This window comes from Rhodococcus sp. PvP016 (genome assembly GCF_017832185.1).
In the GTDB taxonomy this organism is placed as follows: Bacteria; Actinomycetota; Actinomycetes; order Mycobacteriales; family Mycobacteriaceae; genus Rhodococcoides.
The window spans coordinates 510,023-567,693 of sequence record NZ_JAFIBH010000001.1 but is presented as its reverse complement, the minus strand read 5'-3'; the positions used below and the strand labels follow the sequence as shown (position 1 = coordinate 567,693).

General features: G+C 69.8%; 48 protein-coding genes and 2 pseudogenes (2 of these 50 running past the window's edge). 29 read left to right on the top strand and 21 right to left on the bottom strand.

The features are described 5' to 3' along the window. Together JOE30_RS02540 and JOE30_RS02535 are read left to right on the top strand one after the other, a co-directional pair. A protein-coding gene (locus JOE30_RS02540; protein WP_204869258.1) for a penicillin-binding protein crosses the window boundary here: on the top strand, positions 1-110 show its final stretch. It extends 1,531 nt beyond the left edge of the window; 110 of the gene's 1,641 nt are visible here — the last part of the coding sequence; its start codon lies off the left edge, out of view; it ends in the stop codon at positions 108-110. A 25-nt stretch (positions 111-135) separates the two neighbouring features. Next, positions 136-873, top strand: a complete 738-nt coding sequence (locus JOE30_RS02535) for a sulfite exporter TauE/SafE family protein (protein WP_204869257.1) — start codon at positions 136-138, stop codon at positions 871-873. 13 nt (positions 874-886) lie between these two features. Here JOE30_RS02535 and JOE30_RS02530 read toward each other — a convergent pair whose 3' ends face one another. From JOE30_RS02530 to JOE30_RS02515, 4 genes are all read right to left on the bottom strand, one after another. Further along, on the bottom strand, positions 887-1,285 hold the full coding sequence (locus JOE30_RS02530; protein ID WP_204869256.1) for a DUF3054 domain-containing protein: 399 nt from the start codon (positions 1,283-1,285) through the stop codon (positions 887-889). An 88-nt stretch (positions 1,286-1,373) separates the two neighbouring features. Next, positions 1,374-1,925: a YceI family protein gene (locus JOE30_RS02525; RefSeq protein ID WP_204869255.1), complete on the bottom strand. Its 552-nt coding sequence runs from the start codon at positions 1,923-1,925 to the stop codon at positions 1,374-1,376. A gap of 63 nt (positions 1,926-1,988) precedes the next feature. Further along, on the bottom strand, positions 1,989-3,134 hold the full coding sequence (locus tag JOE30_RS02520) for a YbhN family protein (protein WP_204869254.1): 1,146 nt from the start codon (positions 3,132-3,134) through the stop codon (positions 1,989-1,991). A gap of 30 nt (positions 3,135-3,164) precedes the next feature. Continuing rightward, complete coding sequence (locus JOE30_RS02515; RefSeq protein WP_204870712.1) at positions 3,165-4,613, bottom strand: adenylate/guanylate cyclase domain-containing protein; 1,449 nt, start codon at positions 4,611-4,613, stop codon at positions 3,165-3,167. Between the two features lie 103 nt (positions 4,614-4,716). Here JOE30_RS02515 and JOE30_RS02510 point away from each other — a divergent pair, with 103 nt between their 5' ends. From JOE30_RS02510 to JOE30_RS02490, 5 genes are all read left to right on the top strand, one after another. After that, on the top strand, positions 4,717-5,895 hold the full coding sequence (locus tag JOE30_RS02510) for an AI-2E family transporter (RefSeq protein ID WP_307806034.1): 1,179 nt from the start codon (positions 4,717-4,719) through the stop codon (positions 5,893-5,895). Beyond that, positions 5,867-7,024 (top strand): MacS family sensor histidine kinase, encoded by a 1,158-nt coding sequence (gene macS, locus JOE30_RS02505; RefSeq protein WP_204869253.1) that lies wholly within the window; start codon positions 5,867-5,869, stop codon positions 7,022-7,024. The genes JOE30_RS02510 and macS overlap by 29 nt, the downstream gene beginning before the upstream one ends. Beyond that, positions 6,982-7,656 (top strand): response regulator transcription factor, encoded by a 675-nt coding sequence (locus tag JOE30_RS02500; protein ID WP_204869252.1) that lies wholly within the window; start codon positions 6,982-6,984, stop codon positions 7,654-7,656. Before macS ends, JOE30_RS02500 begins: the two co-directional genes overlap by 43 nt. A gap of 28 nt (positions 7,657-7,684) precedes the next feature. Further along, positions 7,685-8,344: a DUF1707 domain-containing protein gene (locus tag JOE30_RS02495; protein WP_204869251.1), complete on the top strand. Its 660-nt coding sequence runs from the start codon at positions 7,685-7,687 to the stop codon at positions 8,342-8,344. A gap of 88 nt (positions 8,345-8,432) precedes the next feature. After that, positions 8,433-10,265 (top strand): DUF2339 domain-containing protein, encoded by a 1,833-nt coding sequence (locus JOE30_RS02490; protein ID WP_204869250.1) that lies wholly within the window; start codon positions 8,433-8,435, stop codon positions 10,263-10,265. Here the strand turns inward: JOE30_RS02490 and JOE30_RS02485 are convergent. From JOE30_RS02485 to trmB, 3 genes and pseudogenes are all read right to left on the bottom strand, one after another. After that, on the bottom strand, positions 10,225-13,290 hold the full coding sequence (locus tag JOE30_RS02485) for an MMPL family transporter (RefSeq protein WP_204869249.1): 3,066 nt from the start codon (positions 13,288-13,290) through the stop codon (positions 10,225-10,227). The genes JOE30_RS02490 and JOE30_RS02485 overlap by 41 nt on opposite strands. Further along, complete coding sequence (locus tag JOE30_RS02480) at positions 13,291-13,983, bottom strand: NYN domain-containing protein (protein ID WP_027506176.1); 693 nt, start codon at positions 13,981-13,983, stop codon at positions 13,291-13,293. A gap of 68 nt (positions 13,984-14,051) precedes the next feature. Beyond that, positions 14,052-14,834: pseudogene (trmB, locus tag JOE30_RS02475) on the bottom strand (tRNA (guanosine(46)-N7)-methyltransferase TrmB); the annotation flags it as partial. 114 nt (positions 14,835-14,948) lie between these two features. On the opposite strand from trmB, the gene JOE30_RS02470 reads away from it, so the two are divergent. The 4 genes from JOE30_RS02470 to JOE30_RS02455 all read left to right on the top strand — a co-directional run bounded on the left by JOE30_RS02470 (position 14,949) and on the right by JOE30_RS02455 (position 19,347). Next, positions 14,949-15,536, top strand: a complete 588-nt coding sequence (locus JOE30_RS02470) for a hypothetical protein (RefSeq protein ID WP_204869247.1) — start codon at positions 14,949-14,951, stop codon at positions 15,534-15,536. After that, positions 15,533-16,921, top strand: a complete 1,389-nt coding sequence (locus JOE30_RS02465) for a hypothetical protein (RefSeq protein ID WP_204869246.1) — start codon at positions 15,533-15,535, stop codon at positions 16,919-16,921. Before JOE30_RS02470 ends, JOE30_RS02465 begins: the two co-directional genes overlap by 4 nt. Before the next feature lies 1 nt (position 16,922). Next, on the top strand, positions 16,923-17,240 hold the full coding sequence (locus JOE30_RS02460) for a DUF6802 family protein (protein WP_204869245.1): 318 nt from the start codon (positions 16,923-16,925) through the stop codon (positions 17,238-17,240). Between the two features lie 277 nt (positions 17,241-17,517). Then, the gene (locus JOE30_RS02455; RefSeq protein WP_204869244.1) at positions 17,518-19,347 is read left to right on the top strand and encodes a phosphoenolpyruvate carboxykinase (GTP); all 1,830 of its coding nucleotides are present in this window, start codon (positions 17,518-17,520) and stop codon (positions 19,345-19,347) included. Positions 19,348-19,390: 43 nt separating this feature from the next. Here the strand turns inward: JOE30_RS02455 and JOE30_RS02450 are convergent, their stop codons facing one another. From JOE30_RS02450 to JOE30_RS02440, 3 genes are read right to left on the bottom strand one after another with little or no spacing between them, the layout of a single operon-like run. After that, positions 19,391-20,311 carry an ROK family protein gene (locus tag JOE30_RS02450; protein ID WP_204869243.1) on the bottom strand — a complete coding sequence of 307 codons (921 nt, stop codon included), beginning with the start codon at positions 20,309-20,311 and terminating at the stop codon, positions 19,391-19,393. A 10-nt stretch (positions 20,312-20,321) separates the two neighbouring features. Continuing rightward, on the bottom strand, positions 20,322-21,131 hold the full coding sequence (locus JOE30_RS02445; RefSeq protein ID WP_204869242.1) for a class I SAM-dependent methyltransferase: 810 nt from the start codon (positions 21,129-21,131) through the stop codon (positions 20,322-20,324). Positions 21,132-21,186: 55 nt separating this feature from the next. Further along, entirely contained in the window at positions 21,187-22,005 is an 819-nt protein-coding gene (locus JOE30_RS02440) for a class I SAM-dependent methyltransferase (protein WP_204869241.1), read from the bottom strand. A gap of 123 nt (positions 22,006-22,128) precedes the next feature. Here JOE30_RS02440 and JOE30_RS02435 point away from each other — a divergent pair, with 123 nt between their 5' ends. Beyond that, positions 22,129-23,340: a glycosyltransferase family 4 protein gene (locus JOE30_RS02435; RefSeq protein WP_204869240.1), complete on the top strand. Its 1,212-nt coding sequence runs from the start codon at positions 22,129-22,131 to the stop codon at positions 23,338-23,340. A 70-nt stretch (positions 23,341-23,410) separates the two neighbouring features. Here the strand turns inward: JOE30_RS02435 and JOE30_RS02430 are convergent, their stop codons facing one another. Next, positions 23,411-25,132, bottom strand: a complete 1,722-nt coding sequence (locus JOE30_RS02430; protein WP_204869239.1) for a hypothetical protein — start codon at positions 25,130-25,132, stop codon at positions 23,411-23,413. Between the two features lie 6 nt (positions 25,133-25,138). On the opposite strand from JOE30_RS02430, the gene JOE30_RS02425 reads away from it, so the two are divergent. Genes JOE30_RS02425 through JOE30_RS02415 form a run of 3 tightly spaced genes read left to right on the top strand, consistent with a single transcriptional unit; the run spans position 25,139 to position 28,347 of the window. Next, the gene (locus JOE30_RS02425) at positions 25,139-26,368 is read left to right on the top strand and encodes a polysaccharide biosynthesis protein (protein WP_204869238.1); all 1,230 of its coding nucleotides are present in this window, start codon (positions 25,139-25,141) and stop codon (positions 26,366-26,368) included. Further along, entirely contained in the window at positions 26,365-27,327 is a 963-nt protein-coding gene (locus tag JOE30_RS02420; RefSeq protein ID WP_204869237.1) for a fumarylacetoacetate hydrolase family protein, read from the top strand. The genes JOE30_RS02425 and JOE30_RS02420 overlap by 4 nt, the downstream gene beginning before the upstream one ends. Positions 27,328-27,369: 42 nt before the next feature. After that, positions 27,370-28,347, top strand: coding sequence for an alcohol dehydrogenase catalytic domain-containing protein (locus tag JOE30_RS02415; protein WP_204869236.1), 978 nt, complete (start codon positions 27,370-27,372; stop codon positions 28,345-28,347). Between the two features lie 75 nt (positions 28,348-28,422). On the opposite strand, the gene JOE30_RS02410 is transcribed toward JOE30_RS02415, so the two are convergent. Further along, positions 28,423-29,550 carry a DUF3068 domain-containing protein gene (locus JOE30_RS02410; RefSeq protein WP_204869235.1) on the bottom strand — a complete coding sequence of 376 codons (1,128 nt, stop codon included), beginning with the start codon at positions 29,548-29,550 and terminating at the stop codon, positions 28,423-28,425. A 20-nt stretch (positions 29,551-29,570) separates the two neighbouring features. Here JOE30_RS02410 and JOE30_RS02405 point away from each other — a divergent pair. After that, a pseudogene (locus tag JOE30_RS02405) lies at positions 29,571-30,755 on the top strand (acyltransferase family protein); the annotation flags it as partial. 17 nt (positions 30,756-30,772) lie between these two features. Here the strand turns inward: JOE30_RS02405 and JOE30_RS21595 are convergent. Genes JOE30_RS21595 through JOE30_RS02390 form a run of 3 tightly spaced genes read right to left on the bottom strand, consistent with a single transcriptional unit; the run spans position 30,773 to position 35,728 of the window. Next, positions 30,773-35,086, bottom strand: a complete 4,314-nt coding sequence (locus tag JOE30_RS21595) for an alpha-(1->3)-arabinofuranosyltransferase (protein ID WP_204870709.1) — start codon at positions 35,084-35,086, stop codon at positions 30,773-30,775. Continuing rightward, positions 35,083-35,244 carry a DUF2613 domain-containing protein gene (locus tag JOE30_RS02395; protein WP_285186808.1) on the bottom strand — a complete coding sequence of 54 codons (162 nt, stop codon included), beginning with the start codon at positions 35,242-35,244 and terminating at the stop codon, positions 35,083-35,085. The genes JOE30_RS21595 and JOE30_RS02395 overlap by 4 nt, the downstream gene beginning before the upstream one ends. Before the next feature lie 16 nt (positions 35,245-35,260). Beyond that, positions 35,261-35,728, bottom strand: a complete 468-nt coding sequence (locus JOE30_RS02390; protein WP_027506188.1) for a universal stress protein — start codon at positions 35,726-35,728, stop codon at positions 35,261-35,263. Between the two features lie 85 nt (positions 35,729-35,813). On the opposite strand from JOE30_RS02390, the gene JOE30_RS02385 reads away from it, so the two are divergent. Beyond that, positions 35,814-36,995, top strand: a complete 1,182-nt coding sequence (locus JOE30_RS02385) for a glycoside hydrolase family 3 N-terminal domain-containing protein (protein ID WP_204869234.1) — start codon at positions 35,814-35,816, stop codon at positions 36,993-36,995. 64 nt (positions 36,996-37,059) lie between these two features. After that, a complete protein-coding gene (locus JOE30_RS02380; RefSeq protein ID WP_027506190.1) occupies positions 37,060-37,644 on the top strand; it encodes a TetR/AcrR family transcriptional regulator in 585 nt (194 codons plus the stop codon). A 45-nt stretch (positions 37,645-37,689) separates the two neighbouring features. Here JOE30_RS02380 and JOE30_RS02375 read toward each other — a convergent pair whose 3' ends face one another. After that, positions 37,690-38,571, bottom strand: coding sequence for a MaoC/PaaZ C-terminal domain-containing protein (locus JOE30_RS02375; RefSeq protein WP_204870707.1), 882 nt, complete (start codon positions 38,569-38,571; stop codon positions 37,690-37,692). A gap of 5 nt (positions 38,572-38,576) precedes the next feature. Beyond that, positions 38,577-39,926: a 3-oxoacyl-ACP reductase gene (locus JOE30_RS02370; RefSeq protein ID WP_027506192.1), complete on the bottom strand. Its 1,350-nt coding sequence runs from the start codon at positions 39,924-39,926 to the stop codon at positions 38,577-38,579. Between the two features lie 127 nt (positions 39,927-40,053). Between JOE30_RS02370 and JOE30_RS02365 the strand changes: the two genes are divergently transcribed. The 10 genes from JOE30_RS02365 to JOE30_RS02320 all read left to right on the top strand — a co-directional run bounded on the left by JOE30_RS02365 (position 40,054) and on the right by JOE30_RS02320 (position 52,679). Beyond that, positions 40,054-41,352, top strand: a complete 1,299-nt coding sequence (locus JOE30_RS02365) for an acetyl-CoA C-acetyltransferase (RefSeq protein WP_204869233.1) — start codon at positions 40,054-40,056, stop codon at positions 41,350-41,352. A 281-nt stretch (positions 41,353-41,633) separates the two neighbouring features. Next, entirely contained in the window at positions 41,634-42,896 is a 1,263-nt protein-coding gene (locus tag JOE30_RS02360; RefSeq protein ID WP_239532462.1) for a reverse transcriptase family protein, read from the top strand. Between the two features lie 200 nt (positions 42,897-43,096). Then, positions 43,097-44,830, top strand: a complete 1,734-nt coding sequence (locus tag JOE30_RS02355) for a VanW family protein (RefSeq protein WP_307806033.1) — start codon at positions 43,097-43,099, stop codon at positions 44,828-44,830. Between the two features lie 108 nt (positions 44,831-44,938). Next, positions 44,939-45,442 (top strand): flavin reductase family protein, encoded by a 504-nt coding sequence (locus JOE30_RS02350; protein ID WP_204869232.1) that lies wholly within the window; start codon positions 44,939-44,941, stop codon positions 45,440-45,442. Between the two features lie 120 nt (positions 45,443-45,562). Next, a complete protein-coding gene (locus JOE30_RS02345) occupies positions 45,563-47,149 on the top strand; it encodes a carboxyl transferase domain-containing protein (protein WP_204870704.1) in 1,587 nt (528 codons plus the stop codon). A gap of 5 nt (positions 47,150-47,154) precedes the next feature. Next, entirely contained in the window at positions 47,155-49,149 is a 1,995-nt protein-coding gene (locus JOE30_RS02340) for an acetyl/propionyl/methylcrotonyl-CoA carboxylase subunit alpha (protein WP_204869231.1), read from the top strand. After that, the gene (locus JOE30_RS02335; protein WP_204869230.1) at positions 49,146-50,315 is read left to right on the top strand and encodes an acyl-CoA dehydrogenase family protein; all 1,170 of its coding nucleotides are present in this window, start codon (positions 49,146-49,148) and stop codon (positions 50,313-50,315) included. The genes JOE30_RS02340 and JOE30_RS02335 overlap by 4 nt, the downstream gene beginning before the upstream one ends. After that, complete coding sequence (locus JOE30_RS02330) at positions 50,312-50,791, top strand: MaoC family dehydratase (protein ID WP_371831698.1); 480 nt, start codon at positions 50,312-50,314, stop codon at positions 50,789-50,791. Before JOE30_RS02335 ends, JOE30_RS02330 begins: the two co-directional genes overlap by 4 nt. Positions 50,792-50,811: 20 nt before the next feature. Beyond that, positions 50,812-51,588, top strand: coding sequence for a CoA ester lyase (locus tag JOE30_RS02325; RefSeq protein ID WP_204870700.1), 777 nt, complete (start codon positions 50,812-50,814; stop codon positions 51,586-51,588). A 215-nt stretch (positions 51,589-51,803) separates the two neighbouring features. Beyond that, positions 51,804-52,679, top strand: coding sequence for a hypothetical protein (locus tag JOE30_RS02320; protein ID WP_204869229.1), 876 nt, complete (start codon positions 51,804-51,806; stop codon positions 52,677-52,679). A 145-nt stretch (positions 52,680-52,824) separates the two neighbouring features. Here JOE30_RS02320 and JOE30_RS02315 read toward each other — a convergent pair whose 3' ends face one another. The 4 genes from JOE30_RS02315 to JOE30_RS02300 all read right to left on the bottom strand — a co-directional run bounded on the left by JOE30_RS02315 (position 52,825) and on the right by JOE30_RS02300 (position 57,112). Then, complete coding sequence (locus JOE30_RS02315) at positions 52,825-54,660, bottom strand: acyl-CoA dehydrogenase (RefSeq protein ID WP_204869228.1); 1,836 nt, start codon at positions 54,658-54,660, stop codon at positions 52,825-52,827. Between the two features lie 125 nt (positions 54,661-54,785). Further along, positions 54,786-55,388 carry a class I SAM-dependent methyltransferase gene (locus JOE30_RS02310; RefSeq protein ID WP_204869227.1) on the bottom strand — a complete coding sequence of 201 codons (603 nt, stop codon included), beginning with the start codon at positions 55,386-55,388 and terminating at the stop codon, positions 54,786-54,788. Then, positions 55,389-56,477: a CaiB/BaiF CoA-transferase family protein gene (locus tag JOE30_RS02305; RefSeq protein ID WP_204869226.1), complete on the bottom strand. Its 1,089-nt coding sequence runs from the start codon at positions 56,475-56,477 to the stop codon at positions 55,389-55,391. Positions 56,478-56,539: 62 nt separating this feature from the next. Then, a complete protein-coding gene (locus JOE30_RS02300; protein ID WP_204869225.1) occupies positions 56,540-57,112 on the bottom strand; it encodes a DinB family protein in 573 nt (190 codons plus the stop codon). Between JOE30_RS02300 and purT the strand changes: the two genes are divergently transcribed. After that, a protein-coding gene (gene purT / locus JOE30_RS02295) for a formate-dependent phosphoribosylglycinamide formyltransferase (RefSeq protein WP_204869224.1) crosses the window boundary here: on the top strand, positions 57,111-57,671 show its 5' end (the start). Its footprint extends 669 nt past the window's final position; 561 of the gene's 1,230 nt are visible here — the first part of the coding sequence; the start codon lies at positions 57,111-57,113; the stop codon falls past the right edge of the window. The genes JOE30_RS02300 and purT overlap by 2 nt on opposite strands.

Below are 57,671 nucleotides of genomic sequence, written 5' to 3'. Positions count from 1 at the left end.
CCAAGGGTGATCTGGCGTTCGCGGTCTACATCGAGGACGCCGACGGAACCGATGCCGCGGCGCGCATGACGAACATGCTGATGCGCGAGATGGCCTCGCCGTCGGAGTGATCACCGGCTTGCTACGTTTCACCCCGTGACCGTCACCGAGTTCGTCCTGTTGATCGCGGCGGGCTTCGGTGCCGGAGTCATCGGCTACATCACCGGTCTGGCGTCGCTCGTGTCGTACCCCGCGCTGCTGGCGGTGGGGCTGCCACCGGTCACGGCCAACGTGACCAACACCGTGGCGCTCGTCGGGGCCGGTGTGGGTGCCACCGCGTCATCGGTCAAAGAGCTTGCCAAGAGCGGCCGTTCGCTGCTCTGGCTCACCCTGTGGGCCGCACTGGGCGGCATCGCGGGAGCCGTCGTCCTGCTGCGCGCGCCGGGGGAGACGTTCGAGGCAGTCGTGCCGATCCTGGTCGTTCTCGCGTCCGTCGCCATGCTGCTGCAGCCGCGGATCCGCGTCCTCGCCGGTGACCGGACGTTCCCGGTGCTGTATCCGAGCGCGATCTTCCTGGTCGCGATCTACGGCGGCTACTTCGGCGCGGGTGCGGGCGTCATCTTCATGGCCCTGACGCTGATCTGCACGGCCGAACCCGTCTGGCGCGCAACGCTCCTCAAGAGCTACCTGCTGGGCGTGGCCAACCTGGTCGCCGCGGTGATCTTCGCATTCTCCGGCCAGGTGAACTGGCTCGCCGCACTGGCGATGGGCATCGGCACCATCGCCGGGGGAACGCTCGGACCGCGCATCGTGCGACACCTTCCGCCGAATCCGCTCCGGATCGCCGTGGCGCTGTGCGGGTTCGGCCTCGCAGCGTGGCTGTGGCTGGGCTGAGGAGCCGTGTGGGTCAGGCGCGACGACGCTGAGCGAGGCGCGCGACGAGGCGCCACCCGAGCAGGAACACCGCCAGCGTCACCGTCGCGACCACGATGAAGCTGAATGCCGTTCCCTCGCCGGACACCTGCCGTAGCACCATGCCCACGGCCACGGCGCCGATCCACGCGAGCACCCCGGTGGGGACCAGGGACACCGCGACGAACTTCTCGCGGTACAGCGCGTAGGTCACTGCCCAACCCACGGCGAGGCCGACGAGGAACGGCCAGGCCGTCGACAGTGTGCCCCCGACGGTCACGCCCTCCTCGTGGCTGCCTCGGCCGATGGCGCTGAAGACGAGGACCAGGACGACGTCGATCGCCGCCGGAACAGCGAGTGCCGACAGGGCTGGAGTGCGGGTGCGCGCGGGCATGCCACCAGACTACGAGGCGCCGAGACGCGGAAAGACCCGCACCGGCGCCGGCTGTGCGGACGTCGAGCGGGTCTTTCGCGGGAGGAGGTCAGGCCTGGTGGCCGGCCTCGATCTCGAGCAGCAGGGCGATCTTGTCGCCGACGACCGCGCCGCCACCCTCGAGGGGCATGTCGATGCTGATGCCGAAGTCCTTGCGGTTGATCGTCGTGCTGGCTTCGAAGCCGGCGACCGGTCCGTTGCCCATGCCGGCGTTGACACCGTTGAACTCGACGTTCAGGTCGATGGACTTGGTCACGCCGTGCAGCGTGAAGTCACCGGTGAGCACGAAGTCGTCGCCCTTGGCCTTCACGGAGGTGGACCGGAAGGTGGCGGTGGGGAACTTCTCGACCTCGAAGAAGTCGGCGGTCTTCAGGTGGCCGTCGCGCTGCGCGTTGTCGGTCGTGATGGAGGCGACGTCGATCTCGGCGTCGATGGTGGGCGCGCCGTTCTCGTCGACCGTGATGGTGCCGGTGAAGGTCTGGAAACGGCCACGGACCTTGCTCACCATCAGGTGGCGGACGGTGAACCCGACGGTCGAGTGGGTGGCATCGATGGCCCACGTGCCGGCGGTGAGCTGGGGGACGGACACTGCTGCAGTCATGACGAACTCCTGTGTGGTTGAAGGTTCAAGCCTCACAGTACACAACCGGACCGTGGTCCGCATCTATTCCCGCGAGGGAGAATCCTTGCCGAGCGGGTGGGTGGCCGACGGCTGTTCCGTCCGCTCCCGCCGTTCCGTCCACTCGCGCTGTTCGACGGCGAGATCGAAGTGCAGGTCCTCGTGCTGGTGCTTGCGGAACAGGATCAGGAAGACGACCCAGCCGACGAGTGCCACCAGGATGAAGCTGACCAGGCGATACACCAGTGCGGACGCGACCGCCTGTGATGCGCTGATGCTGGCGGCGGTGGTGAGGGTCGCGATGAGAGTGGCGTCCACGATGACCAGACCGCCGGGCGCACCGGGGATGGATCCCACCGTCTTGCTGGCCGAGAAGGCGATGAGGAGCCCGAAGATCTTCGGATCCGCACCGATGGCGTAGCAGGCGAACCCGAGGCACGCGACGTCGGCCAGGCGATGCACCGCGGAGAAACCGAGCGAGAGCGAGCCGTCGCGAGCACCGAGGCGTACCGACTTCACCTGCTCGACGATCTCGTCCAGCCGGGCCATGCCGGTGTGGGGATCGTTGTTGCGCAGCGAGTTGTACTTCGACAGCCCCCAGCGGCCGATGCCCACGATCGACTGCGGGTGCGAGCGGATGTACCGCACGCCGGCGATGAGGGCGATGACGCCGGCGGCGGGGATGATCAGTGCGAGGGTGTTGGCGCTGCCGCCGACGAGGAAGGCTCCCGTCACGCCGAGGACCGCCAGCCCGAGCGCGGCGATGACGCCGGAGATGGCGAGCTGCCACGACGCGACCACCGGGCTCGCGCCCCAGCGGCGCGTCTCGCGGTAGGTGAACGCCGTGGAGAAGACCTGGCCGGCCGGCAGTGTCAGCGCCATGGCGGTGCTGCCGTAGATGACGGAGAGCGAGCGTCGCTGCGACACACGGACACCGCCCGCGCGCAACAACTGCTTCTGGACACGGGCGAACGCGGACAGCGAGATGGCCTGCATCACGACGCAGGCCACCGCCCAGCCCCAGTGGATCTCGCTGAGCGCCCGCCACGATTCGTGCAGACGCGGCCACAGGTAGACACCCTCGCCGACCAGCAATGCGACGAGGGCGACAGCGGCCACCCACCGCAGCCATCGCCACCTGCCACCGGCGCGGGGCGACCCAGCGGATCGGCCCTGCTCCGGAACTACCACGGCACCGAGAGTAACGAACGGTTCCGACGCTCAGCGCGGATAGTCGACCGGCGAGGCCAGGTGCGTCGCGCGGCGTCGCCCGCGCAGCTGCACCTTCTCGCCCAGTTCCCACTCGGACTGCTCGTCCTCGTCGGCGAAGTACAGTGCCGACGTCGAGGCGAGAACCCTACTGGGAGTGAACTTCGCGAGTTCCGTCAGGCGCGACGCCTCGTTCACCGGATCACCGATGACGGTGTACTCGAAGCGTTCCTTGGCGCCGATGTTTCCCGCCACCGCCAGCCCGGCCGACACGCCGATACCGATGTCGAGTCCGGCGATCTCGGTGAGCTCGCTCCGCAGTTCCCGCGCTGCGGACAGTGCCGCGGTGGGCGCGTCCGGGCGGTCGAGCGGAGCGCCGAAGATGGCGAGCGCCGCGTCGCCCACGAACTTGTTGACGAAGCCGTGGTGCCGGTCGACCACGTCGACGACGACGCGGAAGAAGTCGTTGAGCAGGTCCACGACCTCGCCGGGCGGACGTTCGGAGGCGGCAGCCGTCGAGCCGACCATGTCGACGAACAGCACCGCGACGAATCGGGTCTCGCCGCCGAGCTCGGTGCCGAACTTGAGGGCGCGCCGCGCGACGTCCTCGCCGACGTGCTGACCGAACAGCTCGCGCAGAACTGCACGTTCCGACGCGTCGGCCATCATCCGGTTGAAGCCGACCTGCAGACGGCCGATCTCGCTGCCGTCGAACACCTCGACCTGGACCTCGGTGTGGCCCTCCTGCACCTTCTCGATGGCGCGACGCAGCTGACGGATGGGATCGGAGATCTGGCTGGCGGTGAGCATCGACAGGCAGAACGCCTGGATGATCGCCAGCACGCAGAGCAGGCTGATGGCGATGGCCAACGAGTCGGGGGAGAAGACCAGGTCGGTGGTCAGCTGGGTCGCGCACAGCAGCAGGATGCCGACGACGGGGATCAGCGTGCCCAGTCCCCACGTCATCGCCATGCGCGTGCCCACACCGGGCGTCATCGTGCGGTCGAAACTGCCCTCGCTGAGTGCGTGCGCGGCGACAGGCCGGAGGATGCGTTCGCCCAGCATGTAGGTGAAGCCGAAGGTGATCGCCGCGGACATGGCGACCGTCACCGCGACGGCCACCGCGAGTGACGGCATCTCCGACGCGGTGAGCAGCATGAAGATGACGCCGCCGACGATCCACAGCACCAGGTGCACGATGGCTTGGCGCAGCGGTGCGTGCAGGGCGGCCATCTGCTCGGATCGACTGGGGGGTCCACCGCGGATCTGCCACCGCATGACACTGCGCAGCATGACGGCGGCGGTCGCGAGGCTGACGACGGCCGCGAAGAGGAGGTATGCCCCGAAGATGAAGACGTTGCGCACCCGATCGACGACGATCGACTCGTTCTCGGGAATGGGCAGCCCGTACCGGACGAAGGCGAACACGAGGATTGCGCCGAGCAGATTGGCCAGGAGCATCGACGCGAGGTACAGCGGCCAGCGACTTCTCAGGGTCAACGAGACCGCACGTAGAAGCGTCAGCACGAGGTCAACTTACCGGGTGCTCGGTTAGGCTTCCTCGGTGACGGACGATCCGGCGGAGTCGGTACACCCTGTGGTACGTGTCGGCGCTGCATGGACCTGGCGTCTGTTGGTGTTGTTCGCCGGGCTCGTGGTGATCGGCATGATCGTGCATCGGCTCGAGAGCGTCGTCGTCCCGGTGGCGCTCGCCCTGCTGGCGTCGGCGCTGCTGTCCCCGCTCGTCGACTGGATGCAGCGGCGCGGCATCCCGCGCGTCGTCGCGGTCATCGTCTCGATCCTCGGCAGCCTCGGGCTGCTGGTCGGTATCCTGACGTTCGTCGTCGAGCAGTTCATCGAGGGCGTCCCCGCCCTCACGGATCAGTTCACCGGCAGCGTCACCCAGATCCAGAACTGGCTGACGCAGGGGCCCCTGCACTTCAGCGAGGATCAGATCCGCAGCGCCGGCGATTCGGTGGTCCGATCGGTGCAGTCGAACCAGGAAGCCCTCACCAGCGGCGCGTTGACCACCGCCGCGGTGATCGGCGAGATGCTCACCGGGGCACTGCTCGTGCTCTTCACCCTCATCTTCTTCCTCTACGGCGGCCAGCAGATCTGGGACTTCGTGTCCCGGATCGTCCCGACGCGGGCACGCCGCCGCGTCCGGTCGGCGGGCAGCCAGGCCTTCGGCTCGCTGGTGGGGTACGTGCGCGCCACCGTCGCGGTCGCCGCCGTCGACGCCATCGGTATCGGCACGGGACTGGCGATCCTCGGTGTCCCGCTGGCTCTTCCGCTGGCGTCGCTGGTGTTCATCGGAGCCTTCATCCCCATCGTGGGTGCGGTGCTCACCGGCTTCGTCGCGGTGCTCGTCGCCCTGGTGACCAAGGGATTCATCACGGCGCTCATCGCACTGGCGATCGTCATCGCCGTGATGCAGGTGGAAGGCCATGTGCTGCAACCACTCCTGCTCGGTCGCGCAGTCCGTGTGCATCCTCTGGCCGTGGTGCTCGCCATCGCCACCGGCATCGTCATGGCGGGCATCATCGGTGGCCTGCTGTCGGTGCCGCTCGTCGCGATGGCCAACACCGCGATCCGCTCGCTGCTCGCCGATGATCCCGAGGAGGCGTACGAGGAAATCGCCGACGCGGATCCGTCGGAACCGATGTTCCCGGCCGCGCCCGACAGTCCGCACCCCGAGAACCAGAAGCTGAGCCGTGGCGAGGTCGACGGTCCCGCGAGCTGACGCCACCGGTGTCGCAGAGGCACCGCTGTGGCGCGCCGCGGCAGCGTTCCGACTGGTCACCGTCCTGTACGTGGTCGGGTTCCAGCTGGTCGTCCAGGACCGGTACGGCGAACCCCGCCTGAGCTGGCTCTTCGTCGTCGTCACCGTCATCTGGTCCGGAATCGCGGCGATCGCGACCCTGACGACGCCCGCGCGGCGCCCCGTCGTCGTCGCCGACCAGGTGATGACCTTGGCGTTGATCTGCAGCACGTTGCTGGTGGCGAGTCCGGCATGGCGTCAGGACCATCAGGTGCTCCCGACGACCATCTGGGTGGCCAACGCGGTCATCGGTGCCGCCGTCCTGGGAGGTCCCCGAGCGGGGCTCGCCTCGGCAGCGGTGATGACCGCCGCCATCGCCGTGGTGCGCGGCACCGTCGACGGCGAGTTGTGGCGCGACTCGACCGGGCCCGTGCTGCTGTCCGTCGGTCTGGCACTGGGGCTCGCGGCGCGGACGGCGCGCCACGCTCGCAGCCGACTCGACGAGGCGGTCGCCCTGGCCGCGGCGACCGCGGAACGCGAGCGCCTGGCCCGCGAGGTGCACGACGGTGTGCTGCAGGTGCTGGCCATGGTCAGTCGCCGCGGTCACGAGATCGGCGGCGCAGCAGCAGAACTGGCGGATCTCGCCGGTAGTCAGGAGGCCGCGCTCCGCGCCCTGCTGTCCGGGTCGGCCAGCGGGCGAACCGACGGCACGGCCGACCTGGCCGCACTGGTGCGCGCTGCGGTGGGCACGCGCGCCGTCGTCTCGGCGCCGTCCGAGGCCGTCGTCCTCCGGGCGTCGGCCGCGTCGGAACTCGCGGCCGCGACGCTCGCCGCCGTCGACAACGCGCATCGACACGGCGGGTTCGACGTCCACGTGTTCGTGCTGGTCGAGGACCTGGGCGACGAGGTGATGGTGACGGTGCGCGACGACGGGGCAGGAATGGCGCCCGGCCGTCTCGACGAGGCGCGTGCCGAGGGACGACTCGGCGTGTCCGGCTCGATCGTGGGCCGGACGGCAGCCATCGGCGGGCGTGCGAGGGTGGACAGCAGGCCAGGAGAGGGAACGGAATGGGAACTGACGCTGCCACGGACAGCGCCGACGTCTCGGTGACGGTGATGGTGGTCGACGACCACCCCATGTGGCGTGACGGAGTGGCGCGGGACCTCGACGCGCGGGGCTTCCGTGTGGTGGCCACCGCCGACGGAGTCCGCTCGGCCACCACGCGAGCACGGGCGACGTCGCCACAGGTGATCGTCATGGACATGGATCTCGGAGACGGAACCGGAGCCGAGGGCACCGCGTCGGTGCTAGCGGTCTCGCCCGACAGTCGGGTACTGGTGCTCTCCGCGTCCGCGGAACGAGACGACGTGCTCGGCGCGGTCAAGGCGGGCGCGACCGGCTATCTCGTGAAGAGTGCCTCGATCGACGACCTGGTGTCGGCCGTGCAGGCGACGAGTCGCGGCGATGCGGTGTTCACGCCCGGACTGGCCGGGCTGGTGCTCGGGGAGTACCGCCGCATGGCAGCCGCCCCCGCGGCCACGGAACCGCCTCCCGTGCTGACCGAGCGCGAGACGGAGGTGCTGCGGATGGTTGCGAAAGGCTTGAGCGCCAAGCAGATCGGCACTCGGCTCGGTATCAGTCACCGCACCGTCGAGAACCACGTGCAGGCGACGTTGCGCAAGCTGCACCTCGCGAATCGTGTCGAACTCACCCGGTGGGCGCTCGAGCAGGGGCTGCAGTGACGGCGTCGTGTTCACTACTCTGGTCGCCATGACCGGAGACGGCACCGATCCCAGGAACATGCGCGTGAGCGACGCCGAACGAGAGCACGTGGGTGGGCTGCTGCAACGGGCCGTCGGACAGGGGATGCTGTCGCTCGGCGAGTTCACCGAGCGGATGGACTCGGTGTTGGCGGCCAAGACGCGCGGTGAGCTCAACACGGTGCTGGTCGACCTGCCGGGCATGACACTGCAGGGTGGCCCACCCCAGCAGGCCGGACCGCCCGCCGTGGTCCCGAGCGACGCGCTGGCGCCGGCACCCGGATACCCGGCCACCACCGACGGTGCACCCGTGGACATCCGAGCCACGATGTCGACGGTCACCCGTTCCGGTACCTGGACCGCGCCGTCGGCCATCCGGGTCGCGTCGAAGATGGCCACGGTGACCCTCGACTTCAGTTCCGCGGTACTGACCTCGCGGGAGGTGCGTATCGACGTGGACGACTACTGCAGCACCATCACCGTCGTGGTGCCCGAGGGTGCGTCGGTGGACCTCGACGGCGTCGACACCATGGGCGGCAGTGCCACGAACAAGGTGCGCAGCCGGCCTGTCGAAGGTGGACTGCACGTCGTCGTGCGCGGACGCATCCGCTTCGGGTCCGTCACGGCCAAGCACCCGTTCGGGACGTCCATCAAGCGCATGTTCGGGTAGGAACAGCACCCTCGGCTGAGTAGGACAGCGCGGGACTCGAGTAGTTTCCCGTGTTCCCCCCGTCCACTCCGGCCAGCACGATCGAGGTATGACCACTCCCTCGATAGATCCGCGACTCGTGCACGTGCTGTCCGGTGAGGTCGCCTCCCTGCAGCAGCATCTCGCCCGCGTCGGCCACGACCTCGGTCTGCTCCGGCAGCAGCTCGACGGCCCGCCGATGCAGGCGCCCCCGCAGCAGCACCCCGTCTCGAGGCCGCCGGTGCAGATGCCTCCGGTGCAGGGGCCTCCGGTGTCGGCTCCTCCGATACGGTCGATCCCGCGCCCGATGCCCGCGCCTCCCCGTGACACCACCCCGTGGTGGCAACGCGACGGGGTCGTCAGCCGCGTGCTCGCCGCTGCGGGTGCTGCGGTGACCGTCATCGGTGTCGTGATGCTGGTGGTGCTCGCGGCGCAGTCCGGGTGGTTCGGCCCCGGTCCCCGTGTCGCCGCGGGTGCGCTGCTCTCCGGAGCGCTCGTCGCCGCCTCGCACCGTGTGGTCGCGCGACCAGGTGGCCGCGTCGGCGCCGTCGCACTCGCCGCGACGGGATTCGCCGGGCTCTATCTCGACCTCGCCGCCGTCACCGCGCTGTACGGGTGGGTTCATCCCGTCGTCGGGCTCGTGGTGGGACTCGGAGTCGCCGCGCTCGGCGTCGCGGTTGCGACGCGCTGGTCGTCGCAGTCGCTCGCAGTGATGGTCGTCGCCGGCATCGCGGCACTCGCACCCGTCGTCACGGGCGGCATCACGCCGGCCCTCCTCGCATTCCTGGTGGTCGTGCAGATCGCGGCCTCACCGGTCGACGTCCGCGAACAGTGGGTCTGGTTGCGCGTCGTCCGCACGGTTCCGGTCGTCGGAGCGGTGCTGCTCGCCGGGCTGCTCGCCCACGTCGAGACGGTCCCGACCGCCGATCTGCTGCCGCTCCTCGTCGTCGCGGGACTGTCCTTCGGCACCGCAGTCGTCGCCTGGTGGACCACCCTCGCCCACCGCGCCGTGGACCCGGCGTCGCTCGCGTCGATCGCGGCCACCGCCGCCGCGGTCCTCGTCACCGCGACGCTGTTCTCCCGCCCCGTCGCCGGCGGTGTCGACGCTGTGGTCGCGCTCGTCCTGGTGGCGATCCTGATCGCTCGACGCGAGCTGGTCGCCACGGTTCGCCTGGTGCTCACGGCGACGGCCTCGGTGGCCGTGGCGTCGGCGCTGGTGACGGGCACGGCCGATCAGGTCCGCATTCTCGCCCTGCTGCTGGTCGCCACCACCGCGCTTCTCGTCGGCGCCCGGACCCGCTCGGGCGTGTCGGCCGCGGCCGGCGCGTTCTTCGCACTCCTCGGAACCAGCGCACACACGCAGGTCACCTCGGTCGACTCGCTGAGCAGCCCCGTTCGCGCTCTCGACTCCGGCTGGGCCTCGGTGCCCGCGTCGGTCGCCATGATCGCGATGGCTGTGGCGGGAGTGCTCGCGGCACTGCGTACCATCGAGGACACCACGCTGCGAGCTCTCGCCGCCGGCCTGTCAGGGGTCGCCGGCCTCTTCGGTGCCACAGCGGTGTGCGTGATCACCGGCATCGAGATCGGCGGCCGCACCGGGTTCCTCGTCGGCCACGGCGCAGCAACCATCGTGTGGATGACCGTCGCCGTCGCACTGCTGATGCGCGGTCTGTCCGACGCCACCGGTGCCCGCGCGGTCCTCGCCGCAGGGCTGACCGTCGCGGCCTCGGCCATCGCCAAACTGTTCCTGTTCGACCTCAGCGCACTCGGGGGACTGCCCCGCGCCGCAGCGTTCCTGGTGGTGGGAATGATGCTGCTCGGTATCGGCACCCGCTACGCGAGGTCGTTCGCGGACCGTGCCGTCACTGCCGACGCTGGCGGGCCAGCAACTCGCTCACACTGATGGCACCGGACTGGCCGTGGTGACGACCGCCCGACTCGTCGTCCCCGTCCCGAGCCCGCCGACGACCCGATGTGGTCGTCGGCGGTGTCTCGTCGGGCTCGGAGACCTCGGAGACCTCGGGCGTGGAGGGGTTGTGGGTCTCGGGCTCGGGTGCCGGCCGGTCCTCACGCTCGGGCATACGCAGACCGGCGATCCAGGAATCGACCTCGGCGCTGGTGCGCGAGCCGTTGCCGTGGGACTGGCCGTTCCCGTTGCTGTGGCCGTTGCCGTTGGAGTGGCCGTTCCCGTTGCTGTCGCCGTTGCGGGGCCGATCGACGTCGATGCCGTCACCCGAGACCGAGCCGTACCGGAACGACGTGGTCTCGTGCCCGTTCGAGCCGTTCGAGCCGTTCGAGCCGTTCGAACGCTGAGCGACCGACGGCGCGCGGAGTTCGGCGAGCCAGCTCTCGATGGGGCGCGGGGCGGGCGCGCCGTTCCGCGGTGCCGGCTCGGCCGACGTCGGCTCGGGACCGGCCGTCGGACGACCGTGCTGATCGTCGGAGGCCCGTGCGGGTCGGGCCTCGGCCGGGCGTGCGACCCGGATCTCCTCTGCGGGCGCGGGTGCCACGGGGGGTGCCGGAGGTTCGACGGCGCGCGGTGCGACGGGCTCCGGCGCGGCGGGCTGCTGTACCACGGGTTCCTGCACAGCGGGCTTCTGCACGCGCTCGGGAGCCGGACGCGGGGCAGCGGGGCGGGGACGATCCGGTGCGACGCGCTCGGGCATCGCACGTGCGGCCGACGGGCCGTTCTGCATGACCCGCGGAATCGGTTGGGTGAGCGGTTCCCGAGTCCGCGCCGGGAGTGGTGCGGACCCGATCGCGACGAGCTCGGGGACGTCGGCGGGCATCATCTCGGCGTCGAGGATCGGCTCGCCGAGCCCCAACTTCTGCTGAATGCGCTTCATCCACTGCGGTGCCCACCAGCAGTCGTCGCCGAGCAGCTTCATCGTCGCCGGGACGAGGAACATGCGGATCAACGTCGCGTCGATGATGAGCGCGGCGATCATGCCGTAGGCGATGTACTTCATCATCACCAGCTCGGAGAAGGCGAAGGCGCCCGTGACGACGATGAGGATCAGTGCGGCTGCGGTGATGATGCGACCGGTGTGCGAGGTACCGACGCGAATGGCCTCGGTCGTACTGGCTCCGCGGGCCCGCGCCTCCACCATGCGGGAGAGCAGGAAGACCTCGTAGTCCGTCGACAACCCGAAGATGATCGCGATGATCAACACCAGGACCGGGGCCATGATCGGCCCGGGAGTGAAGTTCAGCAGGCCCGCGCCGTTGCCGTCGACGAAGATGAACGTGAGGATACCGAGCGTCGCGCCGAGGCCCAGCGTGGTCATCAGGATGGCCTTGAGGGGGAGTACCAGCGACCCGAACGTGAGGAACATCAGCAGAGTCGTGACCAGCACGACGAGCGTCGCCATGAGGGGTAGCCGGTCCACGAGCGCCGCGATCGAGTCCTGCTCGATGGCGGGCGTGCCGCCGACCGACAGGGTCACCCCGTAGGGAACGTCGATGGAGCGGATGTAGTCGATGGCCGGCGACGACACGTTGCGGTCGACCAGGCCCGCTTTGAGCACGGCGACACCGTTCTCGTTGCGCTCGATGGAGAACCGCTCGACGAGCCCGGGAGCGTTGGACGCCTCGCGGAGGATCGCGCCGAGCTGCGGGCCCTCGGCGTTCTCCGCCACGATCTTGAGAGGCTCGGTGCGGTAGGACGGGAAGTTCTCGTCGAACACGTTCTGCGCGACACGGGTGGGGTTGTCCGGCGGCAGGTACGTCTCGTTGATGCCGCCGAACTTGATGGCACCGACCGGCAGCGTGAGGATCAGCAGGCCCAGGACGATGGGCACGCACACCTTGAGCGGGTTCCGCATGACCCAGCGGGTGAGCTTGCCCCACGGCCCGGACTCGATCTCCTCGGTCGTCTTGGTCTTGCGCATGCTCTTCAGTCCGAGAGCGTCGATGCGCTTGCCGAGGATCGACAGGATCGCCGGGAGGATGGTGACGGCCGTCAGGGCCGCCAGCGCCACGGTGGCGATGGCGCCGAACGCGACCGACTTGAGGAAGCCCTGCGGGAAGAGCAGCAGACCGCCGAGGCTCGCGACGATCATCGTCGCCGAGAAGACGACCGTGCGGCCCGCGGTCATGACGGAGCGTTGCACGGCCTGTTGTGTCGTGCGGCCGTCGGCCAGTTCCTCTCGGAACCGGCTGACGATGAACAGCGCGTAGTCGATGGCCAACCCGAGACCGATGAGCGAGACGACGGGAGCGACGAAGCTGTTCACCTCGACGAAGTTGGTGAACAGCCGGACCATGCCGTTGGCGGCGACCACGGTGAGACCACCGATGATCAGCGGCAACGCCGCAGCCACGACGCCGCCGAACACGAAGAACAGGAGCACGCCCACGACCGGGATGGCGAGGATTTCCATGCGCTTGATATCGCCGGCCATGGTGTCGTTCAGCGCGTTCGCGATGGGCTGGAGGCCGGCGAGCTGCACGTCGACGCCGTCGATGGCGAACGCGTCCTTCACGTCACGGAAGTTGTTCGTCAGTTCCGTGTCGTTCGCGCCGGCGATCGCGAACGTGGCGATCGCCTTCGTCTTGTCCGGCGAGGCCAGCGCGGGGAGTCGCTGCTGGAAGTAGTTGATGTTGATCTTCGAGATCTTGTCCGAGTGCGCCGCCATCATGGCGTCCTGACCAGCGGTGACGGTCTGCTGGAACGCCGGGTCGTCGACCGTCGATCCCTCGGGTGCGGTGTAGAGGGCGACGACGTCGCCGGTGCTGTCGCGTCCGAAGGTGCCGTCCGCGGTGACGGCAGCGTGCACCGACTCCGAGTTCGGGTCGTCCCAGCCGCTCTGACTCAGGTGATCGTTCAGGCTGAGTCCGTACGCGGCGAGGCCCAGCAGGAACGCGACCATCACACCGATGACGGTGAACCGTGATCGGTGAACCAGATCTCCCCAGCGAGAAAACACTCAGGACACTCCTTGACGCCCGACGAGCAGGGCGGACAGCGGACGGAACGGCTGCAGCCAGGCGCCCTCGTCCGGAAGGGACTCGAGGCTGACCCGCGGCAGTGGTTCACGGAACACACCGGGAATGTCCTCGAGATCCAGGAACTCGAGAGTCTCCGACGTGACGGCCCAACTGGCGTGTTCACGGAACCCGAGGATCTGAACGGGCACACCCGTCGCCGCGATGGCTTCGAGTGGGAGCCGGAAGGCCTGGCCGTCCGCGGACGCGACCACCACTCCCGCGAGACCGTGGTCCCGTGAGCGGAGCTCGATGTGATCGAGCATGTCGGAGTCGACGTCGCTGTCCTCGTCGATCTTCGGCTTGGCGAAGACCGCGAAACCCACGTTACGCAACGCCTCGACCCAGGGACGAACGACGTCGGCGCTGCCCTGGGCGATGTTGGTGAAGACCGTGGCCTCGGGTTCGAGACTCGCGGTCTGGTGCGCGGAGAGCTGGGCGGTGCGGCCGAGCAGCCATCGGCCCAGCGCATCGAAGCGCGGGCGGTAGGCGGCGGTGGGTCGTCCACCCAGGATGGCGCCGAGGCCCATGTCCAGATTGGGCGCATCCCACACCAGCAGGACCTTCTTGGTATGGCGAGAATCACCGGCGCCGTCGAGCACGGCCGTGTCCGTGTTCTGTTCGTCCACGCTCATCGGAGTGGGTTCTCGCTCTCTCGTCGCGTGATCGTCGCCGCAGCGACGTCGGTCGCTCCGGTGGACGGCCTGCCCCAGACGAACTCGCTCGTCGGCCTGCCGACCTGCTGGGCCTTGCCCTCGAACTTCGTCACCGGACGGTCGACGGACAGGGAGGACCCCTCGACGGTACGTCGTTCGGAATCGAACGGCAGCCGCGTCAGAGCGGGCTCGGCGTCACCGACCTCCTCGATCCACTCCGCGTAGTCGGCGTGGTCGGTGGCGACGTGGAGAATGCCGCCGGGCTCGAGACGGTCCGCCACCAGGGCGAAGGTGTCGGCCTTCAGCAGTCGGCGCTTGTGGTGCCGGGCCTTGGGCCACGGGTCGGGGAAGAAGACTCGGACGCCGGCCAGCGAGCCGGGCGCGACCATGTTCTCGAGCACGTCGGCAGCGTCACCTCGCAGAATGCGCAGGTTGGAGAGACCTTCTCGCTCGATCCCCTGAACCGTCTGCGCGATTCCCGGGCGGTAGACCTCGACGGCGACGAGGTTCACGTGCGGTTCGGCGGCCGCCATCGCGAGCGCGGCCGTGCCGGTCCCGGAGCCGATCTCGAGAACCACCGGGGCGCTCCGGCCGAACCACGACGTGGCGTCGAGCGGTTCGTCGGCCACCTCGCGGCCGATGCCGGGCCACATCCGGTCCCACGAGGCCTGCTGCGGTTCGGTGAGCGCGCCGCGTCGGGACCGGAAACTGGTCACCCGGGGATACAGCCGGGAACCGCCGGACCGGCTCTCGTCGGCACCGTCGGACAGGCCGTTCTCGGGCGCTGCGTCCACGGCACGGGGGTCGGTCATCCTGTCATTGTCTCTCATGGACGCATTTCGTGACAGCAGGGTCTCGACTTCAGGTCGAGACTCTGGACTACCGACACCGGGATCGGCGTGTGAGAATCGCCCCGTCGCATCTGCAGAATCGGGGGATCACGGATGCCGGAGACCGAGTCGAGCGCGCTGCACCGCGCGGTGACCGAGCTGGAACGCAGCGTCGACGACGCCACTGCGCGGGCGGTGATCGAGCGATGGCGTTCCCCGGTGCGCCTCGCCGTCGCGGGACGCCCCGGGGCGGGCAAGTCCCGCGTCGTCACGGCGCTGGGCCTTCCCGAGGCGGCCGAGGTGCACGGGGTGGACGCCCCCGACCTTCCTCGTCCCGTCCTGGACCACGACGTTCTCGCGCTCGTCGTCGCTCGGACCGTGAGCGCCGCGGACCTCGAGGTGGTGTCCGCACGGTCGAGCGATGACACTCTCGTCGTCCTGGGACGCACCGACCTCCCGATCGACGCGGACGCCGTCGCCGCGGTGCTGCCGCCCGGGATGCCCGTGATCGGCGTGGACGACGTCGACACGCTCACCCGTGCCTGGGCGACGGCGGTGTCGCGCGCCGCGAAGCACCGCGACATCGCTGTGCTCGCCGCGGTGGAGGAGGCGGCCGCCCGGAATGCACACGGGAGATCGGCGATCGAGACGTTCCTGCGAGCCCCCGAGGCGGCGCACGTCCGTCGCGGCGCGCGCGGGTGAGCGACGACGCCCTCGGCCTGCCCGCCGACGTGGCCCGAGTGGTGCGGACGTGGAGTCCCGACTCCCTGAGTCGGATCGAGCGAGGATCCGCATCGGCCCGCACCGTCGCCGTCCTCGCGGCACCGGGCCTCGACCAGGAGGCGGTCGGTGCGGTGGTGACCTCCGCGGGGTGGTCCGTCCGGCCCGTCTCCGCGGCCTCGGCCGTGCTCGTCCTCGTCGATCCCGACCTGCCGCCGGGCGGCGCCCTCGTCCGGGCGGCGCGGTCGATCCCGGCCGATCTCCCGGTGGTGCTCCGGATCGCCGCCGGACCGGACGACGCGCGGCGCGTTCTCGCCCGGTGGGCGGCGTCGGTCCCGCGACCCGGTGCGGTGGTGGTGTCCGGTCCCGACGACGACGCCGTCGTGGACGCGCTCGCTCGGGCAGCGGAGAGGGTGGACCCGGCGGAGGCGGAGCGGACTGCAGTGGACCGTGTGCTGGCCGAGACCCGTACGGCACTGACGGCGGCGGCCCGACGCGACACGGGCAGCGCGGACCTCGCCGACGCGCGGGAGCGCCGACGCCGGGCCGCGTCGATCGCGACGGACGACGGACTGCTCCTTCGGCGATCGACGGCCGAGTTACGTCTCGATCTCGCGCACCGGGTCGGCGTGCATCGGCGTGAGACGAGCGCTCGGGTCGCCGCCGCCGTCGGGGACGCGAGCTTCGCCGATCTCCGGCGCCTTCCGTCCGTGGTCGCCGCGGAGATCGATGCGGCGGCGGGTCGGCTCGCGGACGAGGTGACCACGGCGCTGACCGCGGTCGGCGCACTGGATTCCGCACCTCCGGTCGAGCGTGCGTCGACGACCCACCAACCGCCCCCGTCGGCGGGGTGGGGAGTCGACGACGTGCTGGCGGGTGTCGTCGGTGCCTCGGCGGGTGCAGGGGTGGGGCGGGTGGCGGTGTGGGCGGCCTCGCTCGGCGGCGCGTCGGCCGGGGTCGTGATCGTGCTCTGTGCCGTGGTGATGGCCGCCGCGGTGGTGCGGACGAGGCTCCTCTCGGCGCGCCGCGCACGCCTGCGCCGGTGGGCTGCGGACGTGGTGGCCGATGCCGCCTCCGGCTGGGAACGGGACACCGCGTCCCGCCTCGTGATCGCCGACTCGTGGCTCACTGCGAGACTGTCGGCGCATGTCAGGGGCGCTGCAGCCCGTCGGAGCGCGCTGATCGCGGAGATCGACGGTGAGATCCGGGACATCACGTCCCGAGCCGCCTCGCGGGCGGCCGCCTATCGACGGGATCTCGACGTGCTGGACCGCGTCGCACCCATTCTGGGGCAGCGGGGAACCGTCCCCTCGGCACGTGCGTCCAAGCACGAGGTGGGAACGACGTCGAGGAACACGGGGGACTGAGATGGCCGAGTGGTCGGGATCGTTCGACCCGGACGGGCCGGGGGTCGCGGACGACGGGTTCGACCCCGCCCTCGATCTCGACGGCGACGGCACGGTCGACACGGCGGTACTGCACGGAGGTCTGTCCGACGCCTTTGCGTCGGCCTGTGATCGGAGTGCGACGGAGATGACGGTTCTCACCGATCTCGACGGTGACGGCGACGTCGACCGTGCGACCGTGTTCGAGGCCGACGGCGACTACACCGTGTGGGTGTCCTCCGCCGACCTCGCGGACGGTCCCGACGCCGTCTGGCGTGCGTCCGAGCGCGGTGCGCTGTGACGCGATAGACACCAAATGTTCTGACATAGTGCGCTTTACGGCCAGGTCACTGAATCGGTTTTGTGACGGAACGGACATGCCCCGAGTGCCCTGGCCGTTCTTCACAGCGTTAACCTCTAAGTCCAGGACACTCGGGGCCCTGCGATCTGTCGATCGAAGGTCACGGGACTACCCCGCCCACTGGGAACCATGGTTCGCTCACGCACTTCGGTTCGGCGCCGATCGACGGACCGAGGCGGTGACGGCCACACGTTCCTGCACCACCCCAGGAGACAAGATGACCGCGACCATTCCGGGTCTCAACGGAACCGACGGCACGCCGCCCACGACGCATGCAGGCCTGCTGGCCTGGGTACGTGACGTGGCCGAGCTGACCCAGCCCGACCGGATCGTCTTCGCCGACGGTTCGGACGAGGAGTGGAACCGCCTCACCGACCAGTTGGTCGACGCGGGGACCTTCACTCGGCTGAACGCCGAGAAGAAGCCCAACTCGTTCCTGGGCAACTCCGACCCGTCCGACGTGGCGCGCGTCGAGTCGCGCACCTACATCTGCTCGCACCGTGAGATCGACGCCGGTCCCACCAACAACTGGATGGATCCGGAGGAGATGCGCGGCACGATGCGCGATCTCTACCGCGGCTGCATGCGCGGACGCACCATGTACGTCATCCCCTTCTGCATGGGCCCACTCGAGGCCGACGACCCCAAGCTGGGTGTCGAGATCACCGATTCCGAGTACGTCGTCGTCTCCATGCGCGTCATGACGCGCATGGGTGCGAAGGTGCTCGAGAAGCTCGGGGACGACGGATTCTTCGTCAAGGCTCTGCACTCGCTCGGCGCCCCGCTCGACGAGGGTCAGCAGGACGTCCCGTGGCCGTGCAACGACACCAAGTACATCTCGCACTTCCCCGAGGATCGCGAGATCTGGAGCTACGGCTCCGGCTACGGCGGCAACGCCCTGCTGGGCAAGAAGTGCTACTCGCTGCGTATCGCGTCGGCCATGGCCCACGACGAGGGCTGGCTGGCCGAGCACATGCTGATCCTCAAGCTCATCTCGCCGGAGGACAAGGCGTACTACATCGCCGCGGCGTTCCCGTCCGCCTGCGGCAAGACCAACCTCGCGATGATCCAGCCGACCATTCCGGGCTGGCGCGCCGAGACCATCGGTGACGACATCGCGTGGATGCGCTTCGGCAAGGACGGCCGGCTGTACGCGGTCAACCCGGAGTTCGGCTTCTTCGGTGTCGCGCCCGGTACCAACTGGGACTCGAACCCCAACGCGATGCGCACCATCGACCAGGGCAACGCAGTCTTCACCAACGTCGCGCAGACCGATGACGGCGACGTCTGGTGGGAGGGCCTCGAGGGCGATCCCCAGCACCTGATCGACTGGACCGGCAAGGACTGGACGCCGGACTCGGACACCAATGCGGCGCACCCCAACTCGCGCTACTGCGTGCCGATGTCCCAGTGCCCGTCCATGGCGCCCGAGTGGGACGACCCGCAGGGTGTGCCGATCTCGGCGATCCTCTTCGGTGGCCGACGCAAGACCACCGTTCCTCTGGTCACCGAGGCGCGCGACTGGCAGCACGGCGTGTTCATGGGCGCCACCGTCGGTTCCGAGCAGACGGCAGCGGCCGAGGGCACTGTCGGCACCATCCGCCGCGACCCGATGGCGATGCTGCCGTTCCTCGGCTACAACGTCGGCGACTACTTCCAGCACTGGATCGACCTCGGTAAGAACGCGGACGAGTCCAAGCTCCCGAAGGTGTTCTACGTCAACTGGTTCCGCCGCGGCGACGACAAGCGCTTCCTGTGGCCCGGATTCGGTGAGAACTCCCGCGTGCTGAAGTGGATCGTGGAGCGCATCGAGCACAAGGCCGCCGGTGTCGACACGCCCATCGGTGTGGTGCCCACGGCGGACGCGCTCGACATCGACGGACTCGACGTCGCCACGGCCGATGTGGCCGAGGCGCTCGCGGTGAACGTCGACGAGTGGAAGAAGGAGATCCCGCTCATCGAGGAGTGGTTCGACTTCGTCGGCGAGAAGCTCCCCACCGGCATCCAGGACGAGTTCGACGCTCTCAAGCAGCGCCTGAACTCCTGATCCACCACCTCTGACGCCCGCTCCCGATCCCCGGGGGCGGGCGTCAGTGCTGTCTCGGGGTGACCAGCGCGGCCGCTCCTGTCAGAGTCCCGACGGCCCCGAGTGCGGCAGGGACCACCGTGAACGACTCCAGGAAGCCGAGCCGGGCGTGCAACGCCACGGTCTCGCGGATGGGGTTCCACAGCGCCGGGCCGGCCGCGCTGAAGCCACCGCCCAGAACGGCCGTCTCGATGTCGAGCAGCGCCGCGGCGGACGCGATCGCCTGTCCCAGCGCCACGCCGGCCCGTTGGAGGGCGGCGACCGCCACCGGGTCGGCGGCGCGGGCGGACTCTGCGAGTTCGATGCCGGTGGCGCCCTCCCAGCCGTTCTCGCGGGCCCAGCGGACCGCGTTCGGGCCGCTGGCGACCGTCTCGACGCAACCGACCCCGCCGCAGGTGCAGGGTTCGACGGATCCGGGGACCACGATGTGTCCCACGTGCCCGGCGTTGCCGCTGTGGCCGCGAACGATCTCGCCGCCCAGGACCAGGCCGCCGCCGATGCCGGTCGACACCACCATGCCCAGGACGTTCTGCACGTGACGGGCGGCCCCGAAACGATGCTCGGCCAGGGCCGCACAGGCACCGTCGAGTGCCAGGGTCACGGTGGCGTTCGGAACCACACCGCGGACGGCGTCCACGAGCCCGAAGCCCTCGTACCACTCCGCGATGTTGATCGGCGCCACGGTGCCGGCCACGGTGTCCACGGGCCCGGCCGACGCGATACCGACGGCCTCGATGTCCTGGAACTCGACCCCGGCCGCGGACACCACCGAGAGGAGGAGTTCCTCGCACGCCGCCCAGACGTTCTCGGTGGGGGTCGGAACGACGACGGGGTCCTGCGGTCGTCCGTCGGCACCCACCACCGCGGCGGTGAACTTGGTGCCACCGATGTCGAGTGCGAGCGATGTTCTCTCGGTCGTCGTCATTCACGCCACCCTAACGGGCGGGCGTGATCCCGAGTCCGCGGTCGGCGGCGGTGTGCGCGCGGAGAACGACCACGAGGTTGCTCACCGCCAGCTCGCGAAATCCGGGAACGCGGACACACCACCACGCCCAGCGGGGGTGGTACCGCGGGAAGGCCGCGAGGAGTTCGCCGCCCGAAGTCTCTGCAGCCCAGCGCAATCCGTGCGAGGCGCGGATCGGGAACAGCGACACTCCGAAACGGTTCTTCGGTTCGGCGCCGTGTACACGCGCATAGCGGCGAGCAGCGCGCTCGCCGCCGAACACGTGCCACGGTCCGGTCTCGTGCCCGCCGAACGGGCCCCACCACATCGTGTAGGACAGCACCACCAGTCCGCCGGGCCGCGTCACGCGCAGCATCTCCTCGGCCATGACCCACGGGTGCCGGACATGCTCCGCGACGTTGGAGGAGAGGCAGATGTCGACGCTGTCCGAGCGGACGGGCAGCGCGGTACCCGAGCCTCGGACGGACCCCCGGGCGTCGAGGCCCGCGGCGTGCATCTCCGAGGCGTCCGGTTCCACCGAGACGTAGCGGGCGCCCGCGTCGGCGAAGGCATCGGCGAAGTAGCCGGGTCCGCCGCCGACGTCGAGCACCGTCAGTCCGTCGAGTGTCGTTCCGGTCGCCCCGGTCCACAGGTCGTCGATCAGCGTCGCGGTGTCGCGAGCCAGCGCCCCGTAGAAGCGCGCCGGATCGGACTGCTCGAACCGGAAGTCCGACACGAGGGAGAGCGACCGTCGCAGGGTGGCCCGTCGAGCGAGTCCGGCGGTGACGGGAGACGAGGGCACGAGTGGAGACTGTAGCGCCCGGCCGACGTGGCCCGCCGGGCTCACGCGCCGGGGGTCAGGCGGCGAAACGCAGCACCGTGACGGAGGTGCGTCGGTTGCGGAAGAGCGGGCTGTCGGCCACCAGCGGCATGGAGTTGAACTTCCACGCGCCCGTGTGTGCGGGGAACAGGACGTCGGTCGCCGAGGTTATGCCCGGGATCTCGTCGGCGAGCGAACGCGCACGGCTCGACGTCATACTGAAGGGCATGGCCGGCATCGTGTAGTGCTCGGTCAGCTTGACCCCAGCGACGGTCTTGCGAGACAACCACTCGGGAATGGAGTCGAAGATCATGCCGCCACCGGGGAAGAGCTCGGCGCACCGGGTGATCAGATCCATCGCGGTGGGTTCGTCGAAGTACATCAGCAGTCCCTCTGCGGAGACGAAGACACCCGGCTCGGGGTCGATGCCGTCGGCCCAGGTCAGATCGAATGCGGAGGCCGCGACGGGAACGATCCGGTCCTCGCGCGGCAGGACGCGCGCACGGAGCTGCATGACCGGTTCGAGGTCCACGGAGTACCACGTGGTGTCCGGCCGCCCGAGTCGCCAGTACGCCGTCTGCAGTCCCTCGCCGAGCGCGACGACGGAGGCGTGGGGCCGCGAGGCGAGGTACGCACTCACCGCGGAGTCGAAGGTGCGGGCGCGCAACGCCGCAGCGGCGACGGGGGAACCGAACTTGGACCAGTCGTACTCGATGGCGTCGCGGACGTGCAGCGCCATGGGGTCGTCGATGACCTTGTCGGGGCCGTCGGCGAAGGCGGCCCGATTGTGGAGCGTGTACAGAGTGGTGGAAGATACGCCGTCGATAGTGTTGCCATCGATCAACCCGGACGTCATGACATGAGCCTCACTGCAGTGGGTTTTCCCGACCCAAAAAGGAAAGTTACCGGTTTCTCGGGGTCGAAACAGCCATTCTGTGTCGTTCGAACGAATGAAAGACTGCCACGGGGGTGACAGCAGATGACGGAGTTACGCGAGGTGTTGCTGCTCTGTTGGCGTGACAGCGGTCATCCACAGGGCGGAGGTAGCGAGCGCTACCTCGAGCACGTGGGGGCAGGGCTCGCGTCGCAGGGCATCAAGGTCACCCTGCGCACGGCCGGTTACCCCGGCGCACCAGCGTCGGACACGATCGACGGCGTGCGCGTCAGCCGAGGCGGCGGGCGCCTGACGGTCTACCCGCGAGCGCTCGGAGCCCTCCTCGCCGGGCGGCTCGGCCTCGGTCCCCTGGCGGGTCTGAAGCCCGACGCGGTGATCGACACGCAGAACGGAATCCCCTTCTTCGCGCGACTCGTGACGGCGGCTCCCGTCACCGTGCTGGTCCACCATTGTCACCGCGAACAATGGCCGGTGGCCGGTGCGGTCATGGCGCGGTTGGGGTGGTGGATCGAGTCCAGGCTGTCGCCGCGGGTCCATCGACGCTCGCAGTACCTGACGGTGTCGCTTCCCTCCGCGGACGAGCTGATCGCCCTCGGCGTGGACCGCGAGAGGGTGGCCGTCGTCCGCAACGGCGTAGACGACATTCCCGGTTCCGTCACGGTGGGCGATCCGGACACGCGCGCGGACGCCCCGACACTGGCCGTCCTGTCCCGGCTCGTCCCGCACAAGCAGATCGAGGACGCGATCGACGTCGTCGCCGCGCTGCGCGATGCGACGCCCGCCCTGCGTCTCGACGTCATCGGCGGAGGGTGGTGGGACGACAACCTGCGCGAGCACGCCCGCGCGCGTGGCGTTGCCGATGCCGTGACCTTCCACGGTCACGTGTCCGAGACCCGCAAGCACGAGATCCTGTCGCAGTCGTGGATCCACGTGCTCCCGTCCCGTAAGGAGGGGTGGGGACTCGCCGTCGTCGAGGCGGCTCAACACGGTGTCCCCACCGTCGGCTACCGGCACTCCCGTGGGCTGACCGACTCCGTGGTGGACGGCGTCACCGGCGTCCTCGTGGGCGACGAGTGGCTCAGCCGGGACTCCGACGTCGACGAACTGACCGACGCGGTGCGGACCCTGCTGGACGACGGCGATCTCCGTCGACAGCTCGGGGAGAAGGCGCGGCTGCGGACCCGGGAGTTCTCGTGGACGTGGTGCGCGCGAGCGGTGGAGTCGGTGCTGCGCGAGCGGGTGCACGGACGAGCGGTGTCCGGGCTGGTCGCGGGAAGGCCGGAGGCCGGTCGGTAGGTGGTCGCGGGAAGGCCGGAGGCCGGTCGTTCGTCGGTCGCGGGAAGGCCGGAGGCCGGTCGGTCCGGAATCAGCGAGTCCGGGTGTGACGCGCTCCCGTGACCGCGACGGCTGCCGACATCAGGACGGCGGCGGCCCACAGCAGATGAGCGACGATCGCGGGCAGGCGGTCCGAGCGTGGACGCGGTGCCGGATCCGCGAGTGAGTACAGCGTGAGATCGGCGTCGGTGTACACGGGTTCGAGACCTGAGAGGGTGCGTGCGGAGTTCCCGGTCTCGCCCGCCGACTTCTCGCTGAGGATCCAGCCGACTCCGAGTGCGGCGAGGTCGCTCGCCGGGGCACCGGCCAGCAGCAGGCCTTCGACTCGCCCCGCGACGGTGTTCTCTCCCCGGACGACCGTTCCCCCGACGGGGAGATCGCCGGTGCCGAGCACGTCGGCGTCCAGCAGCCTCGGAGCGGGATCGAGGACCGGTGCGTCGCCAGACCAGTCGAACCGGCGGAAGGTACCGGTCGGCAGCACCGCCACGAGCGCGTCGGACGGTCCGACGCGCTCGATGACCGACGACCATCCGTCGGGGTAGTCGACCGGGCGCAGCGCGCCGTGCACCCCCCATGCCAGATCGGGTAGGACGACGAGCAGTGCGGCGACGGCGGACACGGCTGCGAGCCGGGGACGCGTCCCGCCGCGACCCGGGCGATCGACCGCCGCTCCTGCGCCCAGGGCGAGTGCCGGCATCCACAGGGCGACCCACTTCTGGCCGTCCCGGAACAGCCCGGCGCCGGGTACCGACTCGGCGGCCCATCGGCCGACGTCGAGCCCGATCGGGGTGGCGGCGAGGGCGACGAGCACCACGGACACGACGCCGGTGAGCAGGAGCGCCGCGACCACGGGCGATGCGGTCCGGCGCAGGCGAGGGAGCCCGGCGGCGGCCAGGCCGAGCAGTACGACGGTGCCGACGACGGCGAACAGGCTGGTCCGGCTGCCGGGTACCGCGTCGGCGTTCCAGATGCCGCCCAGACCGGCGAGCGCTCCGATCGTCCCGAGTCCGGGCTCGGCCCGCGCCGCGAAGGCCGCGACTCCCGCCGGATCGGCGCCGGTACCGGCCCCGGACACGGCGGTGGCCACCAGCCAGGGCAGCGACACGATCACCGTGGCGACAGCCACGACGACGAGCCGCCGTACGCGGTGCGCCCCTCCCGGTGCGGCCAGGACCGCCACGGCGAGAACGGCGCAGAGCAGCACGCCCGTCGGGGTGAGCCCGGCGATGCCGAGACACAGCACGAGGGGCGCAGCGGACCGCAGGTCACCGCGGTCGCGGAGTGTCATGGCCGCGACGACCGTCCAGGGGAGAGTCGCGTAGCCGACGAGCAGGCTCCAGTGCCCCTGCAGCAGACGTTCGGCGACGTAGGGGTTCCACACGGCCACCGTGGCGGCCACCAGCCGAGGGCCGGTCGACGCGCCGCCGAGCACCCGCGCCGTCATCTGCGCGGCACCCCACCCGGCGGCGATCAGGGCGAGAGCGAGCAGTCCGACGACCAGCACGCCGCCGTCGACGACCGTGGTGGCGACCGCGACGACGGCGTCCTGGGGAACAGCACGCGCCGCCGAGTCCGACAGACCCAGCGCCGAGTCGGTGAGATACGACCGGGGCGTCGACACCGCGTCACGCAGCAGCAGGTGGCCGCCACCCGGAAGCAGCGCACGCAGGAGCGGGCCGAGGACGACACCGGTGAGCACGACGGACCAGGCGAGGGACCACGCCCCGGCTGTCCTGCTCGACCCTGCGATCATGAGGGCATGATCCCTGCGCGCACCTCCACCGTGGTGGCCGGGGTGAGCATCGTGACGGCGGGGTCGATGGCGGCGAACATCGCCTCGTATCTGCTGCACCTCCCGGCCGGGCGCGTGCTCGGGCCGCAGGGCTACGGGGTCTTCGCGTCTCTGCTCGCCGCACAGCTGGTACTCGCGGTGCCGGCGCTGGCGTTGCAGACCGTCGTGGCACGTGACCGGGTGCGCGGACGATCGGTGGCCGCCTCGCGCAGGCTGGGACACCTCTACGCCGTGGTCGTCGCCGGACTCGCCGTCGTCGCGACCCCGGTCGTGGCGGCTCTGCTCCACACCGACGTCGTGACCACCACGGCGGCCGTCGTGACGGCGCCGTTCCTCGTGCTGTTGGCCACGGAACAGGGCCTGCTGCAGGGAGACTCGCGCTTCGGTGCCCTCGGTGGTGTGCTCGCGGCGAGCGGCCTGGCGAAGGTGGTTCCCGCGGTGACCACGCTGGTGCTGGGCGGAGGTGTGGGACCCGCCCTGGTCGCCGGTGCGGTGGGGACCGCGGTCATGGCGCTGGCCACGCGCATCGTCGTCGACCGCGCCGAGCGAACGGACGAGCGCACCCGGCTCGCCGCGGCCGGGACCTGGCGTGACGTGCTCGCCGCATCGCAGGTCCAACTCGTGATCGTCGCGTTGTCCTCGGTCGACCTCCTGCTCGCGCGACGCGTCCTCGACCCGGAGGCAGCGGGTGTCTACGCGCTCGGCGCCGTCGCCGCGAAGGCCGCCTTCTGGCTCCCGCAGTCGGTCGGCGTGGTGCTGTACCCGAGGATGGCGGATCCGCGTCAGTCGGCGTCGGCGGTCCGCACCGCCCTGCTGGTGCTGCTCGGCGTCGGGTCCGTCGTGGTGCTGGGCGCCGCGATCGTCGGGCCGATCGTTCCGCTGGTGATGGGCGCGGACTACGCGCCGGTGCAGTACCTGCTGTGGCTGTTCGCGGCGCAGGGTGCGTTGTTGGCCGTGGTGCAGTGCGGTCTCCTGGCGGCCGTGGCCCGCGGCGACACGCGCTCGGCGCTGGCGGCGTGGACGGTGCTCGTGGTCGAGGCCGTCCTCGTGCTGACGGTCGTCGACAGCGCGACCGAGCTCGTCGTCGTGGCCGCGGCATGCGCTGCGGTGGCATCTGTTGTGGTCTCGACCAGCGCGCTCGGGCGTGTCCGTGTGCTTGGATCGGTGGATGACCGAATCCGGGGGGTGGGTCCGTGAGGCTGCGTAGGGGCATGACGGGGATCGACGTGCTGCACGAGACCACGGGAACGTGGGTCGACCTGAGAGCTGCTGGAGGAGAAGAGCTTCCGAGCGGAATCGTCGAATTCCTCGGTGCCGGTGAGCGTGCTCGCGACATGGCGCACGATCTCGTGGACCGGGCCGTCGCCGCCGGGACCGCCACCGCGTCGACGTCTTTCGCCGCCCTGCCGTTCGAGCCGCGATCGCTCCGCTGCTTCGCGGGGTGGGACCAGCACTGGCACCAGGCGGCCGAGCAGATGGTGCGGCGCAACCTGCCCGCCGTCGTGCCACTGGCGAAGGCCTTCCAGGCGATCGCGCGGAAGCCGTTCCCGCCTCTGCGGCCGGGCTCCGCGGCAGTCGAGCACCCGATCTACTACACGGGAAATCACCTGTCCGTCGTCGGCGACGGGGACCCCATGGTGTGGCCCGCGTACACCGAGCTGTTGGACTTCGAACTCGAGTTCGGCGCCGTCGTGGTCCGGCCCGTCGTCAGCGCCTCGACGGCCGAAGCGGAAGCGGCGATCGGCGGCTTCGTGGTGTTCAACGACTTCAGCGCGCGCGACGTGCAGTGGGACGAGCAGCGCAACGGCCCCTTCGGCCCCGTCGTGAAGACCAAGACGTTCGGCAGTTCCATGAGTGCCGAGGTGGTCACCGCGGACGAGGTCCTGCCGCACCTGACCGATCTGCGCGGCACCGTCACCGTCAACGGCGAGGTGTGGTCGGAGACGTCGACGCGAGGCGGCCGGTGGTCGCTGGTGGACGGACTCGCCTACGCCAGCAGGTCCGAGAGCATCGGCCCCGGAGAATTGCTGACGTCGGGGACCCTGCCGTCGGGATGCGGTATGGAACTCGACCGCTGGGTGCGGCCGGGCGACGTGGTGCGCCTCGAGGTCGAGCGCATCGGGTCGGTGACCAACACGGTGGCGGAGCCTGCCTAGCCGGCAGGCCGGAGGCCGGTCGTTCGAAAGTAGTGTCGATGCATGCGTGCACTGGTGATCGAGGAGTTCGGCCGACCGGGAACCGTGCGGGAGATCGACCGTCCCGACGCGGCTCCCGACGGTGCGGTGATCCAGGTGGCCGCCACCGGGGTGTGCCGAAGTGACTGGCACGCGTGGCAGGGACACGACGGCGACGTACGACTGCCGTTCGTTCCGGGCCACGAGTTCGCGGGAACGGTCGTCGCCGTGGGTGCGGACGTCGACCGCGACTGGATCGGCCGTCGCGTCACCACTCCCTTCGTGTGTGCGTGTGGGACGTGCCCGACGTGCGCTGCCGGCGACCATCAGGTGTGTCCCCGTCAGGAACAGCCCGGGTTCACTCACGACGGGTCGTACGCCGAGTTCGTCGCCGTCCGGTATGCCGCGACCAATCTGATCGCGTTGCCGGACGAGGTGTCGTTCGACGTGGCAGCCACGCTGGGATGCCGATACGCGACCGCGTGGCGGGCGGTTCATCGCCGCGCGCGCGTGGTGGCAGGTGAGCGCGTCGCCGTCTACGGGTGCGGTGGGCTCGGCCTGTCCGCGGTGATCATCGCGTCCGGGACGGGCGCGGAGGTGACGGCAGTGGATCGCTCGACCTCGGCGCTGGATCTGGCGCTCCGACTCGGTGCAGCTCGGACGGCGCAGACCCCGGTCGACGACATGCACGTCGCGCTCGAGTGCTCCGGACATGCCGGGTTGGCGGACGAGGCGATCCGGGGTCTGCGCCGGCGCGGCAGGCACGTCCAGATCGGGTTGCTGCCGGGCGGCGCGCACGTGTCGATGGACGTGGTGATCGCGCGGGAGATCGACGTGCTCGGCAGTCACGGGCTGGCCGCCCACGAGTACCCCGAACTGTTGCGCACGCTCCCGCACGCCGCCGTGGAGTCGATGATCGGGGGCCGCAGACGACTCGAGGACGCCCAGCTCGCGCTGGACGCCCTCGGTGAGTCTGCAGGAGTGACGCTGCTACTTCCCTGACGGGAAGGCCGGAGGCCGGCCGAATCCTGACGGGAAGGCCGGAGGCCGGCCGAATCCTGACGGGAAGGCCGGGCGTCAGTCCTTGCGGAGGTTGGTGCGGGGGATCTCCTCGGTACGGTCCGTCGTCCAGTCGTGATCCGGTGCAGGTGAGCCGGCGCCGGAGGTACGAGGTCCTGTCGTGGGTCCGTCGGCCACCGTACGCGTTCCGCGGGTGGTGCGGCCGCCGCGCAGGAGCAGCACGATGCCGACTGCGAGGAGGATGACGCCGAGCACGCCGGCGACGATCGGCACGGTGCGGCCGATCAGTGCGATCTGGTCCTTGCCGTCCTGTGCGCGACCGAGCTGGTAGGTCACGGTGTTGTCGTCGAAGCCGATGACGGCCTTGACCACATCCACCTCGGGGGTTCCGGCGCGGCGCGCGTAGTACTGGTGCACGTCCTCCTGACCCTTGATGATGACGCCGGTGACGGGCTCGACGTAGATGTCACGGGTGTTCTCGTAGTACCGCGTCATCGTGATCGGTGTGGCGCCGCCGTCGACGCCCCAGGTGCTGGCGGGGAGAGCGAGCTTGTTGGCCGGCGACGGCACGACAGCGGACAGGTCCACCGCGGGGATGGTCTGCGTGTAGTGGTAGACCGTGACGCCCTCGATCTGCGTCTCCTCGACGAAGGTCATGTCGTAGCTCTCGCGGGCCACGGTGTCGAAGAAGGGGTACGTCTGCTTCTGCGAGTCGAACGGGAACTTGTACTGCAGTCCCGTGTGGGGCACTTCCTCGGCAGGCTTGTCGGCCTGGCTCTGGATGGATCCGACCGGGTCGACCGGCATGGAGGACACACGGTCCAGGCTCACCCGGTCGACGGTCGCGGTGAGCAGACCGGTGTCGCCCTGACGGTCGGTGCGTCGCAGCGACGAGCCGGCCTGCACGGTGATGACGTCGGAATTGGACGGCTCCTCCGTGGTGACGAAGCGCTGGGAGATCAGGGGGACGTTCTGATCGACGACGGCGGAACCCGCTGTGAGCGAACGCGAATCGAGCACCGACCCCGTGCCGGTGGAAACGCTGGTGATCTCGAGATCCAGTGGCGTCTTCTCGAGGCGTCCGACCGTGTACAGCGGGATCAAGATCGCGATGATCAGGAAGAAAGCTCCGAGCCCGATGAGGATCGGCGGGATCACACGCGTCGGTGTGGATCTGTTCGCCATACTGGAGGTCCCCTTTGTGCATGTGCACTTGTCAGTGCATACCGGCCGTGATGGGTCGAACACTAACGTATTGGGCCGCTCCGAGTTCGGGTGCGATGCGGCAGACTCTCCTGACGATGACCACTGCAGAGAAGGCCCGCGTCGATCCGCGCATCGGCGGATTCGTGCCCGCGCTCGAAGGGATGCGCGGTCTCGCGGCCGTCGGCGTGCTGCTGACCCACGTCGCCTTCCAGACGGGATCGACGGGCACACCCGTCGTGGGCCCCCTGCTCGGCCGTCTCGATCTCGCGGTGGCCGTGTTCTTCGCGCTGTCGGGGTTCCTGCTGTGGCGACCCCACGCGGCCGCTGCGCGCGGCTCGCGGCCGAGGCCGTCCGTCCGTACCTATCTGGTGCACCGCGCGGCGCGCATCCTGCCCGCGTACTGGCTCGTCGTCGTCGTCGTGCTGGCCCTGCTGCCGGGTGCGGGTGGCGGCGTCCGGGTGTGGATCGCCAACCTGACCCTCGTGCAGGTGTTCGTCCCGTTGACGTTGACGCAGGGCATGACGCAGATGTGGTCGCTGTCCGTCGAGGTGGCGTTCTATCTGCTGCTCCCGTTCATCGGGGTCGCCATGGCCGGGCTCCGCGGGCCCCGAGCCCGTCTGCGCACGCCGGTGCTGGTCGGGGTGTCCGCACTGTCGCTCGGGTGGACCTTCCTTCCGATCTCCACCGCGGACGGCGTGAACATCGAGAACTGGCTGCCCGGCTACCTGGCCTGGTTCGCGGCCGGGATGGTGGTGGCCGAGGCCGCTGCCGACCTGGCACTACGCGAGTCCAGATCAGACTCCGACCTGCCCGCCGTCCCGCTGGTCGTCCGGATCGCGAGCCGGCGACGGCTGCTCACCGGTATCGCGGCGGTGGCCTTCGCGGCGTCGTCGACCCCGATCGCAGGCGCGCAGGACCTCACGACGCCGTCGGCGTGGCAGTTCGCGGTCAAGGTGGCGCTGGGCGCCGTGGTGGCCTTCTGTCTCGTCGCGCCCCTGGCCGTCGGAACGGGTGTCCGTACCCGGTGGCTGTCGGGCCCGTTCGCGCTGGTGATCGGCCGGTGGTCGTACGGAATCTTCATCTGGCACCTCGCGGTGCTGGCCGTGGTGTTCCCCGTGCTGGGGGTGTCCCCGTTCGGCGGGCAGTTCCTCCTCGTCGCCGGTGCCACCGTCGTGCTGACGCTGCCGGTCGCCGCGGCGAGCTACGCGTTGGTGGAGGAACCGGTCCGCGTCGCACTGCGTCGGCGGGAAGCGCGCAGGGCCGACCGGATCCGGGCGAACGAGGGGAGCGCCGCGAGCGCCACGGCGCCCACGGATGCCAGCGCGGCGAGCTGAATCACGGCGGAGTGCCCGACGTAGCCGTCGGGATCACGCCAGGGGCCGGTCGACAGCATCGCCCCGGCGAGACTGAGTCCGAGTCCCGCGATCGCGACGAGCACTCGACCGCGGACACGGGGCCCCCAGCGTTGGTCGACGGCGGCGATCGCGACGGTGAGAACCGCCAGCCAGCCGAGTGCGGCGAGACCACCGATGACCCACACGGCGACGAACAACCCCGCGTGGCCCACGAGGGCGGGTCGCCAGGTGGGTGTCGGAGCCGCCGAGGGGTCCGACGGACGCCGCCGCATCGCCATCAGCGCCAGAGCCGCGAGAAGCGCCAGGCCCGCGACGATCGCCGTCCGGTACCAGGTGTCGGCGGGGAACCTCAGGGTCACCTCGCCCGAGAGGCCGGCGGGGAGGATCCACCCCTGCTGCCACCCGTTCACGATCACCGGGGTGAGCACCTCGCCGTTCGGGCGGGTGGCCACCCATCCCGGGTTGGTGCTCTCGGGCACCACGAGGATGCGCTGAGCCGAGGACCCGGTCACGACGACGCGGCGGGTGTCGGCGGTCCACTCGTCCGCGGTGACTGCCACGGGTGTGGGTCCGGCGTCGGGGAACGCAGCGAGTGGCGCCGTGCGCAACACGATGCTGTCGACGACGAAGGCGTCGCCCGGGTCCACCGACACGGATTGCGAACCCGCGGGCAGCGGAACAGGATTGGAGACGTTCGCCGCCACGGGGACATCGCCCTCGCAGAGAGACGCGCGGATCGGTGCGCCGGTGGCCACAGCCCCGGCCGTCGTCGACACGGCGGTGCGGACGAGTTGATCCGCGATGGTCAGGGTGGGGCCGGTCGCGCACGTCGTCACGATCGGGCGGTCGGGATCGAACGCCGCCCCCGCGGATGCGGTACCGGATTCGGAGAGCACCGTGATCTCGGCCAGGCCGGGAGGCCGCACCTGGTCGAATCCCAGTGCCGTGCGGTCGAGTACGTCGTCCCACTCCACCAACGAGACGGTGATCCGGTCGGTCACCGCCGGTTCGAGGGAGACTCGGGTGTCGCCGTCCGCGTCGACGTCGCGGACCTGGGGGCCGGTCCCGAGGTTCACGGCGATCCTGGTCGGATGAGACGGCAGTGCGCCGAGGCTCTGGGCGATGTCGAGCCCGTCGACCGAAACGGGTTGCGGCAGTTCGAGAGTGACGGTGGGATACGTGCCGGCCCGGCCCTCGATCGAGTCCTGGCTCGCGGTCCAGGACGTGCGGTCGTCGCCGTCCGTGAGAGCGAAGGTCGACCCCCGGACGTCGGTGACCTCGGCCGCACCCCGAGCCCGCGGACGTGTGGCGTCCTGCAGGAGATCTTCCAGCGCGGACGACTGACGCGAGCGCAGCCACAGTTCGGGAGTCACCGCCGTGCCACTGGGAACCGAGAGCGTGCGCTGGAAGCTGTCGAGTTCCTCGGGTTCGACGGCCACACCACCCGCGCAGCGCACCCGATCGGGCGTGTCGACGCAGCCTGTGCGTCCCGGAAGCTCCTGTGCCAGATTCCATCCCGTCACCGTGACGCCGTCGGCCGGAGCCGGCATCTCGGTCAGGTGCCGAATGATCACCGGTGCCGGTGCATCGGGATCCGTGTAATCGGTGAGCCGAAGGTCGCTGACGCCGAACTGCGCGCCGATGGAACCGTTCTCGGTCTCGGTGGCTGTCACACGGATCCGCGTCGTCGTGCCGGCGGGCAGTGAGACGGTCACCGGATCGCCCGGTTCGGTGATGCGTGCGGCCGCGGTCCCGTTGTCCGTCTCGATCTCGACCCATTTCACCGGTGACCCCAGAGCGCCGGGGCTGGTGCGGAAGTCGAGCAGGCCGGACTGCACCGGGCGATCGAGGTCGAGCTGGATCCACTGACCGACCGAGCTCTCGAGGCCGTTGCTCACCCAACTCGTCGCGGCGTCGCCGTCGACGGCCGCCGCCGGACCGTTGCCGGGTGAGGCGCCGCCGAACTGGGTGGCGTCCGATGCCGACGAGGAGACGGACACCCGGGCACCGGACCACGCGCCCTCGACCAGCGGCGCACCGTCGACCGGATAGTCGGGCACGAGATTGAGTGTGCGGCGGGGATCGTCGGGTGTGCGCAGGGCGCTGCTGTGATCGTCGACGGAGCCGAAGTCCACCTCGCGGTTCATCGGGGTGTCCGTCACCAGGACGTCGTCGACCCTGAGCCCTGCGGCCCGGGCGTCGCCGTCGAGAAGTACCGGTCCCGCCGGAGTCGGGTCCAGGCCGCCGCGCTCGCGGTGCTCGTTCAGACGAGCGAGGACCTCGGGCCCGCCCTGCACTCGGGGCACGTCGTCGGCCACCACCGTGTACGGGCCGGCGACGGCGGGGGTGCCGGGTGTCGCCTCGAAGATCTCGATCGCGGGATAGGTGGGGCGCAGGTCGGAGTCGGCGACGATGCCGTCCACCCGTCCGGGCCCGATGTCGTCGCCGAAGGTCGCGACCCGCTCGAGCCCGGGCGAGTTCTCGATGCTCTGGTGCGCCAGCGAGGTCCGGGTCGAACGCGACGTCTCGGGGTCGAGATCGTTGCGCATCACCAGGTAGCGGACGTTCATCGATGCGAGCGTGTCGGCGAGCCCGTCGGACGGCCTGCCGTCCGCCAGGAGCCGCTGCACCGAGTCGAGAGCGCGGATCGCGCCGGGTGGCACCAAGGGGACCGCGTCACGGACGGCCCACGGCGAGGACGCCAACGCCTGCAACGGTTCGTCCCGCGTCAGTCCCCACAACTGAGCGGCCAGGGGCGCACCGGGAACGACGAGCGCACGCGACTCCTCGGCTCCGGTGCCGGCGTGGTCGGCCAACCAGCCCGCCGCGTCGGACCATTCGGCCGGAACAGCCTCGTACGCGCCCCGCGGCGCGAGCCGCCCGGTCCAGGCCAGCGAGGTCGAGACGGTGAGTGCCACCAGCACGAGTGCGGCGAAGGCGACCAGTGGCTCACGCTCCGGGTGCGACGCCGCGCGACGCCAGCGGGGGGACGGCACCGAACCCGGCAGCGGCACCTGCGCCAGCAACTGTGCGAGGCCCAGCGCCAACGGCAGACGGATCACCGGTTCCAGCTTGTGGATGTTGCGCAGCGGCGCGCCGGAGGTGTCGAGGAACAGTCGCACCTGCTCGGAGACGGGGGAGGCCAGTCCGCCGACGTACCCGGCGGTCATGCCCACGAGCCCGATCAGCAGCACCAGGGTCAGCCGACCGCGTGCCGGCATCGACCGCATGCAGAGCCCGGCCATTCCCGCCGCGGCCACCACGGCAGAGGCGATCACCGCGGCGGGTTGCGTCACCACCACAGCGCCGGCGATGCGTTCCGGCGAGACGAACGGTGTCCAACTGCTCGTGCCGCGCAGGACCTCGACCAGCGAGGCCCACTGCGTCGTCGTGCCGGCCGACTCGATGTAGTCGAGGAACGGTGGACTGACTCCGCGCAGGATGAACAGGGGAACCAGCCACCACGTCGTCGCGGCGACGAGACATCCGATCCACCACAGCGAGAACCGGCGCCATCGGGCGTCCGGCCTGTGCGCGAGCCACCACACGACCGCCACGAGGGTGGCTGCCGCCGTCGCCACGGCGTTCACGGCACCCATCGCCGCGACGGCCAGCGCCGAACACGCGGCGGCGCGCGGAATGCTCACGGCGCGGCCGGAGAAGACCCGGACCAGGGGGATCAGTACCCACGGCGCCAGCATCATCGGCAGCGACTCGGAACTGATCGACCCCAGGGTGGTGATCACCCGCGGAGCGAGGACGAACGCGAGCGCACCGACCACCCGCGACCCGCGGCTCCCGACCCCGAGGGCCTCGCACAACCGCAGGACACCCCAGAACCCGAGGAAGATCAGCACGGCCCACCACAGGCGCTGCGTCACCCACCCGGGCAACCCCAGCACGTCACCGAGAGCGAAGAACGACCCGTGCGGGAAGAAGTAGCCGTACGCCTGGTTCTGCACCTGGCCGAAGGTGGCGTCGGACGTCCACAGATGGGACGCGCGCGAGAGGAACCCCAGCGGGTTCTGCGTCAGGTCGTACTTGGTGTCGGCAACGGTCAGGCCGGGAGCCTGCAGGAACGCCAGGACCAGCGCACCGACCGCAGAGAAGAAACGCCACCGGGCCCCTACGGGCGCGGTGACGGGAGCATCGGACGTCAGCGGCTGCCGTACTCGACCTGGTTGAGGAGGGAGGACTCGGCGTTACCGGAACGATCGACCTCGGGGCGGGTGTTCGACGAGGCGGCGGCAGTGGCGCCGAATACCACGGCCACTCCCAGCACGACGCCGATGACGGCACTGATCGCTGCGGATTTCACGTGCAGAACTTATCACTCATCTGCCGGGCGGCACGATCAGTACAGGGCGATGGCTGTGCTTGAGTACGAGATCGGCGCACGACGACTGCAGCAGCGACCGCAGACCGGTCCGGCCGCGCGTCCCGGTGACGATGATGTCTGCGTTCACCTCGTCCGCCGTCTCGACGATGGTGGTCCAGATGGCGGAGTGCGACTCCTCGCAGCGCCCGTCGGCGTTGATGCCGGCGCGGACGGCCAGCTCGAGGCCCTCGCTGTTGGTGACCTTCGCGTCGGCGAGCGCGATGTCCTCGGTCTGCTCGTCCGGCAGCCACTCCGGCGCCATCACTCCGGACAGGCCGGACATGCGGGCCGCCTGTCGCACCATCGGTTCCCACGCGGTGAGCACGATGGCGCGTTTCGCCTGGAGGAATCTGCCGGCGTAGTCCACCGCCCTACGCGCGTTGTCCGAACCGTCGTACGCGATGAGCATGACGTCACACGACATGAGAGCCTCCAGGCTTGTGGCGGTGGCTGACGATCTTACCGTCGTGGTCGGGTTGCGGGGAGGCTCACGCGATAACGTTTCGGGTATGTACCTGCGCCGAGTTCTGACCCTGGTCGCGACGTGCGCGATCGCCACGACGGCGTGCGGGACGGGGGACGCGGCGGCCCCCGCACCCACGACCACCGGCGCGGCCACGGCATCGACCTCGGCTCCGTCGGCGGTCGTGTCGACGTCCGAGATGCCCGCGGCCACGCCCGATGCGTGTGCCACCGTCATCGACTCCATGACGCTGCGGCAACGGCTCGCCCAACTGTTGACGGTCGGGGTCACGGGGACCGACGACGCCGTGGCGGTGGTGGGCGCCGAGCAGGTGGGTGGTGTGTTCGTGGGCAGCTGGACCGACAAGACGATGCTCACCGGCGGCGGTGTCGATCGCATGCAGTCGGCCGCCACCGTGCACGTCATGGTGACGATCGACGAGGAGGGCGGCCGGGTGTCGCGGGCTGCCGACCTGCTCGGTTCGGTGCCGTCGGCACGCGAGACCGCCGCCACGATGACCCCCGAGCAGACGTACGAGATGTGGCTCGAGCGAGGACGCGGACTGCGGGATCTCGGCATCACCGTCGACTTCGCTCCCGACGTGGACGTGAGCAGCCAGCCCGACGACTCGGTGATCGGTGACCGGTCGTACTCGGACGATCCCGCCACCGTCGTCGCGTACGCCGGAGCTGCTGCGCGCGGTCTCCGCGACGCCGGGGTGATGCCCGTGATCAAGCACTTCCCGGGGCACGGCTCCGGATCGGGCGACTCGCACACCGGCGCCGTCACGACACCGCCGCTGTCCGAACTGCAGGCCCGCGATCTGGTTCCGTTCCGCGATCTGGTGTCCACCGGAGTCGGTGCCATGGTCGGGCACCTCGACGTTCCGGGCCTGACGACGGAGGGCGTGCCCGCCAGCATCAGTCCCGCCGCGATGGCGCTGCTGCGTGACGGCACGGGCTACGGGGCGGCGCCGTTCACCGGCCCGATCTTCACCGACGACCTGTCCGGCATGGCGGCGATCACGTCGCGATTGGGCATCGAGGACGCGGCGTTGGCCGCTCTCGTCGCCGGAGCCGACGTCGCCCTCTGGATCACCACCGACGCCGTGCCGAGCGTTCTCGACCGTCTCGAGGCGGCCGTGGCGTCCGGGGAATTGAGCGATGCGCGCGTGGACGACGCGGCCCGGACCGTCCTCACGGCCAAGGGCGCCCTCGGCTGCGCCTGACTCGTCCCGCGGACGGTGACGTAGAGTCGGGAGGTCGTACGGCGGACAGCTCCGGGGAGGACGCATGGCAGGCGGAACCAAGCGGTTGCCGCGCGCCGTGCGCGAGCAGCAGATGCTCGACGCCGCCATCGAGGTGTTCTCCGAGAACGGCTTTCACAGCACGTCGATGGATTCCATCGCCGCACGGGCCGAGATCTCGAAACCCATGCTGTATCTGTACTACGGCAGCAAGGACGAACTCTTCGCCGCGTGCATCCACCGTGAGGGCCTCGAGTTCGTCGCCGCGATGACTCCCGCGGCGGACCCGACGCTCACTCCCCGCGAGCAGTTGCGCAAGGCGCTGCTCGGGTTCCTCACGTTCGTGGACGAGCATCGCTCGTCGTGGATGGTGCTCTACCGGCAGGCGATCGGCCAGCAGGCCTTCGCCGGCCAGGTGCAGAGCAGCCGCGATCGGTTGATCAGTCTCACCGCGTCGCTGCTCGAGATGAGCACCAAGGACCCGCGGCCGGAACACAACTTCGGACTGATGGCCGTTGCCCTGGTCGGTGCCGGCGAGGCCGTGGCCGACAGGGTGGCCGGCGGCGAGATCGACGTACACCAGGCGGTCGATCTTCTGGAGAGCCTGGCGTGGCGGGGGCTTCGGGCCTGACGCCGTGAGGGCGGGGACCGCGAGACACAGCCCCCGCCACGACGATCAGCGCAGGGTGCCCGTCAGGAACGGATAGCCCTTCTTCGGGTGCTTCAGTGCCACGTCCCACTGTCCCGGCCCGACGCCGGTGCCCACCCGCTCGGCGTAGACGTTGATCTTGGCGGGCAACACGATCGGCTTGCCGAAGCGCACCGAGTACGTGACACGGTCCTGAATCTTGCCGTCGACGGCGCCCAGTACGGCTGCCGCACTCCACATCCCGTGAGCGATGGTGCGCGGGAAGCCGAAGGCCTTGGCGCCCAGCGACGAGACGTGGATCGGGTTGCGGTCGCCACTCACCGCCGCGTAGCGCGAGATGGTCTTCTGATCCACCCGCAGTGTCGAGGTGGGCGGCGGCGGGACCTCGTCGGCCGGCGGTGCCTCGCGAGGTCCACCGGACAGCGACGTCTTCTGGAGGCTGAGGAAGGTGGACGTCTGCCGCCACACCAGCTCTCGGCCCACCGACACGTCGCTGATGACGTCGACCAGCAGCCCTTTCCGGTGCTCGCGGACGTTCTCCGCGTGCACCGCGATGTCGAGCGGCTCCGAGGTCCCGATGGGACGGAAGCTCTCGATCACGTTCTCCGCGTGCACCGATCCCATCGCCGCGAACGGGAAGTCCTTGGACACCATGAGGGACATCACGGTGGGGAACACCAGGGTGAACGGGTACGTCAGCGGCAGCGTGTCACTGAGACGAAGACCCGTCACCTTGGCGTACGTCGCGAGGTTGTCCCGATCGACGCGGATGCCGCTGAGGGTGTACGTCGTGTCCGGTGCCGTCGGGGTGCGCTTCCCGCCGCCGATGATCGGCAGCGAGTCGAGCGCCGCGCGGGTGTAGATGTCGCGAATTCTCGGCGGGCCGTCGAGCGGGATCACCGTGGCCACGTCGCTCACGCTCCGATCAGGGACTGGCCGCACACACGGACGATCTGACCGGTGACGGCGTTGGAGGCCGGGCTCGCGAAGTACGCGATGGTCTCCGCGACGTCCACGGTCTGGCCGCCCTGCAGCAGCGAGCTCATCCGTCGGCCGGCCTCGCGGGTGGCGAACGGAATGGCTGCCGTCATGGCCGTCTCGATGAAACCGGGCGCCACCGCGTTGATGGTGATGTCCTTCTTCGCCAGTTCGGGTGCCTCGGCGTGCACCAGGCCGATGACGCCCGCCTTGGACGTGCCGTAGTTGGTCTGGCCGCGGTTGCCGGCGATGCCGGCGATGGAGGACACGTCGATGACGCGGCCGCCGTCGTTCAACGTGCCGGACTTCACCAGAGCGGTGGTGAGGCGGTGCGGCGCCGCGAGGTTGACGCCGATGACGGAGTTCCATCGGCCGTCGTCCATGTTGGCGAGGAGCTTGTCGCGCGTGATGCCGGCGTTGTGGACGACGATGTCGAGGCCGCCGCTGTGGCGCTCCTTCACGTGCTTCTCGAGCACCTCGGCGGCGTCGGGAGCCGTGACGTCGAGTGCCAGCGACGTGCCGCCGACCTTGTTGGCAGTCTGTGAGAGGGCCTCGCCGGCCGCGGGGATGTCGGCGCAGATGACGTGCGCGCCGTCGCGCGAGAGCACCTCGGCGATGGTGGCACCGATGCCGCGGGCGGCGCCGGTGACCAGGGCCACCTTGCCCTCGAGCGGCCGGTCCCACGAGGCGGGAGCCGTGGACCCGTCCTTGCCGACGGCGATGACCTGGCCGGACACGAACGCGGACTTGGCCGAGAGCAGGAAGCGCAGGGTGGACTCGACACCGGACAGGTCCGGCGCGGCGTCGGGGGAGACGTAGACCAGCTGCGCGGTGCCGCCGCGGCGCAGTTCCTTGCCGACGCTGCGGGTGAAGCCCTCGAGGGCGCGCTGAGCGATGTGCTCCTCGATGTCGCCGGTCTCCTCGGGCGTGGTGCCGAGGACGACGACGCGGCTCGACGGTCCGAGGTTGCGGACCGCGGGCTGGAAGAACTGGTACAGCTGCTCGAGCTGCTCGATGTTCTCGATGCCGGTGGCGTCGAACACGAGGCCGCCCAGCTTGTCGTCGTGCGGGCTCGCGGCGGGGTAGTCCGAGAGCAGCACGCGCAGCGGCTCGACGAGGCGACCGCTGCCGCCGATCAGGACCGGGCCGGCGAGCGGAGGCTCACCCGGCTGGTAGCGACGCAGAGTCTCCGGCTTCGGCAGTCCCGCCTGCTTGGCGAGAAACGCGCCGGGAGCAGAGGAGAGGAACTGCGAGTAGAGGTCAGGGGCTCCCTTGGTGGCTGCCATGTTCCTACCTTCGTGTCGGGTATGTCGAACGGTATCGACAAGTAACTTACTCGTGAGTAAGAATAGAGTCCACGACGAAGCGGCCCCGACTGTGGCCGCGCCATCTGCGCACAGGGAGAATCGTTCGATGACCAGCAAAGAGAAGCGCCCCGTCGCGATCCTCGGTGGAAACAGAATACCGTTCGCGCGCTCGAACAAGGTGTATGCCAACGCCTCGAACCAGGACATGTTGACGGCGGCCGTCGACGGTCTCGTCTCCCGTTTCAACCTGCAGGGTGAGCGGCTCGGCCTCGTGGCCGGTGGTGCGGTGCTCAAGCACAGCCGCGATTTCAACCTCACCCGCGAGGTCGTCCTGGGCAGCGCGCTGAGCCCGTACACCCCGGCGTTCGACCTGCAGCAGGCCTGCGGCACGAGCATGCAGACGGTCATCGCCGTCGGCGACGCCATCGCGTCGGGTCGGATCGACGTGGGTATCGGCAGCGGTGTCGACACCACGTCGGACGCGCCCATCAGCGTCAACAACGAGCTGCGTGAATTCCTGCTCACGCTCAACCGGGCGAAGAGCACCGCAGACCGCCTCAAGCTGCTCGCGGGCGTCCGCCCGTCGATGCTGGGGATCGAGATCCCGAAGAACGGCGAGCCCCGCACCGGCATGTCGATGGGCGAGCACGCCGCCGTCACGGCCAAGGAGTTCGGCGTCCGCCGCGAGGACCAGGACGCCCTCGCCGCGGCCAGCCACCAGAACATGGCGAAGGCCTACGACAGCGGCTTCTTCGACGACCTGGTCACCCCGTACCTCGGTCTGACCCGCGACGACAACCTGCGTCCGGACTCCTCGGCCGAGAAGTTGGCCAAGCTGAAGCCCGTGTTCGGCACCTCGCTGGGCGACGCCACGATGACGGCCGGCAACTCGACGCCGCTCACCGACGGCGCCTCCTCAGTGCTGCTGTCCACCGACGAGTGGGCCGCGCAGCACAACCTGCCGGTGCTCGCGCACCTGGTCGACTCGGAGTTCGCGGCCGTGGACTACATCCACGGCAACGGCTCGTACAAGGACGGCCTGCTCATGGCACCGACCTACGCCATCCCGCGTCTGCTCGAGCGCAACGGCCTGACGCTGCAGGACTTCGACTACTACGAGATCCACGAGGCCTTCGCCTCCGTGGTGCTCGCGACGCTGCAGGCCTTCGAGAGCGACGAGTACTGCAAGGAGCGTCTGGGTCTCGACGGTGCGCTGGGATCGATCGATCGCAGCAAGCTGAACGTGAACGGCTCCTCGCTGGCCGCGGGTCACCCGTTCGCGGCGACCGGTGGACGCGTCGTCGCCACGCTCGCGAAGATGTTGGCGCAGAAGGGTTCCGGCCGCGGACTCATCTCCATCTGTGCCGCCGGCGGTCAGGGCATCACGGCCATCGTGGAGGCCTGAGCCTCCCGTGCCGAACACGAGGACCCGGCTGCGAGGGGTGGCCGGGTCCTCTGCCGTTTCCCGGACCGAGCGGTCTGCGTCTGGCACAGTGGCGGTGTGCAGCGGTGGCGAGGCGAGAGTGGGTCCTGCGCGACCCTCCTCGAGGGCAACCCTCGGGAACGATCACGGAATCGGGCACTGCGTCCGACGCACCTCGGCACGCTCCGCGTGCTGGAGCGCGACGACGACGAGAGTCTCAGGTCGCCTCGCCCCGCCGCACGTCCTCGGTCCACTGTTCGCTGATGTCCGAGACGTTCTGGCATCACCACACGGCGCGGATGGTGGCTGCGCGACTGGTCGACATCGAGTGGAACAGCACCGAACTCGGTGAGGTGCTGGCCCGGTTCGAGCACGTCGCAGACGTCGAGACCCTGATCACCAGGCTCCTCGAGCGGCGCATCCATGCACCCGATTCCACGGAGGTCGCCGCCGAACTGCTCGAGGTCATCGGGTATCCCGGTGATCCGTTCGTTCTCCCCGCGCCGCCCGTCCGTCCCACTCCGACGGTGCGCTTCGGGGTTCCCGCGTTCGCCACGACTGCCGAGCTCGCCGCGTCCCTGGACGTCACCGTCTCCGAACTCGACTGGTTCGCCGACGTCGGCGGCTGGTTGCGTCGAGCGGCTCCGCCGCTGCGGCACTACCGGGCCCGTGAGGTGGCCAAGAGTCGCGGCGGGACGCGGATCCTGGAGATTCCCAAGCCGCGACTGCGCGAGATGCAGCGGCGCGTGCTCCACCGCGTCCTCGATCACGTGGTGCCGCATCCTGCCGCTCACGGTTTCCGGGCGGGTCGCAGTGCCGTGACCTTCGCGCGCCCGCACGAAGGTCGAGACGTCGTCGTCCGAGTCGATCTCGCAGACTTCTTCCCGACGGTGACGAGGCCGCGTGCGCGCGCCGTGTTCGAGGCCTGCGGGTACCCGTACCGGGTGGCGTCGGTCCTCGCCGGCATCTGCACCACCGCGATGCCGGTCGACGAGGTCGCCGGTCTGCCCCGGTCGCAGGCGGCGCTCCTGGGTGTTCCGCACCTCCCGCAGGGGGCACCGACCTCGCCCGCGCTCGCCAATCTGGTGGCCCGCGGACTCGACCGCCGGGTCGCGGGCCTCGCGCGCGCCCGCGGACTCGTCTACACCCGCTACGCCGACGACCTGGCGCTGTCGGGCCCGTCCGACACCGATGTGAGCACGCTTCTCTGGGCTCTCGATCGCATCGTGCGCGACGAGGGCTTCGTGGTGAACGGTGACAAGACTCACGTCGCGCGTGCACACCGTCGGCAGACGCTGGCCGGGCTGGTGGTGAACGAGAGTGCCGCGGCGCCCCGTGACCGCTACGACGCACTCCGCGCCCTGCTCCACAACAGTGTTCGTACCGGTGCCGCTGCCCAGAACCGTGCAGGTGTACCGGACTTCCGGGCCTCGGTGTACGGGCAGATCGCCTGGATCGGTGAAAGCAGTCCTTCGCGGCGGTCACGACTTCTGGCCATGGCGGATCGGGTCGATTGGGAGTCCTGACAGTTCCGGGACGTTCGGTCTGATTCGAGTTGTAACGAGTCCGGTCTTCCGGCGATACTCCTCATGGCTCCGCATCGCTGCCTGACCCCCGACCCGGCAGCGGTGCGGAGCCGTCTTCGTGGGGAGTCGGGCTCCGACCCCAGTGGGTAGGCTCGAGCGGAGGGCGAACGCCCCTGTTCAGCACGACGGAAGGGAGCCGGGTGACCGAGGACGTACCGGCGCAGCACGAGCACCGGACCGCCCCCGAGGGCACGCGCTCCGCCCGCCGGCGCACGATCGCGCTGTCCGCGGCCGGCGGCGTGGTCGCCCTGGCAGCGCTCCTGTACGCCGCCGACTGGTTCACCTCCACCGGTGACATCCCCCGTGGCGTGACCGTCGCGGGTGTCGAGGTCGGCGGCCGCAGTGTGGCGGAGGCGGACAACCGGCTCCGCGACGCCCTGGGCCCGCGCACCGATGCCCCGGTGGACGTGCGCGCGGACGACGTCGCCGCCACCCTCACCCCGGCCGCCGCCGGTCTCGGCATCGACTGGGCCGCAACCCTCGATCGTGCCGGCGACCAGCCGCTCTCCCCGTTCACCAGGCTCGCGTCGTTCTTCGGCACCCGCGAGATCGGTGTCGTGTCCACGGTCGACGAGGCCGCGCTCACCGCCGCCGTCGCGTCGTTGTCCCCGCAGGTCGACCGCCCTGCGGTGGAGGGCGACGTGGTCATCGAGGCCGGCGTGCCCCGCGCCGTCGGCCCCGTTCCCGGACGCACGCTCGACGTACCGGGTGCGGCGTCCGCGTTCCGCGCCGACTGGGCCGAAGGCGGTCCGGTGGAGCTTCCCGTCGTCGTCGAGGAGGTCGGGGTCGACGCCGCCGCGATCGACGCGGCGATCCAGGACGTGGCGGCGCCCGCCGTGTCGGCGCCCGTGGTCGTGACCGGCGAGGACGGTGCGACGACGACACTCGCGCCCGATCGCGTCGGCGAGGTCCTGAGCTTCGAACCGGACGACGACGGCGGTCTGCGGCCGGTGTACGACACGAATGCCGCGATCGGCATCCTCGCGCCCGGGCTGGCGGCCACCGAGACCCGGCCCGTCGACGCGCGCTTCGACTTCGCCGGGGGTCGACCCGTGGTGGTTCCGTCCGTCGACGGCACCGAGGTGCGCTGGCCGGAGACACTGGCCACCCTGCCGGACCTGCTGGCGGCGTCCGGTGACGCGCGCACCACCGTCGCGCAGTACGGACCGCGTCCGGCGGCACTGACCACGGAGGCGGCGAACGCCCTCGGAATCCGGGAAGTGATCAGCGAGTACACGACCGGCGGGTTCGAGTACGCGTCGGGCGTCAACATCGGTCTCACGGCGGACATCGTGAACGGCGCCGTGGTGAAGCCGGGCGAGACGTTCTCGCTCAACGGCTACACCGGCCCACGCGGGACGGCACAGGGGTTCGTCGAGTCGGGCATCATCGACAACGGCCGACCCGATCGCGCCGTCGGCGGAGGCATCAGCCAGTTCGCCACCACCCTGTACAACGCCGGCTACTTCGGCGGCATGGACGACGTCGATCACACCGAGCACAGCTACTACATCAGCCGCTACCCCGAGGCCCGCGAGGCGACGGTCTTCGAGGGCGCGATCGATCTGCAGTTCCGGAACCCGGCGTCGACGGGTGTCGTCGTCGAATCGTTCGCCGACGGATCGTCCGTCACGGTGCGGTTGTGGGGCACCAAGACCGTCGAGGTGGAGTCGATCACCGGCTCGCGCACCCGTCCGACCACGCCGGACACCGTCCGGCTGCCGCGTGGTGACCAGTGTGTCGCCTCGAGCGGAGCGCCCGGCTTCACCACCAGCGACACCCGGATCATTCGCGACGCGGCGACGGGTGCGGAGATCTCGCGCAACACGCGCACGGTGCGCTACGACCCGGTGCCGATCGTCCGCTGCGAGTGATGCCCGCCCTCGGGCTCGGTGTGATCCGATTCCGGGCGCTGTGACCTTGCCCAGTGCCGGGCCCGCGATGGTGGCGGCGGATGGCGCGCGGCCCTACCGTGGGGTTCCATGAGTCAGACCGCAGCCTCCGAGCTCGACCAGGCGACCCTCCGGCAGGCGTACGGCACCTTTCCGAGCGGGGTGGTCGCCATCGCGGCTCGCATCGGCGACGTGCCGGTCGGTCTGGCCGCGAGCAGTTTCGTGTCGGTCTCCCTCGATCCGCCGCTGGTCGCGGTGTGCATCCAGAACACGTCGTCCACGTGGCCCAAGTTCCGCGACGCGGCGCACATCGGCATCAGTGTTCTCGGCGAGGCCCACGACGTGGCCGCGCGCAGCCTCGCGGCGAAGACGGGTGACCGGTTCGCGGGTCTGACGCTGGAGACGACGCCCGACGGGGCCATCTTCATCGACGGCGCGTCGTCGTGGCTGGACACCACGATCGAGCAGGAGCTGCCGGCGGGTGATCACGCCATCGTCCTGCTGCGTGTGCACGGTCTCGAGGTGCACTCCGACGTGGCGCCCATCGTGTTCCAGGGCAGCCGCTTCCGGAAGCTGGTCGTCGAGCAGCACTGAGTCTCGAGTGGTTCCGGACGCGCGCCTGACGATCCCCGCATCCACCGTGGACTTTCAGTTAATCATCGTTTACTGTCTTGGTTAGTGAGTATTAACTGACGGACGGGTTGAGCGATGACGATGCTGGACGGTGCTCCAACCGAGCGCACGAGCAGGCGGGACGACCACCTCGCGCTGGTCGACGAGTTGCACCACGCCATGGCGACCGCAGCCAGGGGCGGTAGTGACGCCTCCCGCGAGCGCCATGTCGCCCGCGGCAAGCTGCTTCCGCGCGACCGTGTCGACACTCTGCTCGACGACGGCAGCCCGTTCCTCGAGATCGCCCCGCTGGCGGCGAACGGCATGTACGACGATGCGTGCCCGGGCGCCGGCGTCATCGCGGGAATCGGCCGGGTGTCGGGCCGCGAGGTGATGGTGGTGGCCAACGACGCCACCGTCAAGGGCGGCACGTACTACCCGATGACCGTCAAGAAGCACCTGCGCGCGCAGGAGATCGCCCTGCAGAACCGGCTGCCCTGCGTGTACCTCGTCGATTCGGGCGGCGCGTTCCTGCCGATGCAGGACGACGTGTTCCCCGACCGGGAGCACTTCGGCCGCATCTTCTTCAATCAGGCGACCATGAGCGCGAAGGGCATCGCCCAGATCGCGGCCGTGATGGGGTCCTGCACCGCCGGTGGCGCCTACGTGCCGGCGATGAGCGACGAGGCGATCATCGTCCGCAACCAGGGCACCATCTTCCTGGGTGGACCGCCGTTGGTGAAGGCGGCCACCGGCGAGGTGGTCACGGCCGAGGACCTCGGTGGCGGCGACGTCCACTCCAAGATCTCGGGCGTGACGGATCACCTCGCGACCGACGATCGTGACGCGCTCCGACGGGTCCGCGCCATCGTGGACACCCTCGGCCCCCGCACGCCGTCGCCGTGGGAGGTGCGCACACCGCTGCCCGCGAGCGACCAATCGGAGCTGTACGACGTGGTGCCCACTGATCCGCGCACCCCGTACGACGTGCACGAGGTGATCACCCGCCTGGTGGACGGCGGGCAGTTCCAGGAGTTCAAGGCCGAGTACGGCACGACGCTGGTCACCGGTTTCGCACACATCGACGGCCACCCGGTGGGCATCGTGGCCAACAACGGTGTGCTGTTCGGTGAGTCCGCCGTGAAGGGCGCCCACTTCATCGAGCTGTGCGACAAGCGCAGCGTCCCCTTGCTGTTCCTGCAGAACATCACCGGCTTCATGGTCGGGCGGGAGTACGAGGCGGGCGGTATCGCGAAGCACGGCGCGAAGATGGTCACCGCCGTCGCGTGCGCGCGGGTCCCGAAGCTGACGGTCGTCATCGGCGGGTCCTACGGCGCGGGCAACTACTCGATGTGCGGCCGCGCGTACTCGCCGCGGTTCCTGTGGATGTGGCCGAACGCGCGTATCTCCGTCATGGGCGGGGAGCAGGCGGCATCGGTGCTCGCGACCGTGCGCAGCGATCAGCGATCGGCGTCGGGCGAGCCGTGGACCGAGGACGAGCAGGAGCGGTTCAAGGAACCCATCCGCCGTCAGTACGAGGAGCAGGGCAACCCGTACCACTCGACGGCACGGCTGTGGGACGACGGCATCATCGACCCGGCCGACACCAGAACTGTTCTCTCACTGGCTCTGTCGGTGTGCGCCAACGCGCCGCTCGAGCCGGTGTCCTACGGCGTCTTCAGGATGTGACCGACATGACCACGATCGACACTGTCCTCGTCGCCAACCGCGGCGAGATCGCCGTCCGGGTGTTCCGGACGTTGCGCACCATGGGTATTCGCTCCGTCGCGGTGTACAGCGACGCGGACGCCGACGCGCTGCACGTGCGCTCCGCGGACACCGCGGTGCGTCTCGGTCCGGCGCCCGCGCGAGAGAGTTATCTGAACATCGATGCTGTGATCGAGGCGGCCCTGGCGAGCGGTGCGGACGCGATCCACCCCGGGTACGGGTTCCTCTCGGAGAATGCGGCGTTCGCGGCGGCGTGCGAGAAGAACGGCATCACGTTCATCGGCCCGCCGACGCGCGCGATCGAGACGATGGGCGACAAGATCACCGCGAAGAAGGCGGTCTCCGCGTTCGACGTGCCGGTGGTGCCCGGCATCGCGGAACCCGGACTCACCGACGACGAGCTGATCTCGGCCGCGGGCGACATCGGATACCCCGTACTGATCAAGCCGTCGGCCGGTGGCGGCGGCAAGGGCATGCACCTCGTCGAGCGGCCCGAGGACCTCGCCGCGGCACTCGTGCGGGCGCGCCGCGAGGCGGCGTCGTCGTTCGGTGACGACACGCTCTTCCTCGAACGATTCGTGTTGCGCCCCCGGCACATCGAGGTGCAGGTGATGGCAGACGCCCACGGCCATGTGATTCATCTCGGTGAGCGCGAGTGCTCACTGCAGCGCCGTCACCAGAAGGTCATCGAGGAGGCGCCGTCGCCGTTGCTCGACGAGGTGACGCGGGCGCGGATCGGCGAGGCCGCGTGTGCGACCGCTCGGAGTGTCGACTACGTCGGTGCCGGCACCGTCGAGTTCATCGTCTCCGCCGACGCGCCCGACGACTTCTTCTTCATGGAGATGAACACCCGTCTGCAGGTGGAACATCCGGTCACCGAGGAGGTCACCGGCATCGACCTCGTCGAGCTGCAGGTACGGATGGCAGCGGGTGAGGCGCTGGCGCTGGCGCAGGAGGACGTGACACTGACCGGTCACGCGATCGAGGCGCGCGTCTACGCAGAGGATCCGGGCCACGGCTTCCTGCCCACCGGTGGCCGTGTGATCGGACTGCACGAACCGGAGGGCACCGGTGTCCGGGTGGACTCGTCGCTCGCACCGGACACGGTGGTGGGCAGCGACTACGACCCGATGCTGGCCAAGGTCATCGCGCACGGTCGGGACCGTGCCGAGGCCCTGCGCATCCTGCGGCGGGCGCTCGGTGAGACCGCGGTGCTCGGCGTGGGCACCAACATCGACTTCCTCTCGTACCTGCTGGCCGATCCCGACGTCGCCGCGGGCCGCCTGGACACGGGCCTGCTGGACCGGGTCGCACCCGACTACGCGGCGCCCGTCGCGACGGACGAGGTGATCGCCGCCGCAGCCGTGTTCGACTGGTGTGCAGCGTGGCCCGCGCAGGACGCCGGTGCGTGGACCGTGCCGAACGGGTGGCGCCTCGGCGGTCGGAGCGCATCGACGACAGTCGTCGTCGAGGACGCCGGGCGCCGTCGTACCGTCTCGGTGACCGGGTCGCCCGGCGACGCGGCGGTGACCGTCGACGGCGAGGATGCTCGGTCTCTGAGTGTGACTCTCGACGGTGCGACGCTCGTGGTCGCGATCGACGGTCGCCGGACGACGTACACGGCGGCGCGGGACGCCGACGGTCTCTGGCTCGCAGGTTCCGGTGGTGTGTGGCATCTGCGTCCCGCCGCGGAGATCGATCTCGTCGCCGGGAGCGAGACGGAACTCGAGGACACGGTGCGTAGCCCCATGCCGGGCACCGTGATCGCCGTCGAGGTGGCGAACGGCGACACCGTGACGGCCGGAACCGTTCTCGTGGTCGTGGAGGCCATGAAGATGGAGCACGCGCTCACCGCTCCCGCGGACGGCACCGTCGAGGTGACGGTGGCGACAGGCGACCAGGTCGCCGTGAACCAGGTACTCGCACGCATGACCACGGACCCGAAAGAGGATGCAGCATGAGCACATCGACCGTAGCGGGACACAGCTTGTTGTCCGACGAGCACCAGCAGCTGGTCGCCTCGGTGCGCGACTTCGCCCGCACCGTGGTGGCGCCTGTCGCCGCGCAGCACGATCGCGACCACACGTTCCCGTACGAGGTGGTCCGCGGCATGGCGGACATGGGACTGTTCGGACTGCCGTTTCCCGAGGAGTACGGCGGCATGGGCGGCGACTACTTCGCGCTGTGCCTCGCCCTCGAGGAGTTGGGCAAGGTGGACCAGAGCGTCGCGATCACCCTCGAAGCCGGTGTCTCCCTGGGCGCGATGCCCGTGTACCGCTTCGGTACGGATGCGCAGAAGAAGGAGTGGCTCCCGAAACTGACGTCGGGCCGGGCGCTCGGCGCGTTCGGTCTCACCGAGCCCGGGGCCGGCAGCGACGCCGGCGGTACACGCACCACCGCGGTACGCGACGGTGATCACTGGGTGATCAACGGGTCGAAGCAGTTCATCACGAACTCCGGCACCGACATCACCGAGTTGGTGACGGTGACCGCCGTGACCGGAACCGATGCCTCCGGGCGCAAGCAGATCTCGTCGATCATCGTGCCGACGGACACCCCCGGGTTCGAGGCCGGTCCCGCGTACGACAAGGTCGGCTGGAACGCCTCGGACACTCATCCCCTGTCGTTCACCGACGTTCGTGTCCCGCTGGAGAATCTGCTCGGCGACGAGGGGCGCGGCTATGCCGGGTTCCTGCAGATCCTCGACGAGGGCCGCATCGCCATCGCCGCGCTCGCCGTCGGTGTGGCGCAGGGGTGCGTCGACGAGAGTGTGAAGTACGCGAAGGAGCGCGAGGCGTTCGGTACCACGATCGGCCGGAACCAGGCCATCGCCTTCAAGATCGCCCGCATGGAGGCGCGCGCCTACGCCGCCCGGACCGCCTACTACGACGCCGCGGCACTCATGTTGGCGGGCAAGCCCTTCAAGAAGGAAGCGGCCATCGCCAAGATGATCTCGTCGGAGGCCGCGATGGACAACGCACGCGACGCCACGCAGGTGCACGGCGGCTACGGGTTCATGAACGAGTACACCGTCGCGCGGCACTACCGCGACAGCAAGATCCTCGAGATCGGCGAGGGCACCACGGAGGTGCAGCTGATGCTCATCGCCCGCCAGGTGGGGCTGTGACCGGACCGGAGCGCATCGTCCAGCGCGGCCTCTGGTTCGACGAGATGACGGTGGGCACCGTCTACGAGCACCGGCCCGGACGCACGGTCACCGAGGCGGACAACGTCGTGTTCACCACCCTCACGATGAACACGCAGGCGCTGCATCTCGATGCCGCGTACAGCGTGGACACCGCGTTCGGGGAGCGGCTCGTGAACTCGATGTGGACGCTCTCCACGCTGGTGGGGCTCTCCGTCGCCCAGCTGACGCAGGGCACCATCGTCGCGAACCTCGGGTTCTCGGAGATCAGCTTCCCGAAGCCGATGCTGCACGGTGACACCCTCTACGGCGAGACGGTGATCGCGGACAAGCGAGAGTCGGCGTCGAGACCCGGAGAAGGTGTCGTGACGTTCGAGCACACGGGCCGCAACCAGCACGGCGACGTCGTCGCGCGTGCCGTGCGGAAGACCCTCGTCCGGATGGCTCCCGCGTCGTGACAGGCCTCGGTCCGGTCTGGATGTTCTGTCCGGCCGACAGGCCCGAGCGCTACCGGAAGGCCGCCGCTGCAGCAGATGTGGTGATCCTGGACCTCGAGGACGCGGTGGCTCCCGGCGACAAGGCCGCGGCGCGGCAGGCCGTCGTCGACACCCCACTCGATCCGGATCGCACCGTGATTCGCGTCAACGCGCGATCGACGCCGTACTTCGAGGCAGATCTGGCAACGCTGTCCGAGACGGCCTACCACCGCGTGATGGTGCCCAAGTGCGAATCGGCGCAGGATGTCTCGGCACTGGCCCCACGATCGGTGGTCGCCCTCGTCGAGACTCCGCTCGGGATCCTGCGCGCTGCGGAGATCTGCGCAGCCGACGGGTGCGAGGCGATGATGTGGGGCGCGGAGGACCTGGTGGCCGCGCTCGGCGGAGCGTCCTCACGTCGCGTCGACGGGTCGTATCGCGACGTGGCCGTGCACGCGCGCTCGACCGCCCTGCTGGCGGCCAAGGCGTTCGGGCGCCAGGCTCTGGACTCGGTGTATCTGGACATCGCCGATCTCGACGGGCTCCGCGCAGAGTCGGAGGACGCCGTCGCGGTGGGGTTCGACGCCAAGGTGGCGCTGCACCCGTCGCAGGCTGCCGTGATCCGCGAGTGTTACACCCCCACAGCTGATCAGGTGGACTGGGCCCGCCGGGTCGTCGCTGCAGCCGCCACGGAGCGCGGCGTGTTCACCGTCGACGGCCGGATGGTCGACGCGCCGGTGATCCGGCACGCCGACCGCATCCTGCGGGGACTCGGCTAGCGAGTTGGTGTCGTCCAGCGGCACGAAGAGGGTGGATCCGGCGTTCCCGCACCCATGCTCGTGTGCCGCACGCGTGTTGCTCGGCGAGGTCGCGTGCGACGCGCAAGCATGGGTGCGGGAACGGAGGAGCGGGCCTGTGGACGGTCGGCCGACCATCCACAGTGCGCCGCCCGAGCGGGTGTCGCCGGGGCGGGGAACCCGCTCATGCTCGACCGATGGACCTCGATGCATCGCGGCTGGTGCTGCGACAGAACGCCCTCCGGGACGGATACACCGACAACGAGCTGCGACGGCTCTACACGAGGGGCAGCATCACCCGTCTGGGTCATGGGGCGTACCTGGACGCGACTCGTCTCGACGGGTTGGACCGCGTCGAGAAGCACCGCGTCCTGCTCGAGGCGGTGATGCCCGCGCTGTCGAGCGGCGCGGTCATGAGCCACCAGACGGCGGCGCTGATGCACGGGTGGCCGCTGTGGGCGGTCGATCTGGCCAGGGTGCACGTGACGCGCGATCGGCGGAACGGCGGACGGCGGCGCGCCGACACGATGGTGCACTGCGCGCCGCTGCCGGGCTCCGCCGTGCACGTGGTGGACGGGTTCACGGTGACGTCGCCGGCTCGAACTCTGGTGGACGTGGCGCGGACGGTGCCCTTCGAGCACGCCGTGGTGATGGGCGACGCTGCGGGGATCGAGGGCGACTCCCTGGTGGACGAACTCGCTGTGGCCGGTCGGCGGCACGGCATCGCGGGCGCGAGGCGGGTCGCGGCATTCCTCGATCCGCTCTCGGGAAGCGTCGGCGAATCGCGCAGCCGCGTGCTGTTCCATCGCGCCGGCCTCCCGCCACCGGTGCTGCAGGTGGAGATCGGGGTGTGGCGGGTCGACTTCCTGTGGGGCGATGTGATCGGCGAGTTCGACGGTCGCGTGAAGTACGGCCGCTTTCTCCGACCCGGGCAGGACGCCGGGGACGCCGTGTTCGAGGAGAAGCGGCGCGAGGATGCGTTGCGCGCGCTCGGCTTCCGCGTCGTGCGCTGGACATGGGCGGATCTCGCACGGCCCGAGGCGCTCATCGCCCGGTTGCGCGCGCTCCTCTGAGTTCCCGCACCCTTTTTCGTGCGCCGCACGCGACCTCGCCGAGCAACACGCGTGCGGCGCACGAGCATGGGTGCGGGAACAGCCGGGTACACAGCACTGCGGCCCGGCTGGAGTACCAGCCGGGCCGCAGTGGGGGTTCAGCGGATCAGAACGCCGCTTCGTCGAGCTCCATGACGTCGTTGTCCAGGTCGGACAGGATCTGACGGGTGGAGGTCAGGCGGGGCAGGATGTTCTTGGCGAAGAACGACGCTGCGCCGATCTTGCCCTCGTAGAACGCCTTGTCCTTTTCGCTGGCGCCGTTGTCGAGTGCGGCGATGGCGATCTCGGACTGACGCAGGAGCAGCCAGCCGATCATCAGGTCGCCGACGCTCATGAGCAGGCGGACGGATCCGAGGCCGACCTTGTACAGCTCGGTCGGCTGCTCCTGAGCACCCATGAGGTGCTGCGTCAGCGTGGCGACCATGCCCTGCACGTCCTCGAGGGCGGTGTTCAGCAGGGCGCGCTCGCTCTTGAGGCGACCGTTGCCCGCCTCGCTGTCGATCCACGTCTTGATCTGGCCGGCGACGTGTGCCAGGGCGACGCCGCGGTCACGGGCAATCTTGCGGAAGAAGAAGTCCTGCGCCTGGATGGCCGTGGTGCCCTCGTACAGCGAGTCGATCTTGGCGTCGCGGATGTACTGCTCGATGGGGTAGTCCTGCAGGAAGCCGGAGCCGCCGAGCGTCTGGAGGCTCTGCGCCAGCTGCTCGTACGCGACCTCGGAGCCCACACCCTTGACGATGGGGAGCAGCAGGTCGTTGACGCGGAACGCCGTGTCCTTGTCGGCGCCCGAGACGTGCTGTGCGGCAACCTCGTCCTGGTGAGCGGCGGTGTAGAGGAACACCGCGCGCAGGCCCTCGGCGTACGCCTTCTGCGTCATCAAGGAGCGACGGACGTCGGGGTGGTGCGTGATGGAGACGCGGGGCGCGGCCTTGTCGGTCATCTGCGTCAGATCCGCACCCTGGATGCGCTGCTTGGCGTAGTCGAGTGCGGTGAGGTACCCGGTGGACAGCGTCGAGATGGCCTTGGTGCCCACCATCATTCGAGCGTGCTCGATGACGTCGAACATCTGCGCGATGCCGTTGTGGACGTCGCCGACGAGCCAGCCCTTGGCCGGGACGCCGTGTCCGCCGAGCGTGAGCTCACAGGTGGCCGACACCTTGAGGCCCATCTTGTGCTCGACGTTGGTGACGAACACGCCGTTGCGCTCGCCCAGTTCGCCGGTCTCGCTGTCGAAGTGGAACTTCGGGACGAAGAACAGCGACAGTCCCTTGGTGCCCGGCTTGGCACCTTCGGGGCGAGCGAGCACGAGGTGGAAGATGTTCTCGAAGAGGTCGTCCGAGTCGGCCGAGGTGATGAAGCGCTTGACGCCCTCGATGTGCCAGGTGCCGTCGGCCTGCTCGATCGCCTTGGTCCGGCCGGCGCCCACGTCGGAACCCGCGTCGGGCTCGGTGAGCACCATCGTCGCGCCCCAGTTGCGCTCGGAGGCGAGTGCGGCCCACTTCTTCTGCTGCTCGGTGCCGTTGTCGAAGAGGATCTGTGCGAAGCCGGGGCCCGCGGCGTACATGAAGGCGGCCGGGTTGGACCCCAGCAGCATCTCCGCCACTGCCCACAGGACCTGGCGGGGGACCGGCATTCCGCCGAGCTCCTCGTTCACGCCGAGGTGGTCCCAGCCGGCCTCCTGCAGCGCGCGGTACGACTTCTTGAACGACTCCGGGAGGGTGACGGTGTGCGTGTCGGGATCGAAGGTCGGCGGGTTGCGGTCGGCGTCGGCGAAGGACTCCGCGAGCGGGCCCTCGGCGAGGCGGCGGACCTCGGAGAGCATGTCACGCACGGTGTCGACGTCGAGATCGCCGAACTGCCCGGACTCGAGCGTCTTGTCCAGGGCGAACAGCTCGAACAGGTTGAACTCGAGATCGCGAAGATTGCTCTTGTAATGACCCATGGTGATGCGTTCTCCGTCTCAGTGGTGCGGTCCGGCCTCGGTACCGCCTGCGTGGCCCGGCGCTACCTACTCGCCAGTAACATACGGCCATGTTACGCCGGATCGGGAACGCTGCCAATAGGGGTCTACTCGTCGGTAACTCGTCCCACCACAAGGGCGTCGATCGCTGTGGAATCACCTACATGCCGCACCCGGTCCTCGGCGACGAGAATGCGCATTCTCTCGCCGATGTCCGCGACCAGATCACCTGGGCTGTACAAGATCTCGGGATCGCGAGGACCGCCGACGCCATTCTCGAGATTGGCAGAATGGTGACCCACGATCACGAGGATTCCCTCATGTTTCAGGCCGTCGATCGCGATGTTCAGGGCCTTGCGGCGCGCATTCGGGGACACATGCAGGTAAGCGACGACAGCGAGATCATACGAGCGCTCCGGTGTGAGTGTGGTCACGTCCGCGTGGACCCACCGCACACGCTCGCGGATCGACGCCGTGGCCGTGCCGGCGATGCGGACCGCCTTGCTCAGCGCCACGCTGCTGAAGTCGACGGCGTCGACACTCCATCCGCGCGTGGCGAGCCAGAGTGCGTTGCGCCCCTCGCCGCACGCGAGATCGAGCGCCCGGCCACGCGGGAGGGAGGTGCAGAACTCGACGACCATGTCGTTCGGTGGTGCGCCCCAGATGAGCTCGGCGCGTTCGTACTTGGCGTCCCACGCCGCGGCGTCCACTCAGGTCCAGACGGAGTCGGGGTCGACGGACGTGCGGGCCGGACCCGCAGGCGTGGACGTGGCGGTGCGGCCGAAACGCGGCGCCGGGGCGTGCTGGGTGACGGCGTCGATGTCGATGAGGCTGCCGCGTTCGGCCATGTGGCGGTGGCGCGTGGCCTCGTCGAAGGTCAGTACGGGGGTGACGCAGGCGTCCGTGCCGTCGAAGACGGCGGCCCACTCGTCACGCGTGCGTGAGGCGAACACCTCCGTGAAGGTCGACCGCAGCGTCGGCCACTGCTCACGATCGAGCTGGTGGGGCAACGTCGACGGATCGAGCCCGAGTCCCTGCAGCATCGCGGCGTAGAACTGGGGTTCCAGCGCGCCGACCGCGACGTGTTTGCCGTCGGACGTCTCGTACGTGTCGTAGAACGGGGCGCCGGTGTCCAGCAGGTTCGTACCGCGCTCGTCGGACCACATGCCGATTCCGCGCCACCCCCAGATCATGTGCGACAGCGCCACGGTTCCGTCGACCATGGCCGCGTCGATCACCTGGCCCTTCCCGGACCGACCGCGCTCGACCAGCGCCGCGAGAATGCCCATGACGAGGAACATCGATCCACCGCCGAAGTCGCCGACCATGTTCATCGGGGGTACCGGCCGCTCACCCTCGCGTCCGATCGCGTGCAGCACTCCGGTGACGGAGATGTAGTTGATGTCGTGTCCCGCGACCTGCGACCACGGACCCTCCTGGCCCCATCCGGTCATGCGCCCGTAGACCAGACCGGGGTTGCGCTCGGCGACGACCTCGGGTCCGAGACCCATACGCTCGGTGACCCCCGGACGGAAGCCCTCGATGAGGACGTCGGCACGGGAGATCAGGTCGAGCACTCGTTCCAGCTCGGCCGGATCCTTGAGGTTCGCCTCGACGATGCGGCGGTTGCGGATCAGGGGGTCGCCCGGTGATCCCTCGGCCGGCAACGCGCCCGCACGCTGGACGCGCACGACGTCGGCGCCGAGGTCGGCCAGCAGCGTCGCGGAGTGCGGTCCGGGGCCGATGCCCGCGAGTTCCACGACCTTGATTCCGGCGAGGGGTCCACCTGCAGTAGTCATGGCGCGACCCTATCCACCGGAACCTGCCCGACGACAGGACCGGACTGTGCGGGTCGGGAGACTCAGAGGAACTCCGAGGCGGCGTCGTCCACCCGCGACCGGTAGTCACCCCACCAGTCCGCGTCGGCTTCCGGAAGGTTGGAGTTGCCGGCAGCCAGTCCGGCGCTGCCGTCGGCGAGTTCGCGCACGATGTCGGCGTGGCCGGCATGGCGGTGTGTCTCCGCGATCAGGTGCACCAGGATGTACTCGACGGTCACGGGGTTCTTCGCCGTCCACCACGGGACCGTTCCCTCCGCTCTCGGCCCGAGGGTGCGCACCGTCTCGTCGGAGTGGGCGTTCACCCGGCGGTAGAGGTCGACGAGAGCATCGCGGGACTGGTCCGGCGTGGCCCACATGTCGGCATTGCGCTCGAGTGTCGGGTCGGACCACGGGATCGGTTCGGGGAACGGTCGTCCGAACGTGGACCCCAGGTACCCCGCCTCGATCATGGCCAGGTGTTTCACGATTCCCAGCAGGTTGGTGCCGGTCGACGTGAGGGGTCGACGGATGTCGTACTCCGACGCGCCGTCGAGTTTCCACACCACCGCGTCCCGTCCTCGCTGGAGGTAGGTGAGCAAATCCTCGATGTCCGCCATGCCCGATAGCATTCCAAGCGTGACGTCCTCCCGCATCGGTACCCCGCTTTCTCCGTCCGCCACCAAGGTGATGCTCCTGGGCTCGGGGGAGCTGGGCAAGGAAGTGATCATCGCGTTCCAGCGCCTCGGCGTCGAGGTGATCGCGGTCGACCGGTACGCGGACGCCCCCGGCCACCAGGTCGCGCACCGTGCTCACACAGTGGACATGAGCGATCCGGAGGCCCTGCTCGCCGTCATCGAGTCCGAGGCGCCGCACTTCGTCGTCCCCGAGATCGAGGCCATCGCGACGGAGGCTCTGTCCGTCGTCGAGGATCGCGGCGTCACCACCGTCGTTCCCACGGCCAGGGCCACGCAGCTGACGATGAACCGCGAGGGCATCCGCAGGCTCGCGGCCGAAGAGCTGGGGTTGCCCACGTCGCCGTACGCGTTCGCCGACAGCGTCGACGAGGTGCGCGCGGCGCTCGAGCACACGGGCTTTCCGGCGGTGATCAAGCCGGTGATGTCGTCGTCGGGCAAGGGGCAGTCGGTCGTGACGAGCGCCGACGACGTCCAGCGAGCC

Excerpts from the sequence above, each read along its gene's own strand:
- JOE30_RS02470 (WP_204869247.1), top strand. The coding sequence starts at position 14,949 with ATGCCGGAGACCGAGTCGAGCGCGCTGCACCGCGCGGTGACCGAGCTG.
- JOE30_RS02430 (WP_204869239.1), bottom strand. The coding sequence starts at position 25,132 with ATGATCGCAGGGTCGAGCAGGACAGCCGGGGCGTGGTCCCTCGCCTGG.
- JOE30_RS02335 (WP_204869230.1), top strand. The coding sequence starts at position 49,146 with ATGAGCACATCGACCGTAGCGGGACACAGCTTGTTGTCCGACGAGCAC.
- JOE30_RS02480 (WP_027506176.1), bottom strand. The coding sequence starts at position 13,983 with ATGAGCGTGGACGAACAGAACACGGACACGGCCGTGCTCGACGGCGCC.
- JOE30_RS02370 (WP_027506192.1), bottom strand. The coding sequence starts at position 39,926 with ATGGCAGCCACCAAGGGAGCCCCTGACCTCTACTCGCAGTTCCTCTCC.
- JOE30_RS02460 (WP_204869245.1), top strand. The coding sequence starts at position 16,923 with ATGGCCGAGTGGTCGGGATCGTTCGACCCGGACGGGCCGGGGGTCGCG.
- JOE30_RS02340 (WP_204869231.1), top strand. The coding sequence starts at position 47,155 with ATGACCACGATCGACACTGTCCTCGTCGCCAACCGCGGCGAGATCGCC.
- JOE30_RS02495 (WP_204869251.1), top strand. The coding sequence starts at position 7,685 with ATGACCGGAGACGGCACCGATCCCAGGAACATGCGCGTGAGCGACGCC.
- JOE30_RS02425 (WP_204869238.1), top strand. The coding sequence starts at position 25,139 with ATGATCCCTGCGCGCACCTCCACCGTGGTGGCCGGGGTGAGCATCGTG.
- JOE30_RS02450 (WP_204869243.1), bottom strand. The coding sequence starts at position 20,311 with ATGACGACGACCGAGAGAACATCGCTCGCACTCGACATCGGTGGCACC.
- JOE30_RS02440 (WP_204869241.1), bottom strand. The coding sequence starts at position 22,005 with ATGACGTCCGGGTTGATCGATGGCAACACTATCGACGGCGTATCTTCC.
- JOE30_RS02365 (WP_204869233.1), top strand. The coding sequence starts at position 40,054 with ATGACCAGCAAAGAGAAGCGCCCCGTCGCGATCCTCGGTGGAAACAGA.
- JOE30_RS02435 (WP_204869240.1), top strand. The coding sequence starts at position 22,129 with ATGACGGAGTTACGCGAGGTGTTGCTGCTCTGTTGGCGTGACAGCGGT.
- JOE30_RS02360 (WP_239532462.1), top strand. The coding sequence starts at position 41,634 with ATGTCCGAGACGTTCTGGCATCACCACACGGCGCGGATGGTGGCTGCG.
- JOE30_RS02415 (WP_204869236.1), top strand. The coding sequence starts at position 27,370 with ATGCGTGCACTGGTGATCGAGGAGTTCGGCCGACCGGGAACCGTGCGG.
- JOE30_RS02385 (WP_204869234.1), top strand. The coding sequence starts at position 35,814 with ATGTACCTGCGCCGAGTTCTGACCCTGGTCGCGACGTGCGCGATCGCC.
- JOE30_RS02325 (WP_204870700.1), top strand. The coding sequence starts at position 50,812 with ATGTTCTGTCCGGCCGACAGGCCCGAGCGCTACCGGAAGGCCGCCGCT.
- JOE30_RS02315 (WP_204869228.1), bottom strand. The coding sequence starts at position 54,660 with ATGGGTCATTACAAGAGCAATCTTCGCGATCTCGAGTTCAACCTGTTC.
- JOE30_RS02300 (WP_204869225.1), bottom strand. The coding sequence starts at position 57,112 with ATGGCGGACATCGAGGATTTGCTCACCTACCTCCAGCGAGGACGGGAC.
- JOE30_RS02345 (WP_204870704.1), top strand. The coding sequence starts at position 45,563 with ATGCTGGACGGTGCTCCAACCGAGCGCACGAGCAGGCGGGACGACCAC.
- JOE30_RS02305 (WP_204869226.1), bottom strand. The coding sequence starts at position 56,477 with ATGACTACTGCAGGTGGACCCCTCGCCGGAATCAAGGTCGTGGAACTC.
- JOE30_RS02500 (WP_204869252.1), top strand. The coding sequence starts at position 6,982 with ATGGGAACTGACGCTGCCACGGACAGCGCCGACGTCTCGGTGACGGTG.
- JOE30_RS02350 (WP_204869232.1), top strand. The coding sequence starts at position 44,939 with ATGAGTCAGACCGCAGCCTCCGAGCTCGACCAGGCGACCCTCCGGCAG.
- JOE30_RS02380 (WP_027506190.1), top strand. The coding sequence starts at position 37,060 with ATGGCAGGCGGAACCAAGCGGTTGCCGCGCGCCGTGCGCGAGCAGCAG.
- JOE30_RS02490 (WP_204869250.1), top strand. The coding sequence starts at position 8,433 with ATGACCACTCCCTCGATAGATCCGCGACTCGTGCACGTGCTGTCCGGT.
- JOE30_RS02390 (WP_027506188.1), bottom strand. The coding sequence starts at position 35,728 with ATGTCGTGTGACGTCATGCTCATCGCGTACGACGGTTCGGACAACGCG.
- JOE30_RS02530 (WP_204869256.1), bottom strand. The coding sequence starts at position 1,285 with ATGCCCGCGCGCACCCGCACTCCAGCCCTGTCGGCACTCGCTGTTCCG.
- JOE30_RS02410 (WP_204869235.1), bottom strand. The coding sequence starts at position 29,550 with ATGGCGAACAGATCCACACCGACGCGTGTGATCCCGCCGATCCTCATC.
- JOE30_RS02455 (WP_204869244.1), top strand. The coding sequence starts at position 17,518 with ATGACCGCGACCATTCCGGGTCTCAACGGAACCGACGGCACGCCGCCC.
- JOE30_RS02525 (WP_204869255.1), bottom strand. The coding sequence starts at position 1,925 with ATGACTGCAGCAGTGTCCGTCCCCCAGCTCACCGCCGGCACGTGGGCC.
- JOE30_RS02320 (WP_204869229.1), top strand. The coding sequence starts at position 51,804 with ATGGACCTCGATGCATCGCGGCTGGTGCTGCGACAGAACGCCCTCCGG.
- JOE30_RS02515 (WP_204870712.1), bottom strand. The coding sequence starts at position 4,613 with ATGCTCCTGGCCAATCTGCTCGGCGCAATCCTCGTGTTCGCCTTCGTC.